The sequence below is a fragment of the Pontibacillus yanchengensis Y32 genome (genome assembly GCF_000770635.1).
GTDB classification, from domain to species: domain Bacteria; phylum Bacillota; class Bacilli; order Bacillales; family BH030062; genus Pontibacillus; species Pontibacillus yanchengensis.
Genome location: NZ_AVBF01000012.1, coordinates 1 through 57671, shown reverse-complemented (window position 1 = coordinate 57671; position 57671 = coordinate 1). Strand labels below are relative to the sequence as shown.

The window sequence follows — 57671 nt, the reverse complement described above, 5'->3', positions numbered from 1 at the left end:
AACATTATTTTGAAGACTTGGGTGCGAGATATTATTGGGGAGGGAGTGGTTCCGATACATAAAAAGGGTTAGGGATGGGTGGGAAACGGCTCGTGTCCTGCTGCCCTACACGACGTAGGATAGTTCAACGTTGTCACGTTCTTAGTTGAACCTCCCCTAAATCACAGCTACCTTCGGGGAAATGCACCCTCAGGGGATCTCGCCGACCTCTTTCTCCCGCGGGAGTCTCCCCATTTCCCACCCATACCTGCCGAAGTTTTGTAATCGGACATGCACAAATAAGTAGGAAATTTGCTAACGGTCATACTGAAGGTGTCTATTTACTCTGGATAAGTTTGAGTCTCATTCAAACTCACTCCAATTTCATGGTTATTAGGTTAAAAAATAGGTATATCACTCTAAAAAAAGCCTAATTATGGGGTTGCTTTGACCATTATTAACTCCAAAAATTATATCGGTGGATGGTTTCCACAGTTAATAGACAGCTTCATACTGTACCTTATTTTCAGTAAAAACCTCTTTTGGAGAGGTTAACGGACATATAGTATCTTATTTGTGAAAAAACACACTACTTTAAGGTGATTTAGGCTAAATAGCGTACTGGATGTCCGTTACGAATGCAAAATAGCCTTTAAATCGAGGAATAAGAGACTAAATGTCCGCATAGCATCACTTAGTGTCATGTACTATTCCTTTCTTCGTGAAAACCAATATCCAGAACGTCCCACTCTAGCCTGGCGATGTTTCCGTTAAACCACATGCACGCAAAGATGGGCCGGGAAATGGCGAGACTCCCGCGGAAAAACGGATGTGTCGAGACCCCACAGGGCCACATTTTGGCCCGAGGAGACTCGACCGTTCGTCCGCAGGAAAGCGAGCTATTTCCCGGCTCATCTATTCTCTCATTAAAGCAACGGAAACATCTATCCACCCATAATATCTCGAATCCAAGTATTCAAGATAATGGGGCGATAATGGAACTAAGATAGCAATATCTAACAAACGGTTGTTTTTATAGACTTCTTTTAGGGTATGTGCTTATAAAGTGATTGGGATAAGATTAAATTTTTTGGAAATTCGTTGCACAAACCCTGATATTGTCCTTTTATAATAAATGAAAATCATTTATTATGGTAATAGTATGTATTCATATTTTCCTTTACCATCGCACCTGTTAAAGAGAAAGGAGTTGTGATATGGATAGAAAGGAATGGTATTTAGAATACGAAATCCAGAACAACCGTCCTGGATTGTTAGGAGATATTTCCTCTTTACTAGGAATGCTTTCCATCAATATTGTCACGATCAATGGGGTGGAAGATTCTAGGAGAGGTATGCTGTTGTTATGCAAGAATGATGAGCAAATCAATCGGTTGAAATCGATACTAGTAACGATGGAAACCATAAGTCTTACTAAATTTCGACGCCCTAAGCTTAGGGATCGTTTAGCCGTTCGACATGGTCGGTATATACATAGTGATATTGATGACAAAAAGACCTTTCGTTTTGTTCGTGAAGATTTAGGTTTACTTGTTGATTTTATGGCAGAGTTATTTAAGAAAGAAGGTCATAAACTGATTGGTATCCGTGGAATGCCTCGGGTTGGTAAAACAGAATCTATTGTAGCAGCAAGCGTTTCTGCGAATAAAAGATGGTTATTCGTGTCAAGTACATTATTAAAACAGACCATTAGAAGCCAATTAATTGAGGATGAGTATTCTCCTGATACGCTCTATATATTAGATGGTATTGTGTCCACCAAAAGGGCAAATGAGCGACATTGGCAACTTGTTAGAGAAATTATGAGACTACCGGCGACAAAAGTGGTTGAACACCCAGACATGTTTGTTCGAACCACTGAATACAAATTAGATGACTTTGACTACATTATTGAATTGCGCAATAGTGATGATGAAGAAATAACTTACGAAACAGTTGACAAGCCAGAATTCGAACAAGATGAGGGCTTTTCCATGTTTGACTTTTAAAATGGATGGTGTTAAAAAATGGAAATCGGGTCTCGATTAAAAGAAGCACGGGAAGCCAAAAATTTATCGTTGGAAGATATCCAAAAAGAAACAAAGATTCAAACAAGGTACCTTCAAGCAATTGAAAAAGGCAACTTTGGAATCATGCCAGGTAAATTTTACACCCGAGCTTTTATAAAACAGTATGCGGAAGCAGTAGGGCTAGATCCTGAAGCATTAATGGAAGAGCATAAAGGCGAATTACCTTCTTCCAGTGAAGAAGAATATGTACAATACACAAGGTTGCAACGTCATAAGGACGAAACTTCCAACAAAGGTTCAGCTGTCATGTCCTTTTTCCCTAAATTCATTATTGCGTTAATGATTATTGGTATTGTAGTGGTAGCCTACGTATTTACTCAAAAAGCATTAACCGGTAATGATCAGGATGGTACACAGGACGAACAAGAAGCTGGAGATGAAGTATCATATCAGAAAAATGATAGTGATAGTAATGAAGATGGTGCTAATGCGAACGATGACGCTTCTACTGATGAGCAGGATAATGAAGGCGGAAGTGATCAGGCTAAGGAGTCCGATAGCGAAGAAGGACAGAATAACGATGAGTCTGAAAAAACTAGTGAAGAGACTGATGGAGAAAATCAAGAGGAAGCTACTCCTTCTAGTTCATTGAATCTGGTAGAAAAAGGAAGTGGATCTACTCCTCAATCTACCTTCGAATTAACGAATGCAGAGAGCGTTAAGGTTACCTTTGAATCAACAGGTGGTGCCCAAGCGAAGAGTTATCTCCAAGTGGAAAATGGAAAAGGTAAAGCATATTTTGCTCAAAATGTTACACCTTCTAATTCACCACAAGAGTTTGATTTATCTAGTGAAGACCGAATTTATATAAAAGTTGGCTCAGCGCCAAGCTTAAATATAAAAGTTAATGGTGAAAGACTAGAATATCCTGTTGATCCAAATGAATATGTATTTCAAAAAATATGGATTAATGTGAAGAAGAAATCAGAAGAATAAACACAACGAAAGAGTCATCTGTCTAAGGTGGCTCTTTTGACTTCAAGAGTAAGAAAACTTAATGTAAAGGATGACACGAACATGAACATTCCGAATCGGATTACAATATCTAGGATCTTATTGATACCCATCATTATTATTCTTTTGTCTGTCCCTTTTCAATGGGGAGCTTATGATATTGGTGGACAATCATTACCTATTTCGCATTTAATAGCAGCTGTCTTATTTATTATTGCTTCTACTACAGATTGGGTTGATGGATATTATGCTAGACGTTTTAATTTAGTAACCAATCTTGGTAAGTTTTTAGATCCATTAGCAGATAAGTTGTTGGTATCTGCAGCATTGATTTCACTTGTAGAATTAGGCGCAGCACCCGCGTGGATTGTTATCCTAATCATTAGCCGGGAATTCGCAGTTACAGGGTTACGTCTTGTGGCAGTAGGAGAGGGAATTGTACTAGCAGCAAGTCAAATGGGTAAACTAAAAACCACCATTCAGATTGTCGCGACTTCTGCTCTCTTGCTACACAATTTTCCGTTTTCCTATGTGTCATTTCCATTTGCAACATTAACACTATATGCTGCAATGATAATAACCGTTATTTCCGGAGTAGAGTATTTCATAAAAAACTGGCATGTTATGAGGGGGTCTAAATAATGAAAAATGAGTTGAATGCAGAATTAATTTCAGTGGGTACAGAGCTATTGTTAGGCCAAATTGTTAATACGAATGCGCAATGGTTATCTGAGGAACTTGCTAATATGGGGATTAATGTATTCTATCATGGTGTTGTCGGAGATAATGAAAATCGATTATACCAGACATTCAAGCAGGCACATGAACGTTCTGATTTGGTGATTGTTACAGGAGGATTAGGTCCTACAGATGATGATGTTACGAGAGAAGTAGCCTCTACTATTTTGAATGCGCCTATTTATGAAGATGAAGAAGCCTTGAAGGAAATTCAAGATTATTATGATGCAAACAATCAAATAATGACACCAAATAATCGGAAACAGGCAAGGTTATTAGATGGAGCAGAGCTCTTATATAATTCAGTGGGAATGGCACCTGGTTTTGTCCTCCATAAAGAAAACACAACATGGATGTTTCTCCCAGGGGTTCCTAGAGAAATGAAGGCGATCATGGAAGAACATGGTTTTCCTTTTATTCAAGAAAAGTTGGTACCTGAACATACTATTGTCTCTCATACGTTAAAGTTTATTGGTATTGGTGAATCACAATTGGAGCATGACCTACATGACTTAATTCAAAATCAAAGTAACCCAACAATTGCACCTTTAGCTGGTGATGGTGAGAATGCGTTACGATTGACGGCGAAAGCCTCATCGAATGAGGAAGCTAAGGCGATTATTCAAGATACGGAAGATGAGATTTTGAGTAGAGTTGGGGAATATTGTTACGGGAGAGATCACGACACGATTCAAGATAAAGTATTTCAATTATTAAAAGAGAATAATGAAGTGGTAGCTTCTGCTGAAAGCTTAACAGGTGGTAAGTTTGTTGATAATTTAATATCTTTAAAAGGAGCATCATCAATTTGTAATGGTGCCATTGTTTGTTATTCGCCGGTTGTTAAACAACAAGTACTTGAAGTACCTTCATTAGTACTGGATGAACATGGAAGCGTTAGTGAAGCATGTGCCCTAACGTTAGCAGTGAATGTAACAAATAAGCTTCAATCAACAATAGGTATTAGTTTTACTGGAGTAGCAGGTCCTGAGCCTCTTGAAGGACATGAAGCAGGAACGGTTTATATAGGGGTTTACAAGGATCAGCAACAACCATTTTGTAAAAAATATCACTTCAATGGCGATCGCGAGATGATTCGTCAACGTAGTGTGAAAAAAGGATTTGAACTTTTATATCATTTATTAAAAAAATAAAATAATAGAAGAAAAGATCCCAGAAACACATTTTTCTCTAGTCAATTTATGAAAAATAAGTTATGCTAGAAGAGCAAACATGGCGAACATTTATTCGTGTTTTATTGGCAAAAGATTTAAAACAAGTTATGATAGATATAGTTAAATTTAAGGGGGAAACAATGTGAGCGATCGTAAACAAGCGCTTGATATGGCGTTGCGTCAAATAGAAAAGCAATTTGGAAAAGGTTCAATCATGAAGCTAGGAGAACACGCAGAGCAAAAAGTGAATACGGTACCTAGTGGTTCTTTAGCGTTGGATGTAGCTCTAGGAGTAGGAGGCTACCCTCGCGGACGCGTAGTAGAAATTTATGGTCCAGAGTCCTCTGGTAAGACAACAGTAGCTCTTCATGCCATTGCTGAAGCACAACGCCAAGGTGGACAAGCTGCGTTTATTGACGCGGAGCATGCTCTTGACCCGGTATATGCCCGTGCACTTGGTGTTGATATTGAAGAACTTCTTTTATCCCAACCTGATACAGGTGAGCAGGCCTTAGAAATCGCGGAAGCATTAGTTCGTAGTGGTGCAATCGATATGGTGGTTATTGATTCCGTTGCAGCACTTGTACCAAAAGCTGAGATTGAAGGAGAAATGGGAGATTCGCACGTAGGTCTTCAAGCGCGTTTAATGTCCCAAGCACTTCGTAAATTAGGTGGGGCTATTAATAAATCCAAAACAACTGCTATCTTTATCAACCAAATTCGTGAGAAAGTTGGCGTTATGTTTGGTAGTCCAGAAACAACACCTGGTGGTCGTGCATTGAAATTCTATTCTTCTGTTCGTTTAGAGGTTCGTCGTGCTGAGACCTTAAAACAAGGGAATGAAATGGTAGGAAACAAAACCAAGCTAAAAGTGGTGAAAAACAAGGTAGCACCACCTTTTAAGCAAGCGGAAGTTGATATCATGTACGGTGAAGGAATTTCCAAAGAAGGCGAATTGCTTGATATTGCTACCGATCTTGAGATGATTACGAAAAGTGGCTCTTGGTATTCCTATAACGGTGATCGTATGGGGCAAGGACGCGAAAATGCAAAGCAGTTCTTGAAGGAAAATACAGAAGTGTTTAAAGAACTCCATACGAAAGTTCGTCAACATTATGGTATGTATGAACAACCGGATGAAAGCGAAGATGAAAATAAAAATACGTTAGACGTATAAGAATATCCCCCGCCAAAATTGATTTGGTGGGGGTTTAAATTTGACCATTCCTTGACAATACTTATACTCAAGCTTAAAATTAATATGTATAATTTTCATTTTTTAACTTTATACAAAATGTTTTGACTATTTAACAATGAAAATGAAAATGGAACATCTAAGTACATGCCGACACACATGTATAGTACAAGTAAATAGCAAGAGGAGGTGAACGTATGGGAGTTATTGAAATCATCATCTCCATTTTGCTTGCCCTCGTCGGTATTGTTGTTGGTTATCTGATTCGGAAATCCATCGCAGAGGCGAAGATTTCAAGTGCAGAGGAATTGGCGAAACAGATTGTTGATGAAGGGCACCGTAATGCAGAAGCTGCAAAGAAAGAAGCCCTTTTGGAAGCAAAAGAAGAAAATCATACATTTCGTCAAGAAGCTGAAAATGAAATTCGGGAACGTCGTGCGGAGCTTCAGAAACAAGAAAGCCGTTTGATGCAAAAAGAGGAAAATTTGGATCGAAAAAGTGAAACGCAAGATAAGCGTGAACTTATGTTAGAGAAGAAAGAAGAATCACTAACGGAAAAACAACAACAAATTGAAGAAACGGAAAGCAAAGTGGAAGAAATGAGAGAGCAACAACAATCCGAGCTTGAACGCATTTCTGGTTACACAACTGACCAAGCCAAACAAGTTATCCTAGAACGTGTAGAACAAGAGGTTTCACACGAATCAGCTCTCATGATTAAAGAAGCAGAAAATCGTGCTAAAGAAGAAGCAGATAAGAAAGCGAAGAACATTCTTTCTCTTGCCCTTCAACGTTGTGCTGCTGATCATGTTGCAGAAACAACGGTTTCCGTTGTAAACTTACCTAACGATGAGATGAAAGGCCGTATCATTGGACGTGAGGGGCGTAATATTCGTACCCTTGAAACATTAACAGGTATTGATCTTATCATAGATGATACACCAGAGGCTGTTATCCTATCTGGATTTGATCCAATTAGAAGAGAGACAGCTCGTATAGCTCTTGAGAAATTAGTTCAAGATGGACGTATTCACCCTGCACGTATAGAAGAGATGGTTGAAAAATCACGTAGGGAAGTTGATGAATACATTCGTGAGGTTGGTGAACAAACTACATTTGAAGTAGGAGTTCACGGTCTGCATCCTGATTTAGTGAAAATCTTAGGTCGATTGAAATATCGTACAAGTTATGGTCAAAATGTGTTGAAACACTCAATGGAAGTTGCGTATCTATCTGGTCTTCTTGCAGCAGAGCTAGGAGAGGACGAGACACTTGCTCGTAGAGCTGGCTTACTTCACGACCTTGGTAAAGCAGTAGACCACGAAGTAGAAGGAAGTCACGTTGAGATTGGTGTTGAACTAGCAACAAAATATAAAGAGAATGATACAGTCATTAACGCAATTGCTTCTCACCATGGTGATGAGGAACCTACTTCTATTATTTCTGTCTTAGTTGCTGCAGCAGACGCTCTATCAGCAGCTAGACCTGGAGCAAGAAGTGAAACCCTTGAGAACTATATTAAGCGTTTAGAGAAGCTTGAAGAGATTTCGGAATCATATGATGGTGTTGAGAAATCCTTTGCGATTCAAGCTGGACGTGAGGTTCGAATCATGGTTAAGCCCGAAGAAATTGATGATGTTAAATCTGTACAATTAGCAAGAGATATTAGAAATCGAATAGAAGGTGAACTGGACTACCCAGGACACATAAAAGTCACTGTTGTGCGCGAGACACGAGCAGTTGAATATGCTAAATAATAAAGCGATCCTTCGGGATCGCTTTATTTTATTCTGAAAGGTAGGTATACTAAACAGAAGGTATTTTACATTTACATAACAGACACTATATATACCAACACTTTTCGATAGAGAGGAATCATATTATGAAAATTTTATTTGTAGGAGATGTAGTAGGTTCTCCCGGTAGAGATATGGTGGAGGAGTATCTACCAAAATTAAAGAAATCTTATCAACCTCATTTTACAATAATAAATGGAGAGAACGCTGCTTCAGGTAAAGGAATTAACCATAAGATCTATCAGCGCTTTCTAGAATTAGGTGCACAAGCTGTAACTTTAGGGAATCATGCTTGGGATAAAAAAGAAATTTTTGATTTTATAGATGATGCAAAACAAATGGTACGTCCAGCAAATTTTCCAGAAGGTACTCCTGGCAAAGGAATTACGTATATTAAAGACAATGGTGTAGAGTTGGCTGTTATAAATCTTCAAGGAAGAACCTTTATGCAACCTCTAGAAGACCCATTTACGAAGGCAGACGAATTAATAAAAGAAGCAAAGAAGAGAACAAACTTAATCTTTGTTGATTTTCATGCAGAAGCTACCTCAGAAAAACAGGCACTTGCTTGGTATTTAAATGGTAGAGTTAGTGCGATTGTAGGAACACATACACATGTTCAAACAGCCGATGACCGTATTCTTCCAGAAGGAACGGCTTATATAACAGATGTTGGTATGACAGGGCCGTATGATGAGATTCTAGGCACTGAAAAAGAGGCTGTTATTAAAAAATTCTTAACGAGTTTACCTGTACGTTTTGAAATTCCAAAATCGGGAAGAACACAATTAAGTGCATTCCTCGTTGATGTAGAGGCATCCTCAGGTAAAGCCACCAAAGTTGAACGTATACTTATTAATGATGATCATCCATTTTTTGGCTGATTATTTGAATATTTCAAAATATTCGTTCATAATGTGGGTAAGGGGAATAACTTCCAAATCCATGAATATAGTAGAAGTGGAATAATAATAGGATACGAAGGAGGAACTAGTCATGGAAATATTAAAAGTTTCAGCTAAATCTAACCCTAACTCAGTAGCAGGAGCACTTGCGAATGTGTTAAGAGAACGTGGCTCAGCAGAAATCCAAGCAATCGGCGCTGGTGCTTTAAACCAGGCTGTGAAAGCGGTAGCAATCGCACGAGGGTTTGTAGCACCGAGCGGAGTTGACCTTATTTGTATTCCCGCATTTACAGACATCATGATTGATGAAGAGGAACGTACTGCAATTAAATTAATTATTGAACCTAGATAAGTCCCAAACGATAAAACCTGTTTGCTAGAGTAGCAAGCAGGTTTTCTTAATGCAGAAATGATATACATAGAGTTTTCACTCGGCATTTAGCCGAGTTTTTTATAGAGTAAAGAAAGCTTAGCGCATACATGCCTAGGTCCAAGCCCCTACATCCTATGGATCTTAAGTAAATGCTTTATTGGGGAATAGGATTTGCTTAAAAACTATAGGAGATGAACAAAAGCTCGGGGCGCCCGTTTTGTAAGGGAAGGAGAAATAAGAGATATGATTATCGATAGCCATTGTGATGTACTATTAAAACTATGGGAAGACCCTAAACGTTCTTTTTATAACAGCCCTGATCTTAGAGTAAATTATAAAAAATGGATGGACAATTCAGTTAAAGTCCAATGCTTTGCTATTTTTGTTCCTGATTATGTACCTTCTTCTGAACAATATAGTGTGGCTCTAGAAATGGTTGATCTTTTTTACGAAAGAATTATCAATCCTTATCAGAATATTAAACTAATAACATGTCAACAAGATATTCTCGATTTAACACCGAATGAAACAGGAGCCCTTCTTACACTTGAAGGCTGTCATCCTATTGGAGAAGAACTTGTGAAACTAAAAACACTTATACGGCTTGGAGTAAGAGCAGTAGGTTTAACTTGGAACCAGGCAAATGCAGTATGCGATGGGATAGGTGAGGAACGAGGTGCTGGATTAAGCTCTTTCGGTGTAAAAGTTGTACATGAGCTAAATAAGCAAAGAATTTGGACTGATCTCTCTCATATATCCTACAAAGGGTTCTGGGACACAATGAAAATCGCCAAGTTCCCTATGGCTTCTCATTCAAATGCGTACACTCTTACACCACATCGAAGAAACTTAGATGATCTACAGTTAAAAGAATTAATTCGGCGTAATGCATATATTGGGATTACATATGTTGCTGATTTTCTAAGTGTTGATGGAGAGGCTTCAGTCGACGATGTAATAGAACATATTTTGTATGTCTTGTCACTTGGAGGGGAATATTCAGTGGGATTAGGTTCTGACTTTGATGGTACAGAATCAATTATTAAGCATCTGTATGATTATCAAGATTACGACTCGTTTGCGCAATTACTCAAACGAACGTTATCTCCATCTATATTCTCGAAAGTAACCCATGGAAATTTCATAGATGCTTTCTCTCGTATATAGTCACCTTTTTAGGTGGCTATTTTTTTGTCCTCTAGCGTGCAATTATAAAATTCAACGCTTGTGTATAACTAAAAAAAGTGATGAGGCCACGTCCAGCGCCCAGCGACTTGCAAACTTCCTGCCCCTTCTTACGATAAGTCAACATCGAATCGCTACCGCTCTTCGTGTTTCCTTTATCTCATACGGATTCAAGGGAAGTTCGATTAAAATCGCTACGTGACGTAGCAACATCGAACCAACCCACGTCGTGTGGGCCGCAGCATATACGTCGCTAAACAGTTCTGTATGCATTTGTTTAACTTCTATATGTTTAACGCATAATTCCTATCATATGTAGCGTATAAATGAATAAATACGAATGGTCCAAGTATTGCTTCAATAGTTGGAGGTTACTAGTTTGGGTACGTATTTAGACGAAGGGGTGTAATGATGAAAACACAACTCTCATGGAAGGTCGGAGGCCAACAAGGGGAGGGGATCGAGAGTACAGGTGAAATCTTCTCTATGGCAATGAATCGTTTAGGTTATTACTTATATGGATACCGACATTTTTCCTCACGTATTAAAGGAGGACATACCAATAATAAAATAAGAGTCTCTACAGAAAAAATCAGATCCATAACAGATGATTTAGACATACTTGTAGCATTTGATCAAGAAACAATAGATGTAAATGCTAGCGAACTGCATAACGAAGGGTTTATTCTTGCAGATTCTAAATTTACCCCTACTAAACCTGATGAAGTTAAAGCCACGCTGTTTGCTATTCCTTTTTCAGAGATTGCTAAAGAATTAGGTAATCCCGTTATGAAGAATATGGTTGCACTAGGAGCGACAGCCTCTTTATTACAACTAGATGCGGAAGCTTTTCGAGACGTAGTTCAAGGTATATTTGGCCGAAAAGGGGAAAGCGTGGTAAAGCAAAATATGCAGGCAATAAAAGAAGGAACCGATTTCTTACATTCCCAAATACCAGTTTCATACAAATCTATGAAGCTAGCGAGTGCTGATGGGTACGCGCGTATGTTTATGATAGGAAATGATGCTATAGCACTCGGCTTTTTGGCAGGTGGATGCAGGTTTATGGCAGCTTATCCTATTACACCTGCTTCTGAAATAATGGAGTATCTTATTAAGAAATTACCTGAGTTTGGTGGTACTGTTATTCAGACAGAAGATGAAATTGCTGCTGCTACAATGGCTATAGGAGCAAACTATGGAGGAGTACGTACCATTACAGCTTCCGCAGGTCCTGGGTTGTCTCTTATGATGGAGTCAATTGGACTAGCAGGAATGACAGAAACCCCGTTGGTTATTGTAGATACTCAACGAGGGGGACCAAGTACAGGTCTTCCCACAAAGCAAGAACAATCGGATTTGCTTGCTATGATCTATGGCACACACGGGGAAATACCAAAAGTTGTTATTGCTCCTAGTACTGTAGAGGAAGCATTTCATGATGCTGTGGAAGCTTTAAATGTAGCGGATGAATATCAATGTCCGGTCATATTGCTATCGGATTTACAGCTTTCTTTAGGTAAGCAATCTGTTGAGCCATTAGATTATCGTAATGTCTCCATAAGAAGAGGAAAATTAAATACGAATAAAGAGGCGGAAAATGGTTCTGAGTATAATGGTAAGCGTTATCAAGTCACTTCCGATGGTGTATCCGAGCGTGTTCTTCCAGGCACGAAGAATGGTGTATTTCATGTAACTGGAGTGGAGCATAACGAACACGGTAAACCTTCTGAATCTGCTTCTAATCGAGTGGCACAAATGGATAAACGTTTAAGAAAACTTAGCCATTTGATTGATACGTATCCTACTCCAATTTACATGAATCGAACTTGTGATGAGGCGGACGTGCTTCTTATTGGCTTTAATTCAACCAGAGGGGCACTGGAAGAGGTTCAAGTTCAATTACAACAGGATGGTTATTGTGTAAATCATGCGCATATTCGACTGATTCACCCGTTTCCAACTTCTCATTTAGTCCCACTTTTACAAGCGGCGAATAAGGTCATCGTCGTTGAAAACAATGCGACTGGTCAATTAGCCTCTATTATAAAAATGAACGCTGGTTTCCACGAAAAAATAGAGAGTATTACTAAATACGATGGTACACCTTTTTTACCAAGGGCTCTCTATCATGCGTGTAAGGAGTTGTTGTAATGGCGACATTTAAAGATTTCCGTAATAAGAATAAACCTAATTGGTGTCCTGGTTGTGGAGATTTCTCTGTGCAAGCAGCCATCCAACGCGCCGCTGCTAATATAGGATTAGAACCAGAAGAGCTTGTTGTTGTCTCGGGAATTGGTTGTTCTGGTAGAATATCAGGATACATTAATGCTTATGGGTTCCACGGTGTTCATGGTAGGGCACTTCCTTTAGCTCAAGGCGTAAAGATGGCTAATAAAGACTTAACTGTTATTGCCTCAGGTGGAGATGGGGATGGGTTTGCTATTGGTATGGGACACACAATACATGCCATAAGAAGAAATATGAATATTACCTATATTGTGATGGATAATCAAATTTATGGTTTAACTAAAGGACAAACCTCTCCTAGAAGTGATGCTGGTTTTGTTACAAAGAGTACTCCAGAGGGAGCTATTGAATCATCAGTGAACGTAATGGAGCTTGCCTTAGCATCTGGAGCTACATTCTTAGCCCAAAGTTTTTCAAGCGATGTTAAAGAATTGACAACTTTAATAGAGCAAGGTATAGAACATGATGGCTTTTCTTTTATAAATGTGTTTAGTCCTTGTGTAACCTATAATAAAGTGAATACTTATGAGTGGTTTAAACAAAAACTTGTTAAACTCTCTTCTTTTGAACACTATGATTCAACAAATAGAGCTGATGCTATGCGCGTTCTTCTGGAACATAATAGTCTAGTAACAGGGTTAATCTATCAAAATAAAGCTAAAAAGTCCTATCAGGAGTATATTCAAGGTTATGATTCAAATCCATTAAGTCAAGCAAAGTTGACTTTGTCGAAAGATGAATTCAATAAGCTTATAGAAGAATTCAAATAGGGTGACCATTTTTTATTTATAATTGAATGTAAGAAAGCCTGGAGCTGTAGCTTCCAGGCTTTCTTTTTTGAAAGCGATTTCTATGAAAAGGTCAAATGTCTATTCCATATGGACGAAACAAAAAACAATACTGGAACTATAGATGTAAATATGATTATAATAGGTGTATAGAAAAATTTATGTAATGAGGAGTGTTCACCATGGATGGAACAATGAAGGCGATTGTTAAACATCATCAAGGTGAGGGAGCTCAGCTTCAAGAAGTACCAATTCCAGCAATTAGGGAGAATGAAGTGCTTATAAAAGTGAAAGCAACCTCCATTTGTGGAACAGATGTTCATATATATAACTGGGACGAGTGGTCAGCAAGTCGAGTGCATACACCGTATGTATTTGGGCATGAGTTTGCAGGAGAAGTGGTTGAAATTGGAGAACATGTTACTATGGTAGATGTTGGAGATTATGTTAGTGCAGAAACCCACATCGTGTGTCACAAATGTCCTCAATGTTTAACAGGTCAATATCATATTTGTGAGAACACACAAATTATTGGAGTAGATACACAAGGGTGTTTCGCTGAGTACGTTGCACTTCCGGAGAGTAATCTTTGGGTGAACCCATCGGATATGCCAACGGACATTGCATCTGTGCAAGAGCCAATGGGGAATGCTGTTCACACTGTTTTAAACGGGGAAGTTGCTGGTAAAAACGTTGCAATCATTGGATGTGGACCTATTGGATTAATGGCAGTAGGCGTAGCAAAAGCAGCGGGAGCTTCTCAAGTTCTTGCGTTTGATGTTAATCCATATCGCTTACAGTTAGCAGAACAAATGGGTGCTACGACAGTAATACATTCTGGTAACGAGGACCCCGTGGAAAGAGCTAAGTCGTTAACGAATGAGCATGGTGTAGACGTTGTTTGCGAAATGAGTGGCCATCCAAAAGCGATGGATCAAGGCTTTAAGATGATTACAAATGGCGGTCGTGTTTCAATTCTAAGTCTTCCGGTAAGACCAGTTACACTTGATGTAACGAATGATATTGTATTCAAAGGCGTACAAGTTCAAGGGATTACTGGGAGAAAAATGTTTAAAACATGGCAGCAAGTGTCAAGGTTATTACAATCTAAGCAAGTTGACTTAGCTCCGATTATAACCCATCACTTACCATTAGAAGAATTTGAAAAAGGATTCTCACTAATGAATGCGGGACAATGTGGAAAAGTAGTATTACACCCAAATGAATAAGTAACCATTAATAAGGCTGTTTTCGTAGCTTGTTTAGCTTCATATTGTTGAAGTCTATTTTTACGGTGTGAAGAAATATCCATGCTTTACCCTAGTTTTATCAAAATAAGGAGGTAATGACTGTGAAAGGATTTGAACATATTCAACAAGAATTAGAAGACATGAAGAAAGAGGGGACATTTCGGGAATTAATACCGTTAGAGTCAGCCCAAGGTTCTCGTGTAACAATTAAAGGAAAAGATGTAATACAGCTATCTTCCAACAATTATTTAGGGTTAACATCTCATCCTCGTATGAAAGAAGCTGCTGAAAAAGCTATTAGAACATATGGTGTTGGAACTGGCTCTGTACGTACCATTGCTGGGACTTTACAAATGCATGAAGATTTTGAAGAGAAACTCGCTAAATTTAAGCATACGGAAGCAGCTCTTGTATTCCAATCAGGGTTTACAACAAATCAGGGTGTTCTATCTTCTATGTTAACAGATCAAGATGTCGTTATATCGGATGAACTGAATCATGCGTCTATAATTGACGGAATTCGTTTGACAAAAGCAGGACGTAAGATTTATAAGCATGTTGATGTAGATTCTCTTGAAGAAAAGTTAAAAGAGTCTGTTGACTACAGAACTAAATTAGTCGTAACAGATGGTGTGTTCTCAATGGATGGTAATATTGCGCCGTTACCTGAAATTGTCGAAGTCGCTGAAAAATATGGAGCTCTTGTAATGGTAGATGATGCTCATGCAAGTGGTGTTCTAGGTGATAATGGACGTGGAACCGTAAATCATTTTGGTTTAGATGGACGAGTACATATTCAAGTTGGCACATTAAGTAAAGCAGTTGGCGTGTTAGGTGGATATGTTGCTACAACGAAAGTTTTGAAGGATTACTTAATTCATAAAGGTCGTCCATTTTTATTTAGTACATCCCATCCTCCAGCAGTAACTGCAGCATGCGACGCAGCTGTGGATGTTTTGTTAGAAGAACCTGAACTGATTGATAAACTGTGGGAAAACACAGAGTTCTTTAAGAAAGGTTTAGAAGAGCTTGGTTTTGATACTGGCATTAGCAAAACACCAATCACACCTGTCATGATAGGTGATGATGCGTTAACTCATAAATTCTCTGATGAGCTGTTTAATGAAGGTGTCTTTGCACAAGGTATTGTGTTCCCTACAGTACCTAAGGGAAAAGCTCGTATTCGTACGATTGTAACAGCAGAGCATTCACAAGAAGAATTACAAGAAGCATTAGATGCCTTCCAACGTGCGGCTAAAACGCTAAATATTTTATAATAATTTTTGAACGGAATTTCAAGATGATAAAACATTTTCCTTTAAGAGCTTGGATCTAGTATCCAAGCTCTTTTTAACTGTTTATTCTATATTAGCCCCCATTATGTTGAAGACTTGAGTTCGAGATATTTTAAAAAGTATTGGGTCCGATACTTAAATAGTGGAGGGGGGTTACGGTGGAACAACTCGCTTTCCTGAGGGCGAGCTGGTGAGCCTTCTCACTCGCTTCGCTCCCTCAGGGGTCTCACCACCCTCTTTCTCCTGCGGGAGTCTCGCAGTTCCCCCTTCACCCCCATCAGGGTAATGACTATCGGACCCCCGGTTAAATGTAGTCTCCTCCGAACCGAAAAGCTTTTATTTTCAATGGAAACCTTCTTATGTTACCTCTTGGGAGTAATATGATTTTGCATATATGGTACTGTATATGGAAGGGATTCTGATTTAGTACTAATAGTGAGTTTTTCTGAATTACCAATTTGTTATGACTACATTGTGATACTAGAACTTATTAGTTTGGAGAGCATAATTCAGAAGATATGCGTCTACCTCTATCACTCAAATCTGGCCATGTTTCCGTTTATCACAACAAAAGCAAAGGTGGCCTGGGAACGACGAGACTCCCGCCGGAGAAAGAGGTAGGCAAGATCCCCCTGAGGGCGTTTTCCCCGAAGGTAGCTTGAGAAGTGGAGGTTCGACTAAAGCCGTCACATCGTGTGACAACGTCGAACGACCCTACGTCGTGTAGGGCCGCCGGCAGGACGCGAGTTGTTCCCGAGGCCACTGAAAAACATCTACTAAAATAAGGAAAATGAAATTCATTATAATAAAAGGCATTAAAAAAACCTCCCTATTTGGTAGAATTGAATTGACGAGAAACAAACACCAAAAAAGGAGGTTTTATCATGCTCGCTTATGATAATAACCAAGCAAGCTTTCATTCCGTATTATACAATAAAATTCCGCAAGACCATACCCTCGTGTTGATAAACGAGAATATTGATTTCTCTTTCATCAATCCTCTTTTAGAAACATCCTACTGTAAGTATTATGGCCGACCTGCAAAAGAGCCAGAATTATTGATCAGGATTTCCATCATTCAATACCTCTACAATCTCTCAGACCCTGAAGTCATTGCAGAAGCCAATTTAAATATTGCTTATCTTTACTTCTTGGGGATCAACCCTGAAGATGATGACAAACTCCCGGACCCTACTACCCTTTGTAAATTTCGAAAACATCGTCTTCAGGAATGTTCAGTAGATGATATTTTACAAGAAATTGCACGCCAGTGCGTAGATTTAGGTATCATGGAGGGGAAAAGTTTAACCATTGATTCCACGCATGTTGAAGCAGGTACGTCTCAACACACCCCTGAACGAGTCATGAAAAAACTAGCTCAGAACATCCAAGGAACCCTAGAAGAAGAACATGGGTCTATCCCAGAGGAAATCAATCAAGAAATACCAGATATAAAGGATACTGAAGACTACAGGGAAGCCAAAATGACAATGAAATCCTACTTGGAAGAGATGATGACCCAAGTGGAGACACTTGGGGAGATGCCGCAAATTCCAGAGACGAAAGCGATGATGGATATCGCTAAAGACATACTCCAAGATCCCAAATTCCTTCAAGCCAAAGGAACTCGATCCGTAATAGACCGTGACGCTCGAGTTGGTCATAAAAAGAAAAACCACCGTTTCTTTGGTTATAAAGTAGAGTTTACGATGACGGTACCAGAATATATTATTACGGCTGTTCATGTAGGGAATGGATCTTATGTAGATGGAACAATGTTTGAGAAGCTTCTAGAACGCACAAAAGCTACGGGAATGACCATTGAGGAAATACTTGGAGATAAGGCGTATTTCAAGAAGGAAATTCTTGATCGAATTCAAGGTATAGGTGCAACACCTTACATTCCTATAAGCGAAATGGCTTATCGAGTTCATGAACGCTTTACATATAATAAAGATTCGGATGAATGGTTCTGTGAACAAGGTAATAAGACCGTAAAGAAAGCTCATAAAAAGCGAAAGAGTGGTCAGCAGGAAGCTCTAAAGTATTACTTTGACATGGAGACATGTCGAAGCTGCCCGATTAGACAAGAATGTGTGGAAAGAAACCGTCCACGAAAGATATTGGAAGTAGGGGCGAATGCACCTGAGTTCTTTGAACATAAAGAATTCCAAAAGTCCGATCATTTCAAGGAAACATATAAAAAACGGGCTTCACAGGAATGGAAGAATGGGGAGATGAAAAATTTCCATGGATTAGGTTGTGCTAGGGGGTACAACCAATTAAGTATGTCTAAACAAGCGAAATTCACGGCATTAGCCGTCAACATGAAGAGGATAGCGAACCTCCTGTCCTCTTCATGTGAGGTTTATGGGAAAATAATCACCAATTTATTGGATGAAACAGCTGAACAGAAAAATATCTCTAAAAATTGCGGTCTAAAGAAGCCTGAAAATACCCCACTTTATCAGTGGCCTCGTTGTTCCCAGGCCACCTTTATTCCAATTTAAAGCTAAGGAAACATTCCTCATTTTATGACAGTTAATTACTCAGAAACCCAAATTATCTCAAATCCAAGTCTTCAAGTTTATGCCTTTTATACCGAAGAAAGGGTGTCATTCGCTAAAGTAGTATTATTCAAGTTTTAATAATGTTCTGTTAACCAAACCTTCTTTACAACGAAATCTTTATTTTTATCTTTGAGACTGATATAATATTACAGTTAGAGAGATCGTGTGAAAGGAGTTCTCTGAATGAATGAACAACAGAGAAAAGAAATGAATCAAATAAAGGACAATCCAGCGGACAAAAAATCCGTCGAGGATAAACCGTTAAGTGAAAAAACATCTGAAGACTTTGCGAAATATTTTGAGAGCACGTATCAACCTCCTTCTTTAAAAAGCGCTAAAAAGCGTGGGAAAGAAGATGTAAATGTTCATTATGACTTTGAAATTCCTGAAGACATTCAAGGTATTGGAGAAGGAAAGAAATTCTTGATTCGTACGTACGGATGTCAGATGAACGAACATGATACGGAAGTTATGGCTGGTATATTGTCAGAGATGGGCTATGAGTCCACGACAGATCAGCATGAAGCAGATATCATTTTATTAAATACATGCGCAATTCGTGAGAATGCTGAAAATAAAGTGTTTGGTGAAATTGGGCATCTGAAGGCATTGAAACGTGAAAAACCAGACCTGATTTTAGGCGTATGTGGCTGTATGTCACAAGAAGAATCCGTAGTCAATCGCATTCTTCAAAAGCACCAATTCGTAGACCTTATTTTCGGTACACATAACATCCATCGTTTACCTCAGCTTGTACAAGAAGCGATCTTTGGTAAAGAAATGGTTGTGGAAGTTTGGTCAAAAGAGGGCGACATCGTAGAAAACCTCCCTCGTCAACGTAAAGGAAACATAAAAGCATGGGTTAATATCATGTACGGTTGTGACAAGTTCTGTACGTACTGTATTGTTCCGTACACGCGAGGAAAAGAGCGAAGTCGTTTACCTGAAGACATCATCCAAGAAGTACGCCAGCTAGCAGCGCAAGGTTACAAAGAGGTTACGCTTCTTGGTCAAAACGTAAATGCTTATGGGAAGGATTTTGAGGATCGTACCTTTGGTCTTGGTGACTTAATGAATGAAATTCACAAAATTGATATTCCACGTGTGCGATTTACGACCTCCCATCCTCGTGACTTTGATGATCGTTTGATTGAAGTATTAGCTCAGGGTGGTAATCTTCTAGATCATATTCATCTTCCCGTACAATCAGGAAGCTCTGAGGTTCTAAAAATCATGGCTCGTAAATATACACGTGAACGTTATCTAGAGTTAGTAGATAAAATTCGTGAAGCGATGCCAAACGCTACACTAACAACTGACATTATTGTAGGCTTCCCTAACGAAACGGAAGAACAGTTCCAAGAAACGCTCTCATTAGTTGAAGAAGTCGGTTTCGAAGGGGCTTATACCTTCATTTATTCTCCTAGAGAAGGAACTCCTGCCGCTAAGATGCAAGATAATGTTCCAATGGATGTGAAGAAGGAACGGTTACAACGCTTGAATGCTGTAGTTAACCATCAGGCGGCGCAAGCAATGAAGAAATATGAAGGAGAAATTGTAGAGGTGTTAGTGGAAGGTGAGAGTAAGAAAAACGCTGATGTCTTAGCTGGTCATACTCACCGCAACAAGCTCGTTAATTTCCGTGCTCCACGTTCTACAATTGGTGAAATTGTAAAAGTAAAAATTACGAATGCAAAAACATGGTCTCTTGATGGAGAACTGTTAGAAACAGCAGAGGTGAAATAACAGATGGCAAATTATACACGCGAGGAAGTAATTGAAAGAGCGCAAGGTCTAGCAAAAGCGATGAGTGAAACTGATGAAATTGATCGTTTTAAGCAAGTAGAAGCAAAAATTAATGACAATAAGAAAGTGCAAGATTATATTAGTCGTATTAAAGCTTTGCAGAAACAAGCAGTTAACTTTCAATATTATGAAAAAACACAAGCCTTGAAAAAAGTAGAAGCAGAAATTGATCGATTACAGGGAGAGTTAGATGCCATTCCTGTTGTTCAGGAATTTAAAGAAACACAAACAGATGTGAATGACTTTTTACAACTTGTTACAAGCACGATAGCAAATGAAGTTACGAATGAAATTATTCGTGAAACAGGTGGGGACCTTTTACAAGGTACAACAGGCTCTTCCCTTGATACTGGCGACTCTTGTGACCATTAATTTTCTTTACAGAAAGAACATCCTAATCAAAGGATGTTCTTTTTTTATGGACTTTCCTCAACTTTTCGTACATTTTTATGGGCGCTTGCATAGAATGAACTAGGAACGAAAATTGTTTTGTTCATTTGCTATGATTGTGAGTTTTTTTCATTCCTTTTTGCACTTCGGGCTAATGTCTCGCATAGGATGTCAATGAACAAAGAAGGAGGAGGTTGGGCTCTCATGTCATTTTTTGATCAAGAGTATCGTGAGATCATAACAAAGGCAGTGTGTGGTAAAGGGCGTAAATTTACGCAGGATACTAATACTGTTACACCATCTCATCGCCCAACAAGCATTTTAGGGTGCTGGGTTATCAACCACATTTATAATGCAAAGAAAAAGGGCGATTACGTAGAGGTTTTAGGTAGTTATGACATCAATGTTTGGTATTCTTATAATGATAATACCAAAACAGAGGTTGTGACAGAGAAGGTTCATTACACCGATAGAGTTCCTCTATCAGTCAAAGATGAAAACTGCTTAGATTGCGATTTTGAAGTGCTTGCTCGTGTGGTACAGCAACCAAATTGTTTGGAAGCGCGTATTGCTAACCAAGGACATAAAATTGTTGTTGAGGTAGAGCGTGAATTTATCGTAGAAGTTGTCGGAGAAACAAAACTATGTGTCAAAGTAGATCCAGATGGATGTCTACATGATGATGACGACTGGCACTATGATATTTCAAGCGATGATTTTTCAAGTGTTGATCCAGATTTCCTTGCTCATGAAGAAGAGGAATAAGGCAGGGAATCAATGGCCCTTTACAACATGTGGAGGGTCTTTTTGTTAGGAAAAAATAAAGATCTGACATGCCTTTATGTGGCAGTCAGGTCTCTTTTTTTTGAGTTTTGAGTTATAATTCTATAACACCCAATTCGTGGTAAAAATTAACCGGTTTACGACCTTTTCTAAGCTAGATGGTGTTTGCAAAGCTTACTTAAGCTTTCACATCTACATAATTTCATCGGTTAGAGACAACGATTTCGATATGATATAATAAAGGTTATGAGAAAATATCCATGTTGGAGGATACATGATGGCAAACTATACACCAATGATGCAGCAATATTTGAAGATAAAGGCTCAACAAAAAGATGCCTTTTTATTTTTCCGTTTAGGAGATTTTTATGAATTATTCTTTGAGGATGCCACAAAAGCCGCTCAAGAATTAGAAATAACATTAACAAGTCGCGAAGGTGGGGAAGACGGGCGCATTCCAATGTGTGGTGTACCGTATCATTCCGCAGCTAACTACATAAAGAACCTTGTGGAGAAAGGATACAAAGTAGCTATTTGTGAGCAAGTGGAGGATCCAAAAGAAGCTAAAGGAGTCGTGAGGCGAGAAGTAGTGCAGCTTGTAACTCCTGGAACAGTAATGGATGGTGTTATGCTTGATGAAGAAGAGAATAACTACCTTGCTTCTTTAACTCCATTTGATGATGGAACTTTTGTCATTGCATACAATGATTTAACCACGGGAGAGAATAGTGTTGCTATGCTCACAGATGGATTTGATGGTGTGCTAAGTGAGTTGTTTAATCGCCCTGTTAAAGAAATTGTGGTACCTACTGATTTATCCGCTGAATTCCAAACTTCTTTACAAGATCGTTTAGGAGTGACTATATCTAAGGAAGATCGCACTGAGATAACAGAAGACTATCAATCTCTTATTCAACACTTACATCAAGATAAATTGAAAATTGGCTTTGGAAGACTTTTTTATTATATTCAAGAAACCCAAAAGCGATCGATGGAACACTTAAAAGAAGTACAATATATTGAATTAAATCAATTTATGAAACTTGATATGTACTCAAAAAGAAACCTAGAGTTAATGGAAACGATACGTAAACAAGGGAAGAAAGGTAGTTTACTTTGGGTGTTAGACCATACGGTTACATCAATGGGATCAAGAATGTTAAAAAAATGGATAGAACGCCCTTTATTAAAGAAGCAGTTAATTGAAGAGAGATATAATCAAGTTGAAGGGTTTTTGGAACAGTTCTTTGAGCGGGAAACACTGAGAGAGGCTCTCCAATCTGTCTATGACCTTGAAAGATTAGCTGGTCGTGTTTCTTATGGAAATGTGAACGCAAGAGACCTCATTCAATTAAAGCAATCAATTGGTAAAATACCAGAAATTAAGTCTATTCTTCGCTCATTCTCCCAGCCTGAATTAAAAAAACTAGGTGATCAATTACACCCTCTACAAGAGGTTTATCAATTGTTGGATGAGAGCATTTATGATGATCCTCCCATTACCATTAAAGAAGGTGGGTTAATTAAAGATGGCTTTAATAATCAACTGGATGACTACCGTGATGCAGCACGCAATGGTAAACAGTGGATAGCCGAATTAGAGAGGAAAGAACGGGAAGCGACCAATATCAAATCACTAAAAGTTGGTTATAATCGCGTTTTTGGTTATTATATTGAAGTAACAAAAGCAAATTTACACCATCTTCCTGAAGGACGGTATGAACGAAAACAAACCCTTACCAATGCAGAGCGGTATATTACACCAGAGCTTAAAGAAAAAGAATCGTTAATTCTTGAAGCACAAGAAAAAAGTGTAGATCTGGAATACGATATGTTTCTTAAGGTGCGAGATCAAGTGAAGGCGTATATTCCTTCACTACAACAACTTGCAGAGCAAATATGTAGCATTGATGTGCTTCAAGGTTTTGCAACGGTAAGCGAACAAAACCAATATGCAAGACCAGAGTTAGTGGACAATCGGGATATTTACATCGAACAAGGACGCCATCCTGTTGTAGAAAAGGTTATGAAAGATGATACGTTTGTGCCAAATGATGTGAATATGCAAGATGAGTCAGATATATTGCTTATTACAGGTCCGAACATGAGTGGTAAAAGCACGTATATGCGGCAGCTAGCTTTAACAGCTGTTATGGGCCAGATTGGTTGTTTTGTTCCATGTTCCTATGCTCGACTACCGATTTTTGATCAAATATTCACCAGAATCGGTGCGGCCGACGATTTAGTGTCAGGACAAAGTACGTTTATGGTGGAAATGATGGAAGCTAAGCATGCTTTAACAAAAGCTACCGATCGAAGTCTGATTTTATTGGATGAAATTGGACGCGGAACAAGCACCTATGATGGTATGGCATTAGCACAAGCTATCGTGGAATACATTCATGAGCATATTGGTGCCAAGACGTTATTCTCTACTCATTACCATGAACTAACGGAACTAGAAAACTCCTTAAACCATTTAACCAATGTTCATGTACGAGCTGAAGAGTACGAAGGGAAGGTTGTCTTCCTTCATCAAATTCAAAAAGGGGCTGCTGATGAGAGTTACGGCATTCATGTAGCAAAATTAGCCGAATTACCGGAACCTCTTATCGACCGGGCCAATGCAATTCTAAAGCAATTAGAAGGTTCATCTGAAATGAGTGAGTCCCCCTCTTATAGTCTTGAAGAGGACCAACAGCTTACGTTATTTGAACCAAAAGAAAAAACTGTGCAAGTTGAAGCGGAACAAATGAATACAAAGGATGAAACCAAAGTGATTCAACAACTGAAGGACTTAGACCTTTTAGAGTTAAACCCTATAGAAGCCATGAATCATTTGTATCAGTTACAGAAACAGCTTAAGAAACAATAATAAAAGGAGGGAGCACGTTGGCAACCATCCGTCAAATGCCAGATACGTTGGCAAACAAAATAGCAGCCGGTGAAGTGGTCGAACGCCCTTCATCGGTTGTGAAAGAATTATTAGAAAATAGTATTGATGCTGGCAGTAGCTGGGTGAAAGTGGAGCTAGAAGAGGCTGGGCTTTCAAGAATTAAAATCATGGACAATGGAAGTGGTATGTCGGAAGATGATTGCGAGCGGGCTTTCCTTCGTCATGCTACAAGTAAGATTATTGATGAAAATGATCTGTTTCGTGTTCAGACGCTAGGATTTAGGGGGGAAGCCCTCGCAAGTATTGCTGCTGTAAGTCGCTTAACACTAAAAACATCTACTGGAGATGAAGCTGGAACACATCTCTATCTAGAAGGTGGCCAATTAAAAGAAAAAGATAAAAGTGATGCCAGGCAAGGATCTGAAATAACGGTAGAAGAATTATTTTTCAATACCCCTGCCAGACTTAAATACATGAAGACGATTCATACAGAGCTTGGTCATATTACAGATGTTTTAAATCGAATGGCTCTTTCTCATCCAGAAGTTCGGTTTGAATGTTGGCATAATGAAAAACGCTTATTTCAAACCAATGGTCGGGGTGATGTATTGCAAGTCATTGCTCAAATCTATGGGATGAATACAGCGAAAAAAATGATTGCTATCGAACATGAAACACTTGACTTTACAATAAAAGGTTATATTGCCAAGCCTGAAGTTACTCGTGCGTCTAGAAATTACATTTCGACCGTTATTAATGGGCGATATATTCGCAATCCAGCTGTCAACAAGGCTATTCTGCAGGGTTATCATACATTACTTCCTATAGGTCGTTATCCATTAGTAGTCTTGCAAATAGACATGGATCCAGTCCTTGTTGATGTCAATGTTCATCCAGCTAAATTAGAAGTAAGATTCAGTAAAGAAAAGGAATTATTTGATGCGGTAAGAGATGCTGTAACGAAAGTGTTTAAGCAACAAACGCTAATCCCAGAAGTGGATCAACCTCCACAACGAACCAAAACAAAAGATACATCTGTACAAGAATCTTTTTCATTAGATTCATCTGAAAAGGAACGTTCCACTTCCACAGACGAAAGGGAACAGAAAATAAAACCTGAACATCCATTGGTACGGGAGTCTGCCCCTACACCTTCATGGTTGGAGCAGGAAACAGAACCTGACCCTATTGAGACTGCTATAGTATCCTCTTCTAGTAAAGAAGAAGGTAATGAGACTAAACAGGAGGAATCCATTTCACCTGGTAAAACATCTAGAGTCCCTGTTATGTATCCGATAGGTCAATTACACGGAACGTATATACTAGCTCAGAATGAGAATGGACTTTACATCGTGGATCAGCATGCTGCGCAGGAACGTATTAAATATGAATTTTTCCGAGATAAATTAGCTGTACCAGAAAAAGAGGTTCAGGAATTGTTAATGCCAATGACTTTCGAGTTTACAAAGGCAGAGGCTATATTGATCGAAAATCATCTTGAGGATTTGGCGAAAGTCGGATTATTTCTGGAACCTTTCGGAGATAAGACTTTTATTGTTCGCTCCCATCCACAATGGTTCCCGAAAGGGCATGAACAAGAAGTAATCCAGGAAATGATTGATCAAGTTTTAAATGAACAAAAGGTTGATGTATTAACTCTTCGGGAAGAAGCGGCTACCCTTATGTCTTGTAAACGATCTATAAAAGCAAATCATTATTTAAATGATGGAGATATGACAAAATTATTAGAAGACTTACGACTGTCAACGGATCCCTTTACTTGTCCACATGGACGTCCTATTATAGTTCATTTCTCAGAATATGAGATGGAAAAAATGTTTAAACGAGTAATGTAGTAACCGAAAAGGAGGTACAGTATGAATAGAGAACTTCTTCATGAGCGTGTATATGCTTTGAAATACGTTTTAGAAGGTGGACAGGTGGATCTAGGGTCCGTTCAACGGGAAATTGAACAGGATTTAGATCAAGTAAAAACAGCTAAGGATGGGATGATTGATCCAGAAACTGTTTCACCTAAAATAATTGAAATTGTGAAAGCTACTTTGGACCAGGAACAGCATTAATAACTAGAAAGGGAGTCCTCTCCTTAATTAGAAGTATATTGATGGTATATGATTATTTATGTTTAAGGGGAGCTATTCCTTTTATTCTTATGAAAATCCGTGTATAATATAGAACGAATGTTCGAAATCTAGGATAGGGGTGCACGTATGAAGCAACCTGTTGTCGCCGTAGTTGGACCTACTGGAGTAGGTAAAACTAAATTAAGTGTTGAAATAGCTAAACGCTTTAACGGTGAAATCATAAGTGGTGATTCCATGCAAATCTATAAAGGGATGGACATTGGGACTGCGAAAGTTACAGAAGAAGAAAAACAAGGTATTCCACACTATATGGTTGATATTAAAGATCCATCTGAGACATTCTCTGTTGCTGAATTCCAACAACTCGTACAAGGGTATATTGACGAAATAGCAGCCAAAGGAAAACTGCCAGTTATTGTAGGAGGGACAGGGTTGTACATCCAATCTGTTCTTTACGACTTTCAATTTTCCGAGCAACAAAGAGATCAACAATTTGTATCGATGCTGGAGAGGCAAATTGAAGAAGAAGGGATAGCCCCACTTTATGATAAGTTAAAGAAAGTGGACCCTGTACAGGCTGATAAAGTACACCCGAATAATAAACGTCGGGTCATCCGGGCGTTAGAAGTCTATGAGAAATCAGGACTTACGATGACTGAGTATCAGCAGCAACAGAAGCAAGAATCTCCATATGATCCTATTCTAATTGGTTTGAATATGGATCGTGAGGAACTTTATACTCGTATCAATCGCCGCGTGGATAATATGATTCATGAGGGTCTCGTCAATGAAGTGAATTCCTTGTACAGTAAAGGTCTAGAATCAGCACAAAGTTTACAGGCGATAGGATATAAAGAATTCCTCCCATACATATACGGAGATATACCGTTAAGTGAAGCTATCGAAAACTTGAAATTACACTCAAGACGATATGCCAAACGGCAATTAACCTATTTTCGCAATAAGCTTGACGTAAACTGGTACATCATTTCTGAAGAAAATGTGAATAAAAAGTTTGAAGAAATTTTGGATGAATTAGCAGGAAAGCTGCCATAAGCATCGAATGTTACCAATACAGATAGAAAAGAGGAGGAAGTCTCATGGCGCAATCAGTAAATATTCAAGATCAGTTTCTTAATCAAATTCGGAAGGATCACGTACAAGTGACCATCTTCTTAACCAACGGATTTCAGCTTCGCGGAGTCGTGAAAGCTTTTGATAATTTCACCGTTTTACTAGAAGCGGATGGAAAGCAACAATTAATCTTTAAACATGCTATCTCAACATTTGCTCCAATGAAAACTGTAACATTGGACAAGGAATAAGTTTTACACTAAGCGAATGCTCTCGGGCGTTCGCTTTTCTTCTTTTAGTAAAAATAGGCGATTATCACACATCCTTATCATTGTGCGTATAATGTTGATGAATGAGGGGTGATAACGTGGATACACAAGTAACGTATAAAAAGAACGGTCAAGTCAATGTAACGCTTCAAGAGAGCCGAGTGCCCACGACTAAACCACAAGGGAAGGCCTCGAACTCATACTTAACAAACCCTTTTCAAACAATTGACGATGAATTTGATGAATTTATTGGTTTAGACCAATTAAAGGGTACAATCAAAGAAATATATGCTAGCATTATAGTGAATCAAAAGCGTCAAGAAGCTGGTTTGAAGCCATCTAAGCAAGTATTGCACATGATGTTTAAAGGTAATCCTGGTACGGGCAAAACGACCGTAGCTAGGAAACTTGCAAAGCTATTTCATGAAATGGATGTCTTGTCTAAAGGGCATTTCATTGAAGCTGAGCGAGCTGATTTAGTTGGCGAATATATTGGGCATACAGCTCAAAAAACTAGAGATTTAATTAAAAAGGCTATGGGTGGCGTGTTATTCGTAGATGAAGCCTATTCGCTAGCACGTGGGGGAGAAAAGGATTTTGGTAAGGAAGCAATTGATACTATGGTGAAGCACATGGAAGATTCCCATAATGATTTTATATTAGTGCTCGCTGGTTACCCTAATGAAATGGATCAATTTCTTCGTTTGAATCCTGGTTTACAATCTCGTTTTCCGATTATATTAGAATTTAAAGATTATACAATTGAAGAATTGTTAACTATTGCTCGAAAAATGGTTGCAGAAAGAGAGTATGCTTTAGCTAAGGATGCTGAATGGAAACTAAAGGACCACTTAATCCGTAAACAGCAGATAAAGGGTCATAGTTTTTCAAATGGTCGTTATATTCGTAATATTATTGAACAATCAATTCGAAAGCATGCGATGAGAGTCATGAGACAGAATCGGTACTCTCATCATGAGCTTGTCACTTTAACGAGCAAGGATATTACGTTTGAGGCAAATGTATAAAGGAAAAGGACGAATCCCCCTATAAGCAAACGGTATGCTGACATCATCCTGGTATGTAACATACCAGGATGTAATGTCAGAAACACGTCGTCGTTCGCTTTCGGGATGTAGGTTTGGTATGATATTTATTACCAAGCTTCATTCTTACATGACTACATATACCTAATAAATTTACTTGATAAAAGAGGGATACATATGGAACAACATGAACGAGTTCTTGTGGCCGCCTGTCATTTACCTTCTCAAGATGAGGAGCGGTTTCAATCATCGTTAGAAGAACTGACATCCTTGACGGAAACTGCACATGGTGTAGTCGATAAAATTGTTACTCAAAAACGTCAAAAAATCCATCAAGCTATCTATATGGGTGAAGGTAAAATAGAAGAAATTAAAGCATACATAGATGAAAGAGGCATCGAGTTAGTCATCTTTAATGATGAGCTATCACCCGGACAAATGAACAACTTGGCAGACCACCTGGAAGTGAGAATCATTGATCGTACACAGTTGATTTTAGACATTTTTGCACAACGTGCCAATACAAAAGAAGGTAAGCTTCAGGTGGAGCTAGCACAATTACAATATATGCTACCGAGAATTTATGGACAAGGTAAAAATTTATCCAGATTAGGTGGTGGGATTGGAACAAGAGGCCCTGGTGAAACGAAGCTGGAAACGGATCGTCGACATATTCAACGTAGAATTGATGATATTAAACGTCAAATTCAGCAAGTCGCCACTCAACGGCAGCAATACAGAAAAAGACGTAAAGAAAATAAAGCTTACCAAATAGCTATAGTAGGCTACACAAATGCTGGGAAATCAACCTTATTTAATCGCATTACAAATAGTCAATCATTCGAAGAGAATCAATTGTTTGCAACGCTTGACCCATTAACTCGACAAGTACAGTTACCAAGTGGATTCCAAGCGCTAATGTCAGATACAGTAGGGTTTATACAAGATTTACCCACCACATTGATTGCAGCATTTCAGTCAACCCTTGAAGAAGTAACAGAAGCTGACTTCATAGTACATGTGGTAGATGCTTCCCATGCGGATCATATCCAGCATGAAGAAACAGTTCAAAAACATTTAAAAGAACTAAAAGCAGATCACCTCCCCATGCTAACCGTATATAACAAAAAGGACCTGTTACAGGATCAATTTATTCCTGTCACGTTACCAGCTGTTACGATTAGTGCTTATGATCCAATTGATATCAAACGTCTATTTGACAAAATAGAAGAAGTGTTGTTGAAAGAATGGGAACCATTTCAAACTTACGTTCCAGCAACGGATGGTGAATTGTTACACCGATTAAGTAAACATGCAATTGTTCGAGAGAGGGACTTTTTAGAAGAAGATGAACTTTATTTTGTGAAGGGATTCATCCATCCTGAGCATCCTTTGTACCATCAAATAAGAAAGAGACAATAAAGGGGAAACAGCAACATGAACACGCAAGAGATTAATCAGATAATTCATCAAACAGAACAAGATGTACAAGCAATTCACCAACAAATTGATAAGCTTGTTGAGAAAAACCAAGAGCACGTTCTTAAGGCTTTTCAAACTCATCAGGTGAGTGATGGACATTTTAATTCTACTACTGGCTATGGGTATGATGACTTTGGACGCGATAAGCTCGAAGAAGTCTATGCAACTATATTTGGAGGCGAAGATGCTCTTGTTCGGCCGCAAATCGTATCAGGTACTCATGCTATTACAATAACATTGTTTGGTTTATTACGACCGAATGATGAATTGCTTTATATAACTGGGAGACCATATGATACTTTAGAAGAAATTGTAGGAGTTCGTGGTCATAACAATGGATCGTTAAAGGATTTCCATATTGGTTATAGTCATGTAAATTTAACCAATGAAGGAGTAGTAGACTATCAAAGTGTACAGGAGGCTATAACTAGTCGAACAAAAGTTATTGGTATCCAACGTTCCAAAGGATATGCAGATAGACCCTCTTTCACAATAAGCGAAATAGAAGAAATGATTCGCTTTGTAAAAGAAATTGATCCCTCCATTATTGTATTCGTAGATAATTGTTATGGAGAGTTTGCAGAAGAAAAAGAACCTCTTCAAGTTGGTGCAGATATTATCGCTGGATCGCTTATTAAAAATCCTGGTGGAGGGATTGTAAGAACAGGAGGCTATATCGTGGGACATGCGCACTTAGTAGAACATTGTGCTAATCGTCTTACTGCTCCTGGATTAGGAAAAGAAACAGGGGCAAGTTTACATAGTTTGCAAGAAATGTTCCAGGGTATATTTTTAGCTCCTCACGTGGTAGGGGAAGCAATGAAGGGTGCAGTTTTTACTTCTAGATTTCTTGATAAGCTTGGATATACTACTTCTCCTGCGTATAATGCTTATCGAACCGACTTAATACAATCCGTTACCTTTCATACAGCTGAGGAAATGATTGCGTTTTGCCAAGAAATACAGCATGCTTCTCCTATCAATTCACATGTAAGACCTTATCCAAGTGACATGCCAGGGTATGAAAATGATGTCATTATGGCAGCGGGTACCTTTATTCAAGGGGCAAGTCTTGAGCTTACCGCGGATGGTCCCATACGCCCACCTTATATGGCTTTTGTTCAAGGTGGCTTGACATATGCACATGTTAAAATAGCCATAAAAGCTGCAGTCAAGAAACTATTAACAGAACACTAAACTATGATTCCCGTCCATAATTTAGACTACCTCACATTAATGTGCTAGTTTTGTGAGGTAATCTAACTTTCTTACATAAAAAATCACATTTATCCTGACTATTATGTACAGTTTGTGGTTTAATTTGAGTTGAGAATATAGAAATATTAATTATGTAAAAAAACCTAACATTCATTGACAGAAGTTAAAACATTGAATACAATAAAATTATGTAAACGACTAGTAAAGGAGGGCAGATTCTTATGAAAGATGAGATGCGTAGAACAATGCCGCTATTTTCGATCGGAATTGTAAAATCGCTTACAGAACTGTCAGCCAGGCAAATTAGATATTATGAAGAGCATCAATTAATTAACCCAGCTCGAACAGAAGGGAACCGTCGTTTATTTTCATTTAATGATGTAGAACGCTTGCTTGAAATAAAATCTTTAATTGAAAAAGGGATTAACCTTGCAGGTATTAAGCAAGTCTTAACCATTCAAGAACCAGAAACGCCTGAAGTAACGTACACAGAAGATGATATTCAAGAAGCTCAAGAAGAATTATCTGAGAAAGAATTGCGCAAAATGCTTAAGAATGAGTTGTTTCAAGGCAATCGATTTGGTAAGTCTTCGTTGCGTCAGGGAGAATTATCACGATTCTTCCATTAAATAAACGCATTTATTACTACATTACAGGAGGAATATGAAAATATGGCTTCGAAATTCACTAGAGAACAAATTTGGAAAATGATTGAGGAAGAAAACGTAAAATTCATCCGACTACAATTCACAGACCTTCTAGGTACTATCAAAAACGTAGAAATTCCAGTTAGTCAGTTAGACAAAGCATTAGATAATCAAATGATGTTTGACGGTTCTTCCATCGAAGGATTTGTTCGCATAGAAGAATCAGATATGCTACTACACCCAGATTTGGACACATTTGTTGTGTTCCCATGGACTTCAGAAAAAGGGAAAGTAGCTCGTTTTATTTGCGACATCTGTAACCCAGATGGAACGCCATTTGAAGGGTGCCCACGTTATAACTTAAAACGGAACCTTAAGAAAATGGAGGAGCTAGGATTCTCTGCGTTTAACCTAGGTACGGAGCCAGAATTCTTCCTATTTAAATTAGATGAAAAAGGCGAACCTTCTATGGAGCTTAATGACAGAGGTGGTTATTTTGACCTTGCTCCAACAGACTTAGGCGAAAATTGCCGACGCGATATCGTTTTAGAACTAGAGGAGATGGGTTTTGAAATTGAAGCATCTCACCACGAAGTAGCACCAGGTCAACACGAGATTGATTTCAAATATGCCGATGCGATTAAGCACTGTGATGATATTCAAACGTTTAAACTTGTGGTGAAAACAATTGCTCGTAAGCATGGTTTACATGCGACATTTATGCCTAAACCATTGTTTGGCGTTAACGGTTCAGGGATGCATGTGAATATGTCTCTTTTCAAAGATGGAAAAAACGCATTCTTTGATGAAAAAGGGGATCAGCAATTAAGTCAGACAGCTTATCAATTTATTGCTGGCGTTGTAAAACACGCAACAAACTTTACTGCTGTTACAAACCCAACCGTCAACTCATATAAGCGTCTAGTACCTGGATACGAAGCACCATGTTATGTGGCTTGGTCCGGGCAAAATCGTAGTCCATTAATTCGTATCCCAGCTTCTCGAGGTATGAGTACTCGTATTGAAGTACGTTCTGTGGATCCATCAGCAAACCCTTACTTAGCGATGGCGGTACTACTTGCATCTGGTCTTGATGGTGTTGAGAACAAATTACAAGCCCCAACACCAGTTGATCGTAATATCTATGTCATGGACAAAGAAGAGCGCGTGAAGCATGGGGTTCAAGATCTACCTGCTACACTAGCGGATGCACTAGAGTTACTGAAAAAAGATGAGAAAATGGTCGAAGCTTTAGGAGAACACCTATATGAGCATTTTATTGAATCAAAAGAAATTGAATGGGATATGTTCCGTACACAAGTCCATCCTTGGGAGCGCGAACAGTATCTAAGCACATATTAATTTGCAAAACCCTTGAGGCTTATGTAGCTTCAAGGGTTTTTTATAGCTTTATAGCAATTAAATTCTCTGCTATAAATACAACATCGAACTATATCACTTTCAGCACTAGTTACGAGTGAAATAAACACTTGTACGTTGTTCTAGCTTGGAAGGTTTTCACTAGGTTGGACATTCTATGAAACTATAGTATGAAAAAATGATAGATAGTCCGAGTAACAAGGAATAAGGACTCATTTTGATGGGGATTGAAAGGATATTGTTCATGGTTATGGAATGTTAAAAATAGGGGCAGTTAGGAGGATAGTTATGAATGTAGAAAGTAAGTATATCATTAGATGGGGAATACCAGGATGGTTAATCATAATTTACTATCTTTTATTGGACCATGCTTTTTCAAAACAAAAAGTGTATTATTTGGATAATCCACCTCCAATTGAGGTTATAGTGGCATTGTTAACGGCTGTTTCGTTTGGTCTCATTGTGGGTTACCTATTACATCAAGCTTATTTTGCAATGGAATGGATATTTGGCAGAGGTTCGCAGGAGGTTTCTCTAGAAATTAAACAAGTTTTAGAGGGTGCTGGTCTTCATTATGGAATTGAAAAAGAACCAGAACGGCAGTATTTTTATTTTGAATATCTTTGGCAGAAATCATTAGCTAACATCCAAACTTCACATAAAATGGAATATCTATCGGCGCGATATAGACACTTATTGACAAAGACGCAGGAGTTAGGTGTTCTGCGCTTTAGTATCATTATTTGCCTTATCATAACAGGGTACTTCATTCTTTTTGAAAACATGTTACTTTTAGGGATATGCTTATTTATTATTCTTGGAATCCTTCTGTTATTTGTACATAAAGCACATCGTTATTTCACAAAAAACACGCACTATTTTATGGCCTATAATCTAAGGGATCTTTTACGTGAGCAAAAAGAGCTTAATAAACATTAGTGAGTGATTAGAAAAATGGAAACTTATATTAAGAAGAGCTGACCTATAATAGGTCAGCTCTTCTTGTTTTAATAAATGATAGGTGTATAGAAATTAATGGATATGACGATATAGTCCAACTACCCGACCTAATATACTAATGTTTTGAACGATAATTGGATCCATTGTAGCGTTTTCTGGCTGTAAGCGAATATGGTTAGGTTCTTTAAAGAAGCGTTTAACTGTCGCCTCTTCTTCCTCTGTCATAGCGACTACTATATCACCATTTTGAGCGGTCTGCTGTTTACGAACAATGACCATATCTCCATCTAGGATACCAGCTTCAATCATGCTTTCCCCTTGAACAACTAGAACAAATATTTCGTCATCGGCTGCTGCAAGAGTATCAGGAAGAGGTACGTATTCTTCAATATTCTCAATAGCTGTTATCGGCATTCCTGCAGTAACTTTACCAATAACAGGTGCATAGGTCGCTTCTCCTTTAGGAATATGTGTGCCGTTACCTTCTTCCAATTCTAGTACTTCAATTGCCCTCGGTTTTGTTGGATCACGTCTAATGTAGCCTTTCTTTTCTAATCTAGCAAGATGTCCATGAACTGTGGAACTAGAAGCTAGACCAACAGCTTCGCCAATTTCTCTTACGGAAGGAGGATATCCTTTTTCAAGTACACGGTCTTTAATGAAATCTAGTATTGCTTCCTGCCTTTTTGATAGTTTAGTCATAATATTTACACCTCGTACATATTGTTGTATTACCGACATTATACCATGCTTGGTAAGGATATACAAACATTCGTTCGTAAAATCTGTTGACAAGAACGAATGTTCGTATATAATAGGTGTTAGAAGAAAGCGAACAAAAGTTCTTATTCTATGGAGGCGATTATTATGTTTCAAAATCTATCGAAACTTGACGTAGCTTATATCTTATTATTTGTAGCCAGCTTAGGATTTATGTATTATGCTATGGTGACGAGTTAGATAGAGTGCTCGTAAGAACCTATTTTGAAAGGTAAGGAGAAACTATGAAAGCTATCATCTATTGTCGCGTAAGCACCGAAAAAGAAACACAAGTATCCTCCTTAAAAAGACAACGATTAGAATTAGAAGAACTAGCCCAAAATTATAACTTTGAAGTTATTAAAATTATAGAGGAACAAGCTAGTGGTTATGACGTAGAGCGGGAAGGTGTATTTGAACTATTAGAAATGATAACGAGTGGAGAAGCGGATGTTTTATTAATTCAAGATGAAACCAGACTAGGGAGAGGTAATACCAAGATTGCTCTTTTTCATCAATTGAATAAGTTGAATGTCCCTATCTACACTGTTACACATAATGGATCATTACAATTATCCGAATCAGACTCCATGGTTTTGCAAATCGTTGGTGTCGTAGAAGAATATCAAAGAAAGATTCATAATATAAAAATAAAAAGAGGGATGAAAAAAGCTATAGAGAGCGGGTTTAATCCTGCAGATAATCTATCTAATCAAGACATGGCACATGGTAGAGAACGAAAGGAGTTCCCAGTGGAAGAAGTTGAAAGACTGCGTAAGAATGATTTAACCTTTTCTGAGATTGCTGCTACATTAAGAGGTATGGGATATAATGTCTCAAAAGCAACCGTACATAGAAGATATAAGGAGTTTCAATCACTTGAAAAAAGCGAATAAAAACGTTACTATTAATATCGAGCAAGGCAAGCACTCTTTTATGGGACTTGCCTTTTTTCAATGGATATTAAAAAATATTGAGCGGTTAGTTCCATATATTTTCACTTATTTAATATGAATTAACGTTAGCCAAGTAGCGACTTGTTTGATTCATCTAAGAAAAGGAGAATAAATACATGCTTTCTCAAGAGAAAATTGATCGTATAAATGTGTTAGCCAATAAGTCCAAAAATGAAGGACTAAGTAAAGGAGAACAAGAAGAACAACAACAATTACGTCAGGAATATTTGAAGAATGTTCGTAAATCATTCAAGAACCAACTGAATTCTGTAAAAGTTGTTGATCCAGAAGGAAATGACGTAACACCAAACAAGCTAAAAGAAGAAAAAGAACGTAATAAAAAGCATTAATTTATGATCCCGTTACACCTATGTAACGGGGATTTTTTTAATGTACACCAGGAAATCTTTAAACTGTTGGCTAGTGTATAACTATTTTTTATTAAGAAAATTAAGTAATAAAAAGCATAAAGTTTACAAGTGGTAACATCCTAATATATGTGACAATTGAGGGAATTTCTATTTTATTTATATAGAATGGTTGTCACTTAAACGATTTCATTATAGGATTAAATTGTTACATAGTATGTACACAAGAAGATCGAAAGGGGTAGTTTCATGTCAGAACTAATCGAACAACAATCTATTAATACCATCCGCACGTTATCCATAGATGCGGTTGAAAAAGCACAATCAGGACACCCAGGAATGCCTATGGGAGCAGCGCCAATGGCGTACACACTATGGACGGAGTTCATGCAACATAATCCAAAGCATTCTTCATGGTTTAACCGTGATCGCTTTGTTTTATCAGCAGGGCACGGTTCCATGCTTTTATACAGCTTACTGCACTTATCAGGTTATAATGTTAAGATGGATGATTTAAAAGAGTTCCGTCAATGGGGTTCTAAAACACCTGGTCATCCTGAGTATAAACATACGGATGGGGTAGAAGCTACAACAGGTCCGCTTGGTCAAGGAATCGCTATGTCTGTTGGTATGGCTATGGCCGAAACGCATTTAGCTGCCAAGTATAATAAAGATAACTATCCAGTTGTTGATCATTATACGTACGCAATTTGCGGTGATGGAGATTTAATGGAAGGTGTCTCTCAAGAAGCAGCATCTCTTGCTGGCCACCTTGGTCTAGGAAAACTTGTGGTTCTTTATGATTCTAATGATATCTCTCTAGATGGTGATCTTCATCGTTCATTCTCAGAAGATGTCGAGAAAAAATTTGAAGCATACGGATGGCAAGTTCTTCATGTAGAAGATGGAACAGATGTTGCAACTATTCGCGAAGCACTTCAAAAAGCGAAAGAAAATACAACACAACCTACGATGATTGAAGTGAAAACAGTTATCGGATATGGTTCCCCTAATAAATCAGGAAAAGCTGCTTCCCATGGTGCTCCACTAGGGGATGAGGAAGTACAGGCAGCCAAAGAACACTACAATTGGGAGCATGAGCCTTTCCATGTACCAGCTGATGTATATCAAGATTTTGAAACGAAGGTACGTACAAAAGGTGAAGAAGCAGAGCGTAATTGGAACGAATTATTATCCCAATACAAAGAAGCATACCCAGAACTAGGTGCAGAATTTGAATTAGCAATTCATGATGAGCTTCCTGAAGGTTGGGAGGATAAACTTCCTAGTTTCACTCCTGGAGAAGATAAAGTCGCTACACGTGCAGCTTCTGGTGAAATGATTAATGCTCTATCAAAAGAGGTACCTTATTTCTTTGGTGGAAGTGCTGACCTTGCAGGGTCAAATAAAACGACAGTAAAAGAAGAAGAAGACTTCTCTCGTAATAATTACGCTGGTCGTAACATTTGGTTTGGCGTACGTGAATTTGCTATGGCTTGTGCCTTGAACGGAATGGCACTACACGGTGGATTAAAAGTGTATGGTGGTACATTCTTTGTATTTAGTGACTATATGCGTCCAGCTATTCGTCTATCTGCTCTAATGGGAGCACCGGTTACGTATGTGTTTACCCATGACTCTATTGCAGTAGGCGAAGATGGTCCAACTCATGAACCAATTGAACAATTACCATCATTACGAGCAATGCCAAACCTTTCTGTAATCCGTCCAGCAGACGGTAATGAAACTCGTGCTGCTTGGCGCTTAGCACTTGAATCAAATGAGCAAGCAAATGCGCTTGTGTTAACACGCCAAGGCCTTCCAACACTTGAGGGAACCAGCTATGAAGGTGTTAAGAAAGGTGCATACACGATTAGCCCTGCTCAAAAAGAACAAGCAGATGCGCTTCTTCTTGCTTCTGGCTCTGAAGTTCAATTAGCTGTTCGAGCTCAAGAAACACTTCGAGAAAAAGGAATCGATACTAGTGTAGTAAGTATGCCTTCTTGGGATCGATTCAATGTCCAAGACAAAGCATACAAGGAAGAGGTACTTCCAAGCTCTGTTAAGAAGCGTCTTGCTATTGAAATGGCTTCTCCATTAGGTTGGGAACGTTATGTAGGTGATGAAGGCGATGTTCTTGGTATTGATGGCTTTGGTGCCTCTGCTCCAGGCAATACGATAATGGAAGAATATGGATTTACTGTAGAGAATGTTGTAGAAAAAGTAGAGAACCTATTTAAGTAATATCTGTACAGAAAACTCCCTGTTATAAAAGCAGGGAGTTGTTTTTCGACAAAAAAATCAAAACATTACTTACCATATTTGACACATTTTTTACTTTTATTAGGGTACTATGACTCTAATAGGAGGGACAGGCAATGCGTGAATATACGATTTATTGGGTGAAAGATGAATTTTCATATCATTATTTTCATAAAACAAGTGTTCTGTTTCAGTTTTTACAAGAGTGGAAACATAATCAAGGAAGCTCTGTTTATCAATTGCAATTTAATGAAGTAATCAAACCGTTACCTTTAGATCTTCTTATTCAACATATCGCAACAAAACTACGTAAGCCTGTGGAGTTATCTTTTGAAGAAAATGAAGCCTCATTTTATATACAACATCAAGGAAAATCCGTTCGATTAACACAAAAAAATGATCGTGAAGTTTGTTTCTATGCAGAGAGTTTACATCAGGCAGAAGAGGTCTTATTTGATACACTCAGGGCTATACATCCGTCGTTTTTTATTATAGACACTACTTATAGTCATTATGGATGGGTAGCACCGATTAAAAAAGAAGCTATTCTTTAGGCTCCTATTGTATTCTCTCTGGTGATTTACTATAATGTTTGAGAGACAACACGAAGGAGGAAATTTGAATTATGGGTACCATTTGGGTTATTGTTATTGCCCTCATAACACTTCTAGCAGGCGTTGCGCTAGGCTTTTTTATTGCTAGAAAGTACATGATGAACTATTTAAAGAAAAACCCGCCAATTAATGAACAAATGCTACGTACGTTAATGATGCAGATGGGGCAGAAGCCATCTCAGAAGAAAATTAATCAGATGATGCGAGCCATGAATAACCAACAGCAGCAAAAATAAATGGTAATCATAAAATCCTTCTTCTATTTTGAAGAAGGATTTTATATTATTACTAGAGTAAATGAAGCTTTTATAGTGATAAAACACAAGCTTCACAAAAACGTCATAAACTTGTAATTACTTATCATAGTATGAAACGTGTTTTTTATTTACAATTACAAGTAGACTAAAAAGTACAATAAATGGTTTCTATTAAGGGCTGTTTATTTTACTTGTTTGAAAGGGTGTTAAGGTGTGTCAGATTTAAATATATTTCTAGCGTTTGGAGCAGGGTTCTTATCGTTTATATCTCCATGTGTGTTACCGCTATACCCAGCTTTTCTTTCTTATATAACTGGTATGAGTGTAAATGAATTAAAATCAGAAAATGCAATGCTCAATAGAAGAAGTGTATTACATACAATCTTTTTCTTAATTGGTTTTTCTAGTATTTTCATTGTTTTGGGTTATTCAACAAGCTTTATAGGAGAATTTCTTTATCAATATCAGGATCTTATCCGGCAAATAGGAGCAATCTTAATTGTCTTCTTTGGTTTTGTTATTATTGGTGTATTTAACTTTGAATTCCTAATGAAAGATCGTAAAATTCATTTTAAAAATAGACCTGGTGGCTATTTAGGATCACTTGTAATTGGTATGGCATTTTCAATGGGGTGGACTCCTTGTACAGGACCTATTCTTGGGTCTGTACTCGCATTAGCAGCTTCAAATCCGGGAAGTAGTGTTGTTTACATGATTGCTTATTCATTAGGATTCTCTGTTCCGTTTCTACTTCTATCCTTTTTCATTGGGCAAATTAACTGGATTAAGCAAAACAGTGCCAAGCTTGTAAAAATTGGCGGTTATGTGATGATTTTTATGGGAGTATTTTTATTTTTTGACTTAATGACAAAGCTAACCTCATACCTTGCAGGACTGTTTGGTTTTACTGGTTTTTAATCGATGATGGCATTGTGCTATCATTTGTATTATCATAAAGATATGTTGTAATAAAGGAGAAGTGTCAATGAGGACGAATGACTTAATTTTACGAACCACAACTATACTAATTGCCTTTATACTATTGGCATTTTCTGTTTATCTATTTATCGCTGGTCATAATGCTCCAGGCGGAGGATTTATAGGGGGGCTAATGACAGCAGCTGCAGTAGTTTTGATGTACATGACATACGGATTTGAATCTGTAAAAAAAATCATACCAATAAACTTCCGTTATCTCATTCCAGTGGGATTGTTAACTGCCGTGCTAACTGGTATGGGTTCCTTCTTGTACAATGAACCATTTCTTAGTCAAACCTTTGCGCATTTTTCACATATTCCTATTCTTGGGGAAGTAGAACTGGCGACGGCCTTGTTATTTGATTTAGGCGTATATTTAACAGTCGTAGGTATTACGTTAACCATTATACTATCAATAGCAAACGATCAATAAACGGAATACAACGTAGGGGAGGGATTGGCTTGGCTAGAATTTTAATTGTAGATGATGCTAAATTCATGAGATTGACTTTGTCAAACATCTTACAAAAAGGAGAACATCATGTGGTTGGCGAAGCTGAAAATGGCACACAAGCTGTTGAGATGTTTGAAGCTGAGCAGCCGGACTTAGTAACAATGGATATCACAATGCCAGAACTCAATGGTCTAGATGCAATGAAAAAAATATTATCAAACAATCCGAAAGCTAAAATAGTCATGTGCTCAGCAATGGGGCAACAAAAAATGGTTGTAGAAGCAATTGAAGCAGGGGCTAAAGATTTTATCGTCAAACCATTTGATGAAAGTAGAGTGTTAGAAGCAATCAATCGTGTACTAGGCTAATGGTTTAGTGTACATAAGTTTATGGACTTTAGAAAGAGTGGATGTTATGTGGGTTATTGCTAGTACAGTTGTTGCTGCATTTATGGCAACAATGATGATTTTTATACGAATGCGAGCTGCTAAAAAGCCTGCTTCCATAAAAAAAATTATATTGCCCCCAATTTTCATGAGTACAGGAGCCCTAATGTTTTTATTCGAGCCTTTCCAAGTACAAGGTACACAGGTTTTAGAAGCTATGTCAGTGGGGATTTTGTTTTCTATTTTCTTAATCAAGACATCTAAGTTCGAAGTAAGAGAACAAGACATTTATTTAAAACCTTCTAAAGCGTTTGTTTTTATATTGATTGGTCTCTTAATCTTACGTATAGTGTTAAAGCTCATTATTGGACAAACAGTCTCTATAGGAGAGACTAGTGGCATGTTTTTCTTATTAGCGTTTGGTATGATAGTATCTTGGCGTATTGCTATGCTCTTTAAATATGTACGTCTGGAAAAAGAGGTTAAACGCTCAAAAAGCACGCAGGATATTGCAGCACAAAAATAACCCTCGCTAGAGCGAGGGTTATTTTTCGAATAATGGTAAATAGGGTTGGACATCTATATTTTTTTCATCTAACGTCTGTTTAAGAAATTTGTGATCACGTTTAGGTGTCGCTAAAATATACCCTTCAATAATCACTTCTTGAGTAATAGCATTTTTATTCTTTTCAACAGCAACTTGAGAGATTCGTCCTGCAATCTTTTGTCTGGCAACATCTCTAAAAAGTTCAGGAACAGGTGTTACAAGCTCTTCTAGAAAAGCTCTTTGTTCTTCTCCCCACATATGTAGGGTTTCATTAATGTAATGTTCCTCCCAATCAATAATAGACTTTCCATCGTCCTTTGGCAGACGTTTGAGGAATTTACGGAACATAAAATAACCGCCAACTGCTAAGAGCCCTACCATCGTACAGGTCCATAACACAATAAAAATGGCAAATACGGTACTCAATTCAATCACCTTTTCTAACTCGTCCTTATTATGGTTAGAATAGCACAGAAAACCCTAAAGGTCTATAAAGCTATACGTAATGTATAAGAGTTTATAATTCGACAGGAATATTATAAAATGTTTGGAATAGAATGACAAGAGAATGAAATGTAATCCGTTTCAAACTATATTATTATAAATTTTTATGTTTTTTTACAACTTTTCTTGAAGAAAGTGAATTTTGTGGGATAAAATGTTAGTATGTCCTGTAAAGGTTAGGGGGCGGATGGATGAGTAATCATTCTCGACAACCAATTAATAACAACGATATTCATACTAATAAAGATTACACATCAAATAAATACTACGTTTCCCTATCTGATTTACCTGGCTCTTATCATAATTGGATAGACGAATACGGATTTGATGTGATTTGTGTATGTGACAAACAAGGGAATTTTCAATATCTATCCTCTTCCGTTAAACGACTATTAGGATTTGAGCCCAATGACCTTATTGATCAAAACGCACTTGACTACTTTTCACCACAAGATCAAGAAAAGCTCAAGGAAACTTTTTGGGAAAATCCCACCATACCTAAAACCATTGATCTTCAAGTAAAACAAAAAAGCGGAAAGTATATTTGGGTTGAAACGATATTATCGTTACAAGAAGGGGATGCGGGAGGAGAAATACTCGCATTAATTAGAGATATATCGGATAAAAAAGAAGCGGAAGAAATGATGATACGTTCAGAGAAAATGTCCGTCGCCGGTCAATTAGCTGCTGGTATTGCACATGAAATTCGTAATCCTTTAACCTCGTTAAAAGGGTTCCTTCAGCTACTTCAAGTTGGATCTGATGGGAAAGATGGCTATTATACAATTATGAACGAAGAAATTGAAAAGATGGAAACAATTACATCCGAGCTATTGTTCATTTCAAAACCAATGACTAATGAGCGTAAAAGCGAGTCACTATTCTCAATGATTCAAGATGTTTGCACATTGTTACAATCACAGGCAAAACTTCATCATATAGACTTGGATCTCCAATGTGAGGAAGAGTATATGGTTTCTTGTGATAGATCGCAAATTAAGCAAGTTTTTATTAATTTAATAAAGAATGCTGTTGAAGTAATGGAAAATGGCGGGAAAATAACAATCTTAACTTATACAAAAGATCACTTCATATTTATAGATGTTATCGATGAAGGCCCTGGAGTACCAAAGCACTTGATTAACAAAATAAAAGAACCTTTTTTCACAACGAAAAAAAATGGTACTGGGCTAGGTCTAATGATTACCCATCAAATTTTAGAGAAACACAATGGGAAATTAGAAATACATGATCATCATCCAAATGGAAGTATATTTCGTGTACTTTTACCCGCTATAGTCGAAAATGCAAACTAATCATTTCTAATTTATTTTTGTAGAATCCATTACTTAAAGGGATTGGAGTGTCAAATGTTCACAACAATGATGAAGGATGAAACCATCCAACATGTTTATTCGAGCTTTCTAGAAAAATATCCTAAGCTATTATCTATTTATGATCAGGAAAAGTTAGAACATATTAGACAGGATACGTTGTATCATATTGAGCATTTGGAAGCAGCCTCAGAATTTAGAATGGATTCAATCTTTTTTGATTATGTTAAATGGACAGATTCTGTATTGAGTTCTAGAGGTATTAAAACAGAACTTCTTATCGATTGTTTTACGTGGATAAAAGAAATAATGCATATATATAAACAGCATAATAAAGACCAAGGCTATTATACATATTTGTTAGATGAAGGAATTACTATTTTAAATAGTAAAGTAATATCGGAAAAAAGTCAGTGAAGCTGTACAGCTTCACTGACTTTTTGTCGTCTAAGAAGTTATAAGGTCCCCGTGATATACGTTGCATAACGGCACCTTGAACTTTTATTCTTTATATATTTTTCTACATATCATGGGAAGAGTGGTTTTTTTGACGGGTGTGGTTTTTGTTTTTCACCTTATGGTTTCCACTTAACGGTTCACCGTAAGGCTGTTTTGGGCTTTTAGGTAAATCAACACGGTCTTGTTGTTTTGGACCTTTTGGTTTTCCTGACATGTGCTCGCCTCCTTTGTGTTTCTATATAGTTTTTGATATCCTTGTTCAAACTATTCGCGAGACGCTTATGTATGGTTTCTTGGTCTATGAGATACACTATTACATAAATGTAAAAGGAGTGTGTACCTTATGCCTTATCACAAAGATAAACAACAGGCTTTTCAAGCTGCACAGCAAGGTTTTAAACAAGCCATTGATGCCAATCAAGAACGAATGACCTCCATTGGGAAATCTGAGTATGGAAAAGAACTTGCTCATTTGACTCAAGAAATGAACGAGGCATTTGTTCAAATTGATAAAGCGTTAGAAGTGGCTAGTGAACATCAATATGATCAATTAAAGCAATATCAGCATGATTTGCAATCGATTATGAATGACGTTCAAAAAACACAGTAAGTAGAAATAATATTAGAGTACACGTGCAATGGAAAAATCCTAGTACAACAGGTTATTGTTTGTACTAGGATTTTTTGTAATATTTTTTGATAGCGATAAAGGTTACTGGTTTTTTTTGCGTTTCTTATTGTTCATCCGTTCCTCTGGTTTAAGAGGTTGTTGAGGAATCTCTTCATTGTATCCTGCACCATTTCCTTGGGCTTTTGCTGCGTTCATACCTGGCCTTGAATGATTGGCTTTTCGTTTACTATTCATATGCTCACCTCCTATTACAATTATTATTAGGAAAATTGTAACGAAATATTTTACTTATAAATCGTTTTCATTTAAAATGTTAGTTGCAGATTTTTCTTGAAATTAATCTGATAGTGACATAATGGGGTAGGAGAAGCCATGTAGGCTTTTCGATTTAATTTCATTTAGGGGGTAAACAGTTTATGGCAGCAAATGATACTTATAATGCACGCAAGCAATTTGAACTGAATGGTAAAACGTATAACTATTACAAGCTTAAAACGTTAGAAGATGCTGGATATGGTAAAATTTCACGTCTTCCATACTCCATTCGAGTCCTTTTAGAATCGGTTCTTCGTCAACAAGATGGTGAAGTGATTCAAAGGGAACATATTGAAAAATTAGCTAAGTGGGGAAGCAAAGATGCAGAAAGCGTAGATGTACCATTTAAACCATCTCGTGTCATTCTACAAGACTTTACAGGAGTTCCCGCAGTAGTAGACTTGGCTTCGTTACGTAAAGCAATGGTAGACATGGGTGGAAGCCCTGAGAAAATCAATCCAGAGGTTCCAGTGGACCTTGTTATTGACCACTCTGTACAAGTCGATGAGTATGGTACTGAAAACGCACTACAGCGAAACATGGAACTAGAATTTGAACGTAACAAAGAGCGTTATGAATTCCTTAATTGGGCCAAAAAAGCGTTCGATAACTATGAGGCAGTTCCACCAGCAACAGGAATCGTCCACCAAGTAAACCTTGAATATATCGCAAACGTGGTACATGCTTTAGAAAATGAGAATGGTGAATATGAAACATATCCTGATACATTAGTAGGTACAGACTCACACACAACTATGATTAATGGTCTAGGTGTTCTTGGCTGGGGTGTTGGAGGCATTGAAGCTGAAGCTGGAATGCTTGGACAACCTTCTTATTTCCCTGCTCCAGAAGTTATTGGAGTTAAGCTTACAGGAAGCTTCCCACAAGGAACAACAGCTACAGACCTTGCGTTAAAAGTAACGCAAAAGCTACGCCAGAAAAATGTAGTTGGAAAATTTGTTGAATTCTTTGGACCTGGTCTTTCTGATATGCCACTTGCTGATCGCGCAACCATCTCAAATATGGCACCAGAATACGGAGCTACTTGTGGCTTCTTCCCAGTAGATAAAGAATCACTTGAATACTTACGTCTAACAGGACGTTCTGAAGAGCATATTCAATTGGTCGAGCAATATTGTAAAGAAAATGATCTTTTCTATACGCCTGACCAAGAAGATCCTGAGTTTACAGATCTAGTGGAGATCGAACTTAGTGAACTTGAACCAAACTTATCTGGACCAAAGCGTCCTCAAGACCTTATTCCATTATCAGAAATGAAAGAGTCATTCAACAAAGCTCTAACAGCACCTGAAGGAAACCAAGGATTTGGTTTAAGTGAGCAAGAGAAGGACAAAGAAGTTACCATAGAGCATCCTAACGGGAAATCTTCTGTAATGAAAACAGGTGGGGTGGCGATTGCAGCTATTACATCCTGTACCAATACATCCAACCCACATGTAATGTTAGGCGCTGGTCTCATCGCGAAAAAAGCTGTTGAGAAAGGGCTAGAAGTGCCTGAATATGTCAAAACATCGTTAGCTCCTGGTTCCAAAGTTGTAACACGTTATTTAGAAGACTCTGGACTAATGCGTTACCTTGAGACGTTAGGCTTTAACCTTGTTGGGTATGGTTGTACAACATGTATTGGTAACTCTGGACCACTTGCTCCAGAGATTGAACAAGCTATCGCAGATAACGATTTAACCGTTTCTTCCGTATTATCAGGTAACCGTAACTTTGAAGGACGCATTCACCCATTAGTGAAAGCAAACTATCTTGCTTCACCACCACTAGTTGTAGCATATGCGCTAGCAGGTACTGTAGATGTTGATCTTAAGAATGAACCAATTGGAACAGACCAGGATGGAAAAGACGTTTACTTTAACGATATCTGGCCAACGATGGATGAAATAAAGGCAGAGATTGATAAGAACGTTAATCCTGAGATTTTCCGTAAAGAATACGAAAATGTCTTTGATTCAAACGAAAAATGGAATGAAATTCAAACGACAGATGAACCTTTATATGACTGGGACGAAAATTCTACGTATATTCAAAATCCTCCATTCTTTGAAGGATTGGCAAAAGATCCAGATGAAGTGAAGAGCTTGAACAACCTTCGTGCTATTGGGAAATTTGGTGATTCTGTAACAACAGACCACATCTCCCCAGCGGGTGCGATTGCAAAAGATATGCCAGCTGGTCAGTACTTGCAAGAAAAAGGCGTATCCCCACGCAATTTCAACTCTTATGGGTCTCGTCGTGGTAATCATGAAGTTATGATGCGTGGTACGTTTGCAAATATACGTATTCGTAACAAGTTAGCTCCTGGTACAGAGGGCGGATTCACAACTTATTGGCCTACTGGTGAAGTAATGCCTATCTATGATGCTGCCATGAAGTATCAACAAGATGGAACAGGCTTACTTGTAGTAGCTGGTAACGATTATGGCATGGGAAGTTCTCGTGACTGGGCTGCAAAAGGTACAGATCTACTAGGTATCAAGACAGTTATCGCAGAAAGTTTTGAGCGTATTCACCGTTCAAACTTAGTTATGATGGGTGTACTTCCATTACAGTTCAAAGACGGAGATAGTGCTGATTCTCTTGGCTTAACTGGTGAGGAATCCTTTGATATTAAAATTGATGAGAACGTAAAACCTCATGACCTAGTAGAAGTTACAGCTACAGATGAACAAGGAAATAAAACAGAATTTAACGTCATTGCACGTTTCGATAGTGGTGTTGAAATTGACTACTATCGTCACGGAGGAATCTTACAAAAAGTATTACGTGATAAGTTACAAACCACATAAATTTGAACATAAAAGAAGTCGCTCATGCGGCTTCTTTTTATTCGTTTAGCATACAATAAATGAGTTAATTTATGTGGATAACCTGATCTAGTGATGTTGCCATTTCCAGCTCCAAGCGACTAGCAAATTTCCTGGTGTTTTTCGCTAAGGGACTGCCCTAAGATTTTGTTCCTTGAGTTAAATCCACTAGTATGATTTTTTCTTTTTTCACTAACTCTATAATTATTGACAATTTAGTTATAAATAACTCAATATCTTTACATAATTGTCGGTTATCCTTAATATAAATACCATGATATGTATAAAGGAGCGGAGAGATGTACCACGTATTACAAATAGGCCCAATCTCTTTGCCATTAAAAACGCTAGTCATAATCGCATCTGCCATTCTTGCTATGGGTTGGATCTATTTGTTACAAATAAAATATACATCTACTAAGAAGTGGACAACCCCTATAGAATGGGCATATTCCGTCTTATGGGTGGTCATCATTTGGAAAGTAAGTTATGTTCTTATTCATCCCATAGAAACCATACACTATCCCCTTAGACTGATATATTTTGACGGGGGGATACTTGGACTAGTTATTGGTATTGTAATAGGGGGCTATTCTTTTTATAAGTCCACATCAAATGTACTTTCACTTTTTACACCTAGATTGCAAATGGGGATATCCGGTTTATTGTTTTGGTTTGGCACGTATAGTATGCTATATTCACTAATCTTCACAATTCATTATTTACATGCACTAATTGGAATGTATTTTATCTTAACTGCACTCACCTATTGGTATAGGACTAGTTTGAATGATATCCAACACTCTTTACGTGTGTTGCAGTGGGGCAGTGCTGGATGGATTACATCGCAACTGTTCTTTAATAGTCAAGAGATAGATATGAAAATATGGATTGTTTTTATTATTTGGTCAGTTATATTCTTTATTGATTTTAAATTGAGCCACAGAAGGAAGTGAAAGAACATGATAAAAAGAACTCTCGCAGGTGGTATCTTGCTAATATTGTTTGGTTTTACCATTTATAGTGTCCTCGACGCAAGTTCGAAGAAGGACCAGGCTAGTCAGAATGGAGAACTAAAAATGATTGAGTCGGAGTATTCAGAAGGAGAGGGAGCTTCTATTTCACCACCTGATGCTCCTGAAGGATTGAAAGTAGGGGAAAAGGCTCCAGATGTTGAGCTAGAGACGCTTGATGGTGAAACAGTTCATCTTTCTGACTTTGAAGGGGAGCCTGTGTTCCTTAACTTTTGGGCTACATGGTGCCCGCCTTGTAAAGTAGAAATGCCTGAAATGCAAACGTTTCATGAGAAATACGGGGATGAGGTAACGATTATAGCAGTGAATGCCACAGGAACAGAAACAAGCAAAGAAAAAGTTAAACAATTTATTGAGGAGGAAGGCTACACCTTTAAAGTCCTATTAGATCCTGAAATGAAAGCCAACTCCCTTTACAGAGCCCAAGCACTGCCAACAACGTACTTTATTGGAAAAGATGGAACTATACAACAATCTACAAAAGTAGGGCCAATGAGTTATGATTTTATGAAAGATAAAATGTCTAAAATGAATTAACGTTATGTGAAGAAGTATATTTTCTGAAAATTAGGGTAATCCTTTACTAACTAAATTTTAAAGGAGCGACTCTTATGGGCAGAAAAAAGAAGCCTTCATTTGAGGATTTAATCAAACTCAATCGTAAAGCTATAATTGAAGATGAAAAGTTAATGGGTAAAATTGAGGAAAAAATAGAAAAACGCATGAATGATACATTAAACAGATAACCAACATGGTTATCTGTTTTTGTATATTTAACCTATGTTAACAAACACTATTGATGTACTTCTTCATTATGAAAGGAGGTACATCAATGGGAAACCCAAAAAAAGATTCAAAACATTTTGTGCCTAGTCATTTAGGGACTCAATCAAGAGAAGCAGGCGGAAATAAAGGTAAACAGATGCAAATACAAAATACTCACAAACCAAAAGTAATCAAAACAAAAGGGAAAAAATAAGGAGGAAAAATCATGAGTCATAAACAACAACCTGTAAATCCTGATGATCGTAGTGATAATGTAGAGAAACTTCAAGAAAAGGTGCAAAATACTATAGAGAATATTGAAGAAGCTCATGATACGATGCAATTTGCATCAGAGGAAGAAAAACAAAAGATTGAAGCTAAAAACAAACGTCGAGAAGAATCCATTAATTCCATGCGAAATGAAATAAAAGACGAAGCTCGCCAACGTCAACAAAATGAACGTAAATAGCTTAGAAAACCCTGTTGCGTAAACAGGGTTTTTTCACATTGTATTAGTTCACTTTAGAAAAGTAATAAACTCAATATACATATCTTCAGTTATATGCAGAATAATCAACTTCACCCAATAGCTATGATAAAATATGTGAATGGAATACCTAAATAAGGGTGATGACATGACAATAGACCAACTACCAATACAACATATAAGAGAATGGACGAATCTTTCAGCCGATCCGCCTATTGATGAATCAGAAGCTTTGCGGTGGATAGATTCCCATCTACATGAAGAAGTTACACTCCCATATGATATAATAAGCCGTTTGTATGGCTTAATTGCCTATGATCGATTGAAACGAAGTCATATTAATCATGAAACGATAGCAAAAGAGTTTGTTCAACAAGGGAAGACTTACACGGACAGTGATCCAATTTTATATCAGATAGAAGAAATGTTAGATATCATTTCTCATTATTCCTTAATTGAAAGTAGTAATTTTACCTCATTTATGTTGCATGAGGCCGATCACCAATCTGTAAAACGAAAAAAACTACAAGCAATTGAACAAAAGGTTGAGGCATTGGAGGAAGATTGGACTACTCATTCGACTACTTATCCTAGTTCAAAGGATAATTACTCTACATCAATTCTTATAAAGGTACAAGAGGCATTAGATGAAATGCTGAGAGAGATAGATCCTTTTAAAGCAAACGAAATGAATGGGGCCAATCATGTTTCCACAACGTCGATTAATCAATTGCTTAGGACATTGGATTCATTGAAAGAAGATCTTAAACAGATATTACCTGTGGCTTTTCAAGGGGAAGAATCCAGAAATGCGTTAAGTCAATTAGATGATATGGTAGGCTTATATGAAATTAAACAATATATCGAACGATATTATCATTATTTGAAATATCAACAGCACCGGAAGCACTTGGGCTTTCATATGGTGGATGAGCCAGAGCTGCATATGATTATCACAGGTAATCCAGGCACAGGAAAAACGACTATTGCACGCCTCCTTGCTAATATTTATTATGAGCTTGGTTTATTAGAGACAAAGGATGTTATTGAAGTTAATCGTTCACACCTTGTAGGTTCTTATGTAGGTCAAACTGAGGAAAATACTATGAATTATGTTAAACAAGCAAGTGGTGGAGTTCTGTTTATAGATGAAGCTTATAGTTTGAAGCGAGAAGGTCAAACAGGAAATGACTATGGCCAGGCAGTGATTGATACACTAGTATCAGCTATGACCAGTAAAGAGTACGGGGACACATTTGCTGTTATCTTAGCAGGTTATCCAGAAGAAATGCGTCAATTCCTTTGGAGTAACCCTGGCTTAAGAAGCCGTTTCCCAGAGCAGAATCACATTGAATTACCTGACTATGAAATGAGCGAACTTGTTCATATTGGTGAGACAACTGCCTTAGAAAATGATTACTTTTTTACCAATAATGCGCTAACACAATTACAGAATGCCATCGATAAACAAAAAGTTGATGAATCATTCGGAAATGCGCGAGCAGTTCGAAATATAGTACTACAAACAATCTTCCATAAAGGTGCTAATAAATTAAAGCTTGACCATCAAAATTGGCTTGATTATATGAGGCTAGAAGAGAATGATTTCCGACATCTATTAGAAGATTCTAACCAAGAGGATAACCCTTTACATCAACTTGATCAATTAATTGGACTACAACCAGTTAAGGATGAAGTGAACAAGCTGTCTTCCTTTGTTCGCCTGCAAAAGAAGAGACAAGAGGAAGGGCTACCCACTGTTCCAATTCAACTGCATGCCGTTTTCTCGGGCAATCCCGGAACTGGTAAAACAACTGTTGCACACATCTATGCAAAAGTCCTAAAAGATTGTGGACTACTAAAAAGAGGTCATGTTGTAGTAGCCTCTCGAAGTGACCTTGTAGCTGGATATGTAGGTCAAACATCAATCAAAACCAAGAAGAAAATACGTGAAGCACTAGGTGGAGTTTTATTTATAGATGAAGCATACGCTCTTCTACAAACTGGTGGGAATGATTTTGGAAAAGAAGCAATTGATACACTAGTGGATGAGATGACGAAGCATAATGAAAACCTTGTCGTTATTTTAGCTGGATATAAACAAGAGATGAGACAACTGATTCAAAGTAACCCTGGCTTATCTTCTAGGTTCAAGAAATTCTTTCATTTTCCGGACTACACAGCTGAAGAGCTGGTAGAAATAAGTGAATATCAAGCAAGTCTTTATCAGTACACGTTTGATGATGATGCTCTACATTACCTTACGAATCAATTTGAGCAACATCAAACAGAAGGGAATGGACGATTCGTAAAAAATCTTGTTGATGAAGCGGTTCAATACCAGGCGTTACGAATCGATATGAAGGATATGGGAGATATATATACCCTTAAGCAAGATGATATACAAAAGGCATGGAACGCTGTGAAAGGGAGAGAGATATGAAGGTAAATGAAACGGAAGTAAAAGTTCGCTATCAAGAAACAGACCAAATGGGTGTGGTCTATCATGCAAACTACTTCGTTTGGTTTGAAATAGGTAGAACGGCTTTTATTGAGGATTTAGGATTTTATTATCATGAAATGGAAAAAAGCGGGATTGTTTCGCCACTTGTCGATGCTAACATTCAATTCAAACAACCATTAAGATATGGTCAAACAGCAACTGTGAAAACATGGCTGGATTATTATGATGGCTTGAAGGTAATCTATGCATATGAAATACAAACTCCTGATGGAGAAACAGCTGTTACAGGAAAAACACAGCACGTATGTGTGAAAAAAGAAAACTTTCGTCCAGTTTCTATACGAAGAGTATTCCCAGAATGGCACAAAGCCTACTTGGAAGCAAAAGGTGATGCCTAGTGGCGTTTGGTGTGAAACGAAACGAGCTTAAAAAATGGAAGCAGAAAGTGGAAGCAGGAGAAATTGCTTTTCTTACCCATTACTGGTTAGATGATCGATTTCCAGAATCTAAAACTGTAACGAAAGTAGGCTGTTCTGATAAAGTTAAGCTTGCAAAATGGGGCAAGCAATACGATTTAAAGCCTCAATGGATTCACAATGATCCTCACTATCCCCATTTTGACTTACTAGGTAAGAAACAATTGAATATCCTAAAAGCAGAGAACATGTACGAGCACATCAATCGTTTTCATTTAGAAGATTAAAATATATTAAGAAATCCCCTTCTTACAATCAAGTAAGAAGGGGATTTTTTGGTCATTATTGAATAGTATTATTGAGTGGAGTCAATATACTCAAAGTTCGGTTCCTTTTTATCTTCGTCGTAATACACGTTAACATCATGGTGATCAAAATACCAAGCATCTTCATCCTCGACATAAAAATGGATGTTATTAACAGTTGCCTCCATAATCGGTTCTTCAGGAGTGTCTGGTCGTATGCCTAAAGAAAAGCCAGGCTGAAGTCCACAAACCCCTCCGTATCTTACAAAGAATCGGAGCGATGTATTGTTTGTTAATTCTAATTCTTCTTTATACCATGCTGCTGCTTCTTCTTGTACGGTTAATTTCATATTATTCATCTCCTAGCTATCTAAGTTACACTTCATGTTAATGGTAATACAATACCAAAACTACTTCAAATTTAAACGTCTTTTCTGAATCCATAAGGGGGAATACCATTGTTTTTAGAAATAAGAGATTTACATAAGAAATTCCATAAGCATTGTGCTGTACAAAATGTTAATTTATCTATTGATAAAGGAGAAGTATTAGGTTTATTAGGTCCAAATGGGGCAGGGAAATCAACTACTATCTCTATGATTTCTACATTATTACTACCTACAGATGGAGATATTTTGTTTAAAGAAACCTCGGTTGTCGAGAAGCCACAACAAATAAGGGACATACTTGGATATGTACCACAGGAAATTGCTTTATATCCTGAGTTTACTGCACTGGAAAATTTACACTTCTTTGCTAAAATGTATAAGGTCCCAAGAAAAAATAGAGTGGATCGAATACAAGAGGTTCTTCAATTAGTTGGATTAACAGATCGTGCTACTGAAAAAATTGAAACGTATTCTGGTGGAATGAAAAGACGTTTGAATATTGCTTGTGCGTTAGTCCATAAGCCTGAATTACTCATATTAGATGAACCAACAGTTGGGATTGATCCTCAATCAAGAAATCATATTCTGCAAATGGTGAAACAACTAAGTAAGGATGGTATGACAATCATATATACAAGCCATTACATGGAAGAAGTAGAGTTTTTATGTGATCGAATTGCTATTATGGATAATGGGGAAATTATTGCTCTTGGCACAAAAGAAGCATTAACAAATGTAGTGGAGCAACAAGATGTCATGACAATCCGTGCTATTCCGGTTAAAACAACGTTTAAGGAGCAAATAGAACAACTTGAAGATGTTACCTATGTTAATTGTAAAGATAATTCGTACGATATTGGAATCAAACAAGGAGCGGATTTGTTACCTGAAGTTTTTACGATTGCTCAAAATTTAGAAGTAAGGATTCTTCATGTTGAAGTGAAAACTCCGCGCCTAGAGGATGTTTTCTTATACCTTACAGGAAAAACGTTAAGAGATGCTTAAGGGGGAGAAGAAGTGATTATAGCTCATACCATAAAAGATATCATGAGGATGATCAAAGACCGAAAAGCATTATTGATTATACTGCTCATGCCAGCAGTATTAACGATATTATTAGGTGCTTCAGTAGGTAAGCTTATGAATGGCTCTTCAAAGATTAGTTCTATTCCTATCGCTATTGTAGACCAAACAAGTCCAGCTTCACTTGACGATCCTTCCATACAATCGTTTATCACTCAAGGTGAAAGTCCGATAAATAGCCCTCAAGAAGACATTGAGTTTGTTAGTCTATTTCTTAATGAAGTACTTGAAAATAAAGAAGTAAAAAATCTTATTGACTATCAAGTTCTTTCGATAGATGAAGCAATGCAGTTACTAGATGCTAACAAGATTACAGCTGTTATCACATTTCCAGAAAGTTTTAATCAAGATGTACTGCAAGCAATGGTGATGTCATCTCCTAAACAAGTCCAAGTGCAAATGAAGCAAAACCCAAACGAAGGACTTCAGAACGAGATTGTAAAAGGTCTTGTGCAATCTTACACCAACCAACTTTCAAAAAATGTTATTACGAAAAACACAATAGTCCAACTAATGAATGATAATGCTCCCATACGTAAAGAACTTGGAGAAAGTATGGAAGAAGCTATGAATCAATCCTTTTCCTCTGATAGAAAAGAATTTTACACAGAGCGTAAATCTCTACAAGGACTTACATCCATCAATGGTATTCAATATTATACAGCAGGAATGGCAGTCATGTTTATGCTCTATTTAGCTAGTTATGCTGGGTTGTATGTGAAGGATGAAATGAGAATGCACACCTTTCAACGAATACGTGCATCGAAATCCTCTATATGGGATGTGTTAGTAGGACGATTTTTATCAGCACTGTGTCTATCTTTTTCTCAGTTAGTTATTTTATTTTCTGTTTCTAAATTGCTATTCTCTATATCATGGGGAAATGTATGGGCGTTACTTCTTATTATGCTAGTGTCTTCAATTGGAGTCGCCTCTCTAGCGATTTGTATAAGTGTTTTCACACTCCATACCCCTAAAGTTGATATAACTAATATCTTTCAAAGCGTATTAATTCCTTTTTTGGCGATGCTAGGTGGTAGTTTTATCTCAACGGCAACTTTACCAGAAATCATCCAGGAAATTGGAAATAACATAATCAATGGTGCTTCCTTACAAGCCTTTGTTGGTGTGATGCAAGGAGTTCCCATTCAACAACTTTCTGGTTCAATCATAGCTGTTCTATTGAATGGCGTTGTTTTCCTAATTATTAGCGCTTTTCTTGTTTTTAGAAAGAAAGAGGTGTTTTAATGAGGGCGTTGTTATGGGCTAGATGGAAGGGATTTCGAAAACATAAAATGTTATTCCTTATTATGTTGTTTCTTCCCATTGTATTTACGTACTTTTTTTCTATGTCAAATTCACAGGAAGTAACACAAATTCCTATATATATGGAAGATGAAAGTCAAATCGCTAACAGGTTAGTTGAGAAAATAAATAAACAAAGTGATGTCGATGCAATACTTATGGATGAGAAAGAAATGAATGAGGCTATTGTAGATGGAATAGTAGATGCAGGAGTAGTAATCGATCAAAGCACGGTGGAACGTTTAAACACACCTAATAAATCCGTGACATTTACGATATTAAGAACGACAGATACAGCAGGAGTTCAACTGATCGAGCAAGCTGTTCGAAGTGCTGCTTCAGAACTTTCTACTGAAATGAATGTGACGAACTCCATCCTTAAAGCCATTCCTAATGACATACCAATCAATCTGACAGATGTAAGTCCCCTGGTACAACAATCATTCTCTGAAAAACCACCTATCTCAGTCACAGCCGAGGCCTATCAAAGTGATTCTGAAGTAAAATATGATGCTTCCTTTCAATCCTTAGTCGGTTTTACATTATTTTTTACAATGTACACCATCATCTTTACACTGGGTGAATTAATAGAGGATAGACAAAACAGAGTACTAGATCGAATGCTTATTTCTCCGGTATCTATTCCTAATATATATGTTGCTAATTTTATTTATAGCTTTATTTTGGGATATATACAAATCATTATACTTTTCCTTTTTGGGAAATATGTACTTGGAATAGAATGGGGAAGTGCTTTGGGTAGTATTTTGATTATCTTAGCTTTATATGTCATGACTACCATGGCGGTGGGGATGCTTTTAGTTGGAATGTCAAATACAATGCAACAATTAAGTGCTCTAACTCCAATTGTTGCTGTTAGTTTTGCCATGCTAGGTGGGGCGTATTGGCCAATTGAGATAGTGGAAAGTCAACTACTAGTAAATCTTGCGCATATAACTCCAATCTTTCATGCAATGAATGCACTAAAAGCTTTTGTTCTATATGATCAAACCCTTCAGGATGTTCTGTCCTCCATATTATGGCTAAGTAGCATGAGTATGGGGTTATTTATCATTGGGATACTGTTGTTTAGAGTACGAATGTATCGTTAATGTAGATGATTATTCAGTATTCCATAAGAGCCCCATTATGTTGAAGACTTGAAG

At 37.6% G+C, this 57671-nt stretch carries 56 protein-coding genes and 1 pseudogene; 52 read left to right on the top strand and 5 right to left on the bottom strand.

Going from position 1 to position 57671, the window contains the following annotated elements:
* Positions 1 to 1196: 1196 nt before the first annotated feature.
* The 28 genes and pseudogenes from N782_RS06300 to N782_RS06165 all read left to right on the top strand — a co-directional run bounded on the left by N782_RS06300 (position 1197) and on the right by N782_RS06165 (position 34578).
* A complete protein-coding gene (locus N782_RS06300; protein WP_036817549.1) occupies positions 1197 to 1988 on the top strand; it encodes a DUF3388 domain-containing protein in 792 nt (263 codons plus the stop codon).
* 18 nt (positions 1989 to 2006) lie between these two features.
* Entirely contained in the window at positions 2007 to 3005 is a 999-nt protein-coding gene (locus N782_RS06295; protein ID WP_036817545.1) for a helix-turn-helix domain-containing protein, read from the top strand.
* An 81-nt stretch (positions 3006 to 3086) separates the two neighbouring features.
* Complete coding sequence (gene pgsA, locus N782_RS06290; RefSeq protein ID WP_036817543.1) at positions 3087 to 3665, top strand: CDP-diacylglycerol--glycerol-3-phosphate 3-phosphatidyltransferase; 579 nt, start codon at positions 3087 to 3089, stop codon at positions 3663 to 3665.
* Positions 3665 to 4915 carry a competence/damage-inducible protein A gene (locus N782_RS06285; RefSeq protein WP_036817542.1) on the top strand — a complete coding sequence of 417 codons (1251 nt, stop codon included), beginning with the start codon at positions 3665 to 3667 and terminating at the stop codon, positions 4913 to 4915. Before pgsA ends, N782_RS06285 begins: the two co-directional genes overlap by 1 nt.
* A gap of 163 nt (positions 4916 to 5078) precedes the next feature.
* Positions 5079 to 6113, top strand: a complete 1035-nt coding sequence (recA, locus tag N782_RS06280; protein ID WP_036817541.1) for a recombinase RecA — start codon at positions 5079 to 5081, stop codon at positions 6111 to 6113.
* Positions 6114 to 6328: 215 nt separating this feature from the next.
* Complete coding sequence (gene rny / locus N782_RS06275; protein WP_036817540.1) at positions 6329 to 7888, top strand: ribonuclease Y; 1560 nt, start codon at positions 6329 to 6331, stop codon at positions 7886 to 7888.
* A 125-nt stretch (positions 7889 to 8013) separates the two neighbouring features.
* Positions 8014 to 8811, top strand: a complete 798-nt coding sequence (locus N782_RS06270) for a TIGR00282 family metallophosphoesterase (protein ID WP_036817539.1) — start codon at positions 8014 to 8016, stop codon at positions 8809 to 8811.
* Positions 8812 to 8923: 112 nt separating this feature from the next.
* On the top strand, positions 8924 to 9184 hold the full coding sequence (locus N782_RS06265; protein ID WP_036817537.1) for a stage V sporulation protein S: 261 nt from the start codon (positions 8924 to 8926) through the stop codon (positions 9182 to 9184).
* Positions 9185 to 9448: 264 nt separating this feature from the next.
* The gene (locus tag N782_RS06260; RefSeq protein ID WP_036817536.1) at positions 9449 to 10372 is read left to right on the top strand and encodes a dipeptidase; all 924 of its coding nucleotides are present in this window, start codon (positions 9449 to 9451) and stop codon (positions 10370 to 10372) included.
* Positions 10373 to 10801: 429 nt separating this feature from the next.
* Positions 10802 to 12544, top strand: a complete 1743-nt coding sequence (locus N782_RS06255; protein ID WP_036817534.1) for a 2-oxoacid:acceptor oxidoreductase subunit alpha — start codon at positions 10802 to 10804, stop codon at positions 12542 to 12544.
* Positions 12544 to 13410, top strand: a complete 867-nt coding sequence (locus N782_RS06250; protein ID WP_036817533.1) for a 2-oxoacid:ferredoxin oxidoreductase subunit beta — start codon at positions 12544 to 12546, stop codon at positions 13408 to 13410. Before N782_RS06255 ends, N782_RS06250 begins: the two co-directional genes overlap by 1 nt.
* A 200-nt stretch (positions 13411 to 13610) precedes the next feature.
* Positions 13611 to 14657, top strand: a complete 1047-nt coding sequence (gene tdh, locus N782_RS06245) for an L-threonine 3-dehydrogenase (RefSeq protein WP_052111201.1) — start codon at positions 13611 to 13613, stop codon at positions 14655 to 14657.
* 122 nt (positions 14658 to 14779) lie between these two features.
* Positions 14780 to 15955 carry a glycine C-acetyltransferase gene (locus tag N782_RS06240; protein WP_036817531.1) on the top strand — a complete coding sequence of 392 codons (1176 nt, stop codon included), beginning with the start codon at positions 14780 to 14782 and terminating at the stop codon, positions 15953 to 15955.
* 902 nt (positions 15956 to 16857) lie between these two features.
* Positions 16858 to 18372, top strand: a pseudogene (locus N782_RS06235) (IS1182 family transposase); the annotation flags it as partial.
* Positions 18373 to 18726: 354 nt separating this feature from the next.
* Positions 18727 to 20289 (top strand): tRNA (N6-isopentenyl adenosine(37)-C2)-methylthiotransferase MiaB, encoded by a 1563-nt coding sequence (gene miaB, locus N782_RS06230; RefSeq protein ID WP_036817530.1) that lies wholly within the window; start codon positions 18727 to 18729, stop codon positions 20287 to 20289.
* 3 nt (positions 20290 to 20292) lie between these two features.
* On the top strand, positions 20293 to 20721 hold the full coding sequence (locus N782_RS06225; protein WP_036817525.1) for a YlbF/YmcA family competence regulator: 429 nt from the start codon (positions 20293 to 20295) through the stop codon (positions 20719 to 20721).
* A gap of 222 nt (positions 20722 to 20943) precedes the next feature.
* Positions 20944 to 21504: an outer spore coat protein CotE gene (gene cotE, locus N782_RS06220; RefSeq protein ID WP_036817524.1), complete on the top strand. Its 561-nt coding sequence runs from the start codon at positions 20944 to 20946 to the stop codon at positions 21502 to 21504.
* A gap of 295 nt (positions 21505 to 21799) precedes the next feature.
* The gene (gene mutS / locus N782_RS06215; RefSeq protein ID WP_036817523.1) at positions 21800 to 24397 is read left to right on the top strand and encodes a DNA mismatch repair protein MutS; all 2598 of its coding nucleotides are present in this window, start codon (positions 21800 to 21802) and stop codon (positions 24395 to 24397) included.
* 35 nt (positions 24398 to 24432) lie between these two features.
* On the top strand, positions 24433 to 26274 hold the full coding sequence (gene mutL, locus N782_RS06210) for a DNA mismatch repair endonuclease MutL (protein ID WP_036817587.1): 1842 nt from the start codon (positions 24433 to 24435) through the stop codon (positions 26272 to 26274).
* Positions 26275 to 26295: 21 nt separating this feature from the next.
* Positions 26296 to 26502, top strand: a complete 207-nt coding sequence (locus tag N782_RS06205) for a hypothetical protein (RefSeq protein ID WP_036817522.1) — start codon at positions 26296 to 26298, stop codon at positions 26500 to 26502.
* A gap of 147 nt (positions 26503 to 26649) precedes the next feature.
* Positions 26650 to 27579 carry a tRNA (adenosine(37)-N6)-dimethylallyltransferase MiaA gene (gene miaA / locus N782_RS06200; RefSeq protein WP_036817521.1) on the top strand — a complete coding sequence of 310 codons (930 nt, stop codon included), beginning with the start codon at positions 26650 to 26652 and terminating at the stop codon, positions 27577 to 27579.
* 44 nt (positions 27580 to 27623) lie between these two features.
* Positions 27624 to 27848: an RNA chaperone Hfq gene (gene hfq / locus N782_RS06195; protein WP_036817520.1), complete on the top strand. Its 225-nt coding sequence runs from the start codon at positions 27624 to 27626 to the stop codon at positions 27846 to 27848.
* 116 nt (positions 27849 to 27964) lie between these two features.
* Positions 27965 to 28894, top strand: coding sequence for a stage V sporulation protein K (gene spoVK / locus N782_RS06190; protein WP_420805580.1), 930 nt, complete (start codon positions 27965 to 27967; stop codon positions 28892 to 28894).
* A gap of 195 nt (positions 28895 to 29089) precedes the next feature.
* Positions 29090 to 30334 (top strand): GTPase HflX, encoded by a 1245-nt coding sequence (gene hflX, locus N782_RS06185; RefSeq protein WP_036817517.1) that lies wholly within the window; start codon positions 29090 to 29092, stop codon positions 30332 to 30334.
* 15 nt (positions 30335 to 30349) lie between these two features.
* Positions 30350 to 31591 (top strand): methionine gamma-lyase family protein, encoded by a 1242-nt coding sequence (locus tag N782_RS06180; RefSeq protein ID WP_036817516.1) that lies wholly within the window; start codon positions 30350 to 30352, stop codon positions 31589 to 31591.
* A gap of 242 nt (positions 31592 to 31833) precedes the next feature.
* Complete coding sequence (locus N782_RS06175) at positions 31834 to 32241, top strand: MerR family transcriptional regulator (RefSeq protein WP_036817515.1); 408 nt, start codon at positions 31834 to 31836, stop codon at positions 32239 to 32241.
* Between the two features lie 42 nt (positions 32242 to 32283).
* On the top strand, positions 32284 to 33621 hold the full coding sequence (gene glnA, locus N782_RS06170; protein WP_036817513.1) for a type I glutamate--ammonia ligase: 1338 nt from the start codon (positions 32284 to 32286) through the stop codon (positions 33619 to 33621).
* A 306-nt stretch (positions 33622 to 33927) separates the two neighbouring features.
* Positions 33928 to 34578, top strand: coding sequence for a BA5345 family protein (locus N782_RS06165; protein ID WP_036817511.1), 651 nt, complete (start codon positions 33928 to 33930; stop codon positions 34576 to 34578).
* A gap of 93 nt (positions 34579 to 34671) precedes the next feature.
* Here N782_RS06165 and lexA read toward each other — a convergent pair whose 3' ends face one another.
* Positions 34672 to 35301, bottom strand: coding sequence for a transcriptional repressor LexA (gene lexA, locus N782_RS06160; RefSeq protein WP_036817508.1), 630 nt, complete (start codon positions 35299 to 35301; stop codon positions 34672 to 34674).
* Between the two features lie 302 nt (positions 35302 to 35603).
* Between lexA and N782_RS06155 the strand changes: the two genes are divergently transcribed.
* The 9 genes from N782_RS06155 (at position 35604) to N782_RS06115 (ending at position 42159) form a co-directional block, all read left to right on the top strand.
* Positions 35604 to 36254, top strand: coding sequence for a YneB family resolvase-like protein (locus tag N782_RS06155; protein WP_036817506.1), 651 nt, complete (start codon positions 35604 to 35606; stop codon positions 36252 to 36254).
* A 176-nt stretch (positions 36255 to 36430) separates the two neighbouring features.
* Positions 36431 to 36664 carry a DUF896 domain-containing protein gene (locus N782_RS06150; RefSeq protein ID WP_036817503.1) on the top strand — a complete coding sequence of 78 codons (234 nt, stop codon included), beginning with the start codon at positions 36431 to 36433 and terminating at the stop codon, positions 36662 to 36664.
* A 267-nt stretch (positions 36665 to 36931) separates the two neighbouring features.
* Entirely contained in the window at positions 36932 to 38926 is a 1995-nt protein-coding gene (gene tkt, locus N782_RS06145) for a transketolase (protein ID WP_036817502.1), read from the top strand.
* Between the two features lie 134 nt (positions 38927 to 39060).
* Entirely contained in the window at positions 39061 to 39498 is a 438-nt protein-coding gene (sirA, locus tag N782_RS06140) for a sporulation inhibitor of replication protein SirA (RefSeq protein WP_036817501.1), read from the top strand.
* A gap of 71 nt (positions 39499 to 39569) precedes the next feature.
* Positions 39570 to 39794, top strand: coding sequence for a YneF family protein (locus N782_RS06135; protein WP_036817499.1), 225 nt, complete (start codon positions 39570 to 39572; stop codon positions 39792 to 39794).
* A 234-nt stretch (positions 39795 to 40028) separates the two neighbouring features.
* Positions 40029 to 40733 carry a cytochrome c biogenesis CcdA family protein gene (locus N782_RS06130; protein WP_036817497.1) on the top strand — a complete coding sequence of 235 codons (705 nt, stop codon included), beginning with the start codon at positions 40029 to 40031 and terminating at the stop codon, positions 40731 to 40733.
* Between the two features lie 67 nt (positions 40734 to 40800).
* Positions 40801 to 41226 carry a Na(+)/H(+) antiporter subunit B gene (locus tag N782_RS06125; protein ID WP_036817496.1) on the top strand — a complete coding sequence of 142 codons (426 nt, stop codon included), beginning with the start codon at positions 40801 to 40803 and terminating at the stop codon, positions 41224 to 41226.
* A gap of 29 nt (positions 41227 to 41255) precedes the next feature.
* Complete coding sequence (locus N782_RS06120) at positions 41256 to 41615, top strand: response regulator (RefSeq protein WP_036817494.1); 360 nt, start codon at positions 41256 to 41258, stop codon at positions 41613 to 41615.
* Between the two features lie 46 nt (positions 41616 to 41661).
* On the top strand, positions 41662 to 42159 hold the full coding sequence (locus N782_RS06115; RefSeq protein WP_036817492.1) for a CcdC family protein: 498 nt from the start codon (positions 41662 to 41664) through the stop codon (positions 42157 to 42159).
* An 18-nt stretch (positions 42160 to 42177) separates the two neighbouring features.
* Here N782_RS06115 and N782_RS06110 read toward each other — a convergent pair whose 3' ends face one another.
* The gene (locus N782_RS06110) at positions 42178 to 42606 is read right to left on the bottom strand and encodes a DUF2621 domain-containing protein (protein ID WP_036817586.1); all 429 of its coding nucleotides are present in this window, start codon (positions 42604 to 42606) and stop codon (positions 42178 to 42180) included.
* Positions 42607 to 42875: 269 nt separating this feature from the next.
* Here N782_RS06110 and N782_RS06105 point away from each other — a divergent pair, with 269 nt between their 5' ends.
* Both N782_RS06105 and N782_RS06100 read left to right on the top strand, forming a co-directional pair.
* Positions 42876 to 44000, top strand: coding sequence for an ATP-binding protein (locus tag N782_RS06105; RefSeq protein WP_036817489.1), 1125 nt, complete (start codon positions 42876 to 42878; stop codon positions 43998 to 44000).
* Positions 44001 to 44054: 54 nt separating this feature from the next.
* Positions 44055 to 44435: a hypothetical protein gene (locus tag N782_RS06100; RefSeq protein WP_036817485.1), complete on the top strand. Its 381-nt coding sequence runs from the start codon at positions 44055 to 44057 to the stop codon at positions 44433 to 44435.
* 103 nt (positions 44436 to 44538) lie between these two features.
* Here N782_RS06100 and N782_RS06095 read toward each other — a convergent pair whose 3' ends face one another.
* The gene (locus tag N782_RS06095) at positions 44539 to 44691 is read right to left on the bottom strand and encodes a small acid-soluble spore protein P (protein ID WP_036817484.1); all 153 of its coding nucleotides are present in this window, start codon (positions 44689 to 44691) and stop codon (positions 44539 to 44541) included.
* 129 nt (positions 44692 to 44820) lie between these two features.
* Between N782_RS06095 and N782_RS06090 the strand changes: the two genes are divergently transcribed.
* On the top strand, positions 44821 to 45087 hold the full coding sequence (locus N782_RS06090; protein ID WP_036817482.1) for a hypothetical protein: 267 nt from the start codon (positions 44821 to 44823) through the stop codon (positions 45085 to 45087).
* A 102-nt stretch (positions 45088 to 45189) separates the two neighbouring features.
* Here N782_RS06090 and sspO read toward each other — a convergent pair whose 3' ends face one another.
* A complete protein-coding gene (gene sspO / locus N782_RS06085; protein WP_036817476.1) occupies positions 45190 to 45342 on the bottom strand; it encodes a small acid-soluble spore protein O in 153 nt (50 codons plus the stop codon).
* 182 nt (positions 45343 to 45524) lie between these two features.
* Here sspO and acnA point away from each other — a divergent pair, with 182 nt between their 5' ends.
* The 9 genes from acnA to N782_RS06045 all read left to right on the top strand — a co-directional run bounded on the left by acnA (position 45525) and on the right by N782_RS06045 (position 53710).
* A complete protein-coding gene (gene acnA, locus N782_RS06080) occupies positions 45525 to 48239 on the top strand; it encodes an aconitate hydratase AcnA (protein ID WP_036817475.1) in 2715 nt (904 codons plus the stop codon).
* Positions 48240 to 48556: 317 nt separating this feature from the next.
* A complete protein-coding gene (locus N782_RS06075) occupies positions 48557 to 49213 on the top strand; it encodes a hypothetical protein (protein WP_036817474.1) in 657 nt (218 codons plus the stop codon).
* 6 nt (positions 49214 to 49219) lie between these two features.
* Positions 49220 to 49828, top strand: a complete 609-nt coding sequence (locus N782_RS06070) for a TlpA family protein disulfide reductase (RefSeq protein WP_036817468.1) — start codon at positions 49220 to 49222, stop codon at positions 49826 to 49828.
* Positions 49829 to 49902: 74 nt separating this feature from the next.
* Positions 49903 to 50037 (top strand): FbpB family small basic protein, encoded by a 135-nt coding sequence (locus tag N782_RS20965; RefSeq protein ID WP_084102996.1) that lies wholly within the window; start codon positions 49903 to 49905, stop codon positions 50035 to 50037.
* 86 nt (positions 50038 to 50123) lie between these two features.
* Positions 50124 to 50270 (top strand): acid-soluble spore protein N, encoded by a 147-nt coding sequence (locus N782_RS06065; RefSeq protein WP_036817466.1) that lies wholly within the window; start codon positions 50124 to 50126, stop codon positions 50268 to 50270.
* A gap of 12 nt (positions 50271 to 50282) precedes the next feature.
* Positions 50283 to 50525, top strand: a complete 243-nt coding sequence (gene tlp / locus N782_RS06060; RefSeq protein WP_036817464.1) for a small acid-soluble spore protein Tlp — start codon at positions 50283 to 50285, stop codon at positions 50523 to 50525.
* Between the two features lie 166 nt (positions 50526 to 50691).
* Complete coding sequence (locus tag N782_RS06055) at positions 50692 to 52986, top strand: AAA family ATPase (protein WP_036817462.1); 2295 nt, start codon at positions 50692 to 50694, stop codon at positions 52984 to 52986.
* A complete protein-coding gene (locus tag N782_RS06050) occupies positions 52983 to 53405 on the top strand; it encodes an acyl-CoA thioesterase (RefSeq protein ID WP_036817461.1) in 423 nt (140 codons plus the stop codon). Before N782_RS06055 ends, N782_RS06050 begins: the two co-directional genes overlap by 4 nt.
* Complete coding sequence (locus tag N782_RS06045; protein WP_036817459.1) at positions 53405 to 53710, top strand: hypothetical protein; 306 nt, start codon at positions 53405 to 53407, stop codon at positions 53708 to 53710. Before N782_RS06050 ends, N782_RS06045 begins: the two co-directional genes overlap by 1 nt.
* Positions 53711 to 53778: 68 nt before the next feature.
* Here N782_RS06045 and N782_RS06040 read toward each other — a convergent pair whose 3' ends face one another.
* Positions 53779 to 54078 carry a HesB/YadR/YfhF family protein gene (locus N782_RS06040; RefSeq protein ID WP_036817457.1) on the bottom strand — a complete coding sequence of 100 codons (300 nt, stop codon included), beginning with the start codon at positions 54076 to 54078 and terminating at the stop codon, positions 53779 to 53781.
* 108 nt (positions 54079 to 54186) lie between these two features.
* Here N782_RS06040 and N782_RS06035 point away from each other — a divergent pair, with 108 nt between their 5' ends.
* From N782_RS06035 to N782_RS20635, 3 genes are read left to right on the top strand one after another with little or no spacing between them, the layout of a single operon-like run.
* Entirely contained in the window at positions 54187 to 55122 is a 936-nt protein-coding gene (locus N782_RS06035; protein WP_036817455.1) for an ABC transporter ATP-binding protein, read from the top strand.
* A gap of 12 nt (positions 55123 to 55134) precedes the next feature.
* Complete coding sequence (locus N782_RS06030) at positions 55135 to 56448, top strand: ABC transporter permease (protein WP_036817451.1); 1314 nt, start codon at positions 55135 to 55137, stop codon at positions 56446 to 56448.
* A 47-nt stretch (positions 56449 to 56495) separates the two neighbouring features.
* Positions 56496 to 57617, top strand: coding sequence for an ABC transporter permease (locus N782_RS20635; RefSeq protein WP_237582589.1), 1122 nt, complete (start codon positions 56496 to 56498; stop codon positions 57615 to 57617).
* The last annotated feature ends 54 nt before the right edge of the window (positions 57618 to 57671 follow it).

Coding starts and splice junctions, on each gene's coding strand:
- N782_RS20965 (WP_084102996.1), top strand. CDS start 49,903: ATGGGCAGAAAAAAGAAGCCTTCATTTGAGGATTTAATCAAACTCAAT.
- N782_RS06065 (WP_036817466.1), top strand. CDS start 50,124: ATGGGAAACCCAAAAAAAGATTCAAAACATTTTGTGCCTAGTCATTTA.
- tlp (WP_036817464.1), top strand. CDS start 50,283: ATGAGTCATAAACAACAACCTGTAAATCCTGATGATCGTAGTGATAAT.
- lexA (WP_036817508.1), bottom strand. CDS start 35,301: ATGACTAAACTATCAAAAAGGCAGGAAGCAATACTAGATTTCATTAAA.
- N782_RS06285 (WP_036817542.1), top strand. CDS start 3,665: ATGAAAAATGAGTTGAATGCAGAATTAATTTCAGTGGGTACAGAGCTA.
- mutL (WP_036817587.1), top strand. CDS start 24,433: ATGCCAGATACGTTGGCAAACAAAATAGCAGCCGGTGAAGTGGTCGAA.
- N782_RS06100 (WP_036817485.1), top strand. CDS start 44,055: ATGTTCACAACAATGATGAAGGATGAAACCATCCAACATGTTTATTCG.
- N782_RS06135 (WP_036817499.1), top strand. CDS start 39,570: ATGGGTACCATTTGGGTTATTGTTATTGCCCTCATAACACTTCTAGCA.
- N782_RS06070 (WP_036817468.1), top strand. CDS start 49,220: ATGATAAAAAGAACTCTCGCAGGTGGTATCTTGCTAATATTGTTTGGT.
- N782_RS06300 (WP_036817549.1), top strand. CDS start 1,197: ATGGATAGAAAGGAATGGTATTTAGAATACGAAATCCAGAACAACCGT.
- N782_RS06125 (WP_036817496.1), top strand. CDS start 40,801: ATGAGGACGAATGACTTAATTTTACGAACCACAACTATACTAATTGCC.
- N782_RS06225 (WP_036817525.1), top strand. CDS start 20,293: ATGGCAAATTATACACGCGAGGAAGTAATTGAAAGAGCGCAAGGTCTA.
- N782_RS06050 (WP_036817461.1), top strand. CDS start 52,983: ATGAAGGTAAATGAAACGGAAGTAAAAGTTCGCTATCAAGAAACAGAC.
- N782_RS06175 (WP_036817515.1), top strand. CDS start 31,834: ATGAAAGATGAGATGCGTAGAACAATGCCGCTATTTTCGATCGGAATT.
- N782_RS06155 (WP_036817506.1), top strand. CDS start 35,604: ATGAAAGCTATCATCTATTGTCGCGTAAGCACCGAAAAAGAAACACAA.
- N782_RS06205 (WP_036817522.1), top strand. CDS start 26,296: ATGAATAGAGAACTTCTTCATGAGCGTGTATATGCTTTGAAATACGTT.
- N782_RS06165 (WP_036817511.1), top strand. CDS start 33,928: ATGAATGTAGAAAGTAAGTATATCATTAGATGGGGAATACCAGGATGG.
- N782_RS06090 (WP_036817482.1), top strand. CDS start 44,821: ATGCCTTATCACAAAGATAAACAACAGGCTTTTCAAGCTGCACAGCAA.
- N782_RS20635 (WP_237582589.1), top strand. CDS start 56,496: ATGTTATTCCTTATTATGTTGTTTCTTCCCATTGTATTTACGTACTTT.
- pgsA (WP_036817543.1), top strand. CDS start 3,087: ATGAACATTCCGAATCGGATTACAATATCTAGGATCTTATTGATACCC.
- N782_RS06075 (WP_036817474.1), top strand. CDS start 48,557: ATGTACCACGTATTACAAATAGGCCCAATCTCTTTGCCATTAAAAACG.
- N782_RS06265 (WP_036817537.1), top strand. CDS start 8,924: ATGGAAATATTAAAAGTTTCAGCTAAATCTAACCCTAACTCAGTAGCA.
- N782_RS06180 (WP_036817516.1), top strand. CDS start 30,350: ATGAACACGCAAGAGATTAATCAGATAATTCATCAAACAGAACAAGAT.
- tkt (WP_036817502.1), top strand. CDS start 36,932: ATGTCAGAACTAATCGAACAACAATCTATTAATACCATCCGCACGTTA.
- N782_RS06250 (WP_036817533.1), top strand. CDS start 12,544: ATGGCGACATTTAAAGATTTCCGTAATAAGAATAAACCTAATTGGTGT.
- glnA (WP_036817513.1), top strand. CDS start 32,284: ATGGCTTCGAAATTCACTAGAGAACAAATTTGGAAAATGATTGAGGAA.
- hfq (WP_036817520.1), top strand. CDS start 27,624: ATGGCGCAATCAGTAAATATTCAAGATCAGTTTCTTAATCAAATTCGG.
- N782_RS06095 (WP_036817484.1), bottom strand. CDS start 44,691: ATGTCAGGAAAACCAAAAGGTCCAAAACAACAAGACCGTGTTGATTTA.
- rny (WP_036817540.1), top strand. CDS start 6,329: ATGGGAGTTATTGAAATCATCATCTCCATTTTGCTTGCCCTCGTCGGT.
- cotE (WP_036817524.1), top strand. CDS start 20,944: ATGTCATTTTTTGATCAAGAGTATCGTGAGATCATAACAAAGGCAGTG.
- N782_RS06105 (WP_036817489.1), top strand. CDS start 42,876: ATGAGTAATCATTCTCGACAACCAATTAATAACAACGATATTCATACT.
- N782_RS06150 (WP_036817503.1), top strand. CDS start 36,431: ATGCTTTCTCAAGAGAAAATTGATCGTATAAATGTGTTAGCCAATAAG.
- N782_RS06260 (WP_036817536.1), top strand. CDS start 9,449: ATGATTATCGATAGCCATTGTGATGTACTATTAAAACTATGGGAAGAC.
- mutS (WP_036817523.1), top strand. CDS start 21,800: ATGGCAAACTATACACCAATGATGCAGCAATATTTGAAGATAAAGGCT.
- miaB (WP_036817530.1), top strand. CDS start 18,727: ATGAATGAACAACAGAGAAAAGAAATGAATCAAATAAAGGACAATCCA.
- miaA (WP_036817521.1), top strand. CDS start 26,650: ATGAAGCAACCTGTTGTCGCCGTAGTTGGACCTACTGGAGTAGGTAAA.
- N782_RS06255 (WP_036817534.1), top strand. CDS start 10,802: ATGAAAACACAACTCTCATGGAAGGTCGGAGGCCAACAAGGGGAGGGG.
- N782_RS06040 (WP_036817457.1), bottom strand. CDS start 54,078: ATGAAATTAACCGTACAAGAAGAAGCAGCAGCATGGTATAAAGAAGAA.
- N782_RS06295 (WP_036817545.1), top strand. CDS start 2,007: ATGGAAATCGGGTCTCGATTAAAAGAAGCACGGGAAGCCAAAAATTTA.
- sirA (WP_036817501.1), top strand. CDS start 39,061: ATGCGTGAATATACGATTTATTGGGTGAAAGATGAATTTTCATATCAT.
- acnA (WP_036817475.1), top strand. CDS start 45,525: ATGGCAGCAAATGATACTTATAATGCACGCAAGCAATTTGAACTGAAT.
- tdh (WP_052111201.1), top strand. CDS start 13,611: ATGGATGGAACAATGAAGGCGATTGTTAAACATCATCAAGGTGAGGGA.
- N782_RS06115 (WP_036817492.1), top strand. CDS start 41,662: ATGTGGGTTATTGCTAGTACAGTTGTTGCTGCATTTATGGCAACAATG.
- N782_RS06055 (WP_036817462.1), top strand. CDS start 50,692: ATGACAATAGACCAACTACCAATACAACATATAAGAGAATGGACGAAT.
- sspO (WP_036817476.1), bottom strand. CDS start 45,342: ATGAATAGTAAACGAAAAGCCAATCATTCAAGGCCAGGTATGAACGCA.
- N782_RS06270 (WP_036817539.1), top strand. CDS start 8,014: ATGAAAATTTTATTTGTAGGAGATGTAGTAGGTTCTCCCGGTAGAGAT.
- hflX (WP_036817517.1), top strand. CDS start 29,090: ATGGAACAACATGAACGAGTTCTTGTGGCCGCCTGTCATTTACCTTCT.